Source organism: Streptomyces sp. NPDC027672 (assembly GCF_055566335.1).
Map to the genome: position 1 here is coordinate 1 of NZ_JBVHSO010000021.1, position 56,245 is coordinate 56,245.

49 protein-coding genes (1 of these 49 cut by a window edge) are annotated in these 56,245 nt (G+C 74.2%); 24 read left to right on the plus strand and 25 right to left on the minus strand.

From position 1 onward, the window contains the following. Positions 1-506 precede the first annotated feature (506 nt). The 3 genes from ACZ4SV_RS34205 to ACZ4SV_RS34215 all read right to left on the minus strand — a co-directional run bounded on the left by ACZ4SV_RS34205 (position 507) and on the right by ACZ4SV_RS34215 (position 3,804). Positions 507-866, minus strand: a complete 360-nt coding sequence (locus ACZ4SV_RS34205) for an STAS domain-containing protein (protein WP_468010091.1) — start codon at positions 864-866, stop codon at positions 507-509. 167 nt (positions 867-1,033) lie between these two features. Then, positions 1,034-2,134: a cobalamin B12-binding domain-containing protein gene (locus tag ACZ4SV_RS34210; RefSeq protein ID WP_468010094.1), complete on the minus strand. Its 1,101-nt coding sequence runs from the start codon at positions 2,132-2,134 to the stop codon at positions 1,034-1,036. Beyond that, positions 2,131-3,804, minus strand: a complete 1,674-nt coding sequence (locus tag ACZ4SV_RS34215; RefSeq protein WP_468010097.1) for a PP2C family protein-serine/threonine phosphatase — start codon at positions 3,802-3,804, stop codon at positions 2,131-2,133. Before ACZ4SV_RS34215 ends, ACZ4SV_RS34210 begins: the two co-directional genes overlap by 4 nt. A gap of 265 nt (positions 3,805-4,069) precedes the next feature. On the opposite strand from ACZ4SV_RS34215, the gene ACZ4SV_RS34220 reads away from it, so the two are divergent. The 5 genes from ACZ4SV_RS34220 to ACZ4SV_RS34240 all read left to right on the plus strand — a co-directional run bounded on the left by ACZ4SV_RS34220 (position 4,070) and on the right by ACZ4SV_RS34240 (position 8,018). Continuing rightward, positions 4,070-4,591, plus strand: coding sequence for an SRPBCC family protein (locus tag ACZ4SV_RS34220; RefSeq protein WP_468010100.1), 522 nt, complete (start codon positions 4,070-4,072; stop codon positions 4,589-4,591). Beyond that, entirely contained in the window at positions 4,584-6,203 is a 1,620-nt protein-coding gene (locus ACZ4SV_RS34225; protein ID WP_468010104.1) for a phytoene desaturase family protein, read from the plus strand. Before ACZ4SV_RS34220 ends, ACZ4SV_RS34225 begins: the two co-directional genes overlap by 8 nt. Positions 6,204-6,297: 94 nt before the next feature. Further along, positions 6,298-7,179: an SDR family oxidoreductase gene (locus ACZ4SV_RS34230; protein ID WP_468010109.1), complete on the plus strand. Its 882-nt coding sequence runs from the start codon at positions 6,298-6,300 to the stop codon at positions 7,177-7,179. Between the two features lie 43 nt (positions 7,180-7,222). Then, complete coding sequence (locus ACZ4SV_RS34235) at positions 7,223-7,699, plus strand: MSMEG_6728 family protein (protein WP_365881513.1); 477 nt, start codon at positions 7,223-7,225, stop codon at positions 7,697-7,699. A gap of 52 nt (positions 7,700-7,751) precedes the next feature. Then, positions 7,752-8,018 (plus strand): hypothetical protein, encoded by a 267-nt coding sequence (locus ACZ4SV_RS34240; RefSeq protein ID WP_468010115.1) that lies wholly within the window; start codon positions 7,752-7,754, stop codon positions 8,016-8,018. Positions 8,019-8,117: 99 nt separating this feature from the next. Here ACZ4SV_RS34240 and ACZ4SV_RS34245 read toward each other — a convergent pair whose 3' ends face one another. The 6 genes from ACZ4SV_RS34245 to ACZ4SV_RS34270 all read right to left on the minus strand — a co-directional run bounded on the left by ACZ4SV_RS34245 (position 8,118) and on the right by ACZ4SV_RS34270 (position 13,270). Then, positions 8,118-8,834 carry a LamG domain-containing protein gene (locus ACZ4SV_RS34245; RefSeq protein WP_468010118.1) on the minus strand — a complete coding sequence of 239 codons (717 nt, stop codon included), beginning with the start codon at positions 8,832-8,834 and terminating at the stop codon, positions 8,118-8,120. A 134-nt stretch (positions 8,835-8,968) separates the two neighbouring features. Beyond that, positions 8,969-9,142, minus strand: a complete 174-nt coding sequence (locus tag ACZ4SV_RS34250; protein ID WP_468010122.1) for a hypothetical protein — start codon at positions 9,140-9,142, stop codon at positions 8,969-8,971. Positions 9,143-9,177: 35 nt separating this feature from the next. Next, positions 9,178-9,534, minus strand: coding sequence for a PRC-barrel domain-containing protein (locus ACZ4SV_RS34255; protein WP_397936094.1), 357 nt, complete (start codon positions 9,532-9,534; stop codon positions 9,178-9,180). Positions 9,535-9,687: 153 nt separating this feature from the next. After that, positions 9,688-10,650, minus strand: coding sequence for an alpha/beta fold hydrolase (locus ACZ4SV_RS34260; protein ID WP_365941795.1), 963 nt, complete (start codon positions 10,648-10,650; stop codon positions 9,688-9,690). A 149-nt stretch (positions 10,651-10,799) separates the two neighbouring features. Continuing rightward, positions 10,800-12,167 carry a carbohydrate-binding protein gene (locus ACZ4SV_RS34265; protein ID WP_468010129.1) on the minus strand — a complete coding sequence of 456 codons (1,368 nt, stop codon included), beginning with the start codon at positions 12,165-12,167 and terminating at the stop codon, positions 10,800-10,802. A gap of 119 nt (positions 12,168-12,286) precedes the next feature. After that, a complete protein-coding gene (locus ACZ4SV_RS34270; RefSeq protein ID WP_397936091.1) occupies positions 12,287-13,270 on the minus strand; it encodes a LysR family transcriptional regulator in 984 nt (327 codons plus the stop codon). A 197-nt stretch (positions 13,271-13,467) separates the two neighbouring features. On the opposite strand from ACZ4SV_RS34270, the gene ACZ4SV_RS34275 reads away from it, so the two are divergent. Together ACZ4SV_RS34275 and ACZ4SV_RS34280 are read left to right on the plus strand one after the other, a co-directional pair. Continuing rightward, entirely contained in the window at positions 13,468-14,406 is a 939-nt protein-coding gene (locus ACZ4SV_RS34275) for a helix-turn-helix domain-containing protein (RefSeq protein ID WP_468010134.1), read from the plus strand. A gap of 36 nt (positions 14,407-14,442) precedes the next feature. Then, entirely contained in the window at positions 14,443-15,303 is an 861-nt protein-coding gene (locus tag ACZ4SV_RS34280; protein WP_468010138.1) for a dioxygenase family protein, read from the plus strand. Positions 15,304-15,492: 189 nt separating this feature from the next. Here ACZ4SV_RS34280 and ACZ4SV_RS34285 read toward each other — a convergent pair whose 3' ends face one another. The 4 genes from ACZ4SV_RS34285 to snpA form a co-directional block, all read right to left on the minus strand. Next, the gene (locus ACZ4SV_RS34285; RefSeq protein WP_468010141.1) at positions 15,493-16,647 is read right to left on the minus strand and encodes an oxygenase MpaB family protein; all 1,155 of its coding nucleotides are present in this window, start codon (positions 16,645-16,647) and stop codon (positions 15,493-15,495) included. 447 nt (positions 16,648-17,094) lie between these two features. Beyond that, on the minus strand, positions 17,095-19,089 hold the full coding sequence (locus ACZ4SV_RS34290) for a glycosyltransferase (protein WP_468010144.1): 1,995 nt from the start codon (positions 19,087-19,089) through the stop codon (positions 17,095-17,097). A gap of 150 nt (positions 19,090-19,239) precedes the next feature. Continuing rightward, positions 19,240-19,536, minus strand: coding sequence for a hypothetical protein (locus ACZ4SV_RS34295; protein ID WP_468010148.1), 297 nt, complete (start codon positions 19,534-19,536; stop codon positions 19,240-19,242). Positions 19,537-19,716: 180 nt separating this feature from the next. Further along, positions 19,717-20,421, minus strand: coding sequence for a snapalysin (gene snpA / locus ACZ4SV_RS34300; RefSeq protein WP_365881670.1), 705 nt, complete (start codon positions 20,419-20,421; stop codon positions 19,717-19,719). A gap of 181 nt (positions 20,422-20,602) precedes the next feature. Between snpA and ACZ4SV_RS34305 the strand changes: the two genes are divergently transcribed. Next, positions 20,603-21,676, plus strand: a complete 1,074-nt coding sequence (locus tag ACZ4SV_RS34305; protein WP_468010152.1) for a LysR family transcriptional regulator — start codon at positions 20,603-20,605, stop codon at positions 21,674-21,676. Between the two features lie 43 nt (positions 21,677-21,719). Here the strand turns inward: ACZ4SV_RS34305 and ACZ4SV_RS34310 are convergent, their stop codons facing one another. After that, positions 21,720-22,307, minus strand: coding sequence for a ScbR family autoregulator-binding transcription factor (locus ACZ4SV_RS34310; RefSeq protein WP_468010414.1), 588 nt, complete (start codon positions 22,305-22,307; stop codon positions 21,720-21,722). A gap of 522 nt (positions 22,308-22,829) precedes the next feature. Beyond that, positions 22,830-23,459 (minus strand): TetR/AcrR family transcriptional regulator, encoded by a 630-nt coding sequence (locus tag ACZ4SV_RS34315; RefSeq protein WP_365881677.1) that lies wholly within the window; start codon positions 23,457-23,459, stop codon positions 22,830-22,832. A gap of 486 nt (positions 23,460-23,945) precedes the next feature. Here ACZ4SV_RS34315 and ACZ4SV_RS34320 point away from each other — a divergent pair, with 486 nt between their 5' ends. The 6 genes from ACZ4SV_RS34320 (at position 23,946) to ACZ4SV_RS34345 (ending at position 31,067) form a co-directional block, all read left to right on the plus strand. Next, positions 23,946-25,121: an IS701 family transposase gene (locus ACZ4SV_RS34320; RefSeq protein WP_468010155.1), complete on the plus strand. Its 1,176-nt coding sequence runs from the start codon at positions 23,946-23,948 to the stop codon at positions 25,119-25,121. Between the two features lie 201 nt (positions 25,122-25,322). Next, positions 25,323-26,522: an acyl-CoA dehydrogenase family protein gene (locus tag ACZ4SV_RS34325; protein ID WP_468010158.1), complete on the plus strand. Its 1,200-nt coding sequence runs from the start codon at positions 25,323-25,325 to the stop codon at positions 26,520-26,522. Positions 26,523-26,630: 108 nt separating this feature from the next. Continuing rightward, positions 26,631-27,701: a zinc-dependent alcohol dehydrogenase gene (locus ACZ4SV_RS34330; protein ID WP_468010162.1), complete on the plus strand. Its 1,071-nt coding sequence runs from the start codon at positions 26,631-26,633 to the stop codon at positions 27,699-27,701. After that, positions 27,698-29,230, plus strand: coding sequence for an alpha,alpha-trehalose-phosphate synthase (UDP-forming) (locus ACZ4SV_RS34335; RefSeq protein WP_468010165.1), 1,533 nt, complete (start codon positions 27,698-27,700; stop codon positions 29,228-29,230). The genes ACZ4SV_RS34330 and ACZ4SV_RS34335 overlap by 4 nt, the downstream gene beginning before the upstream one ends. Positions 29,231-29,643: 413 nt before the next feature. Next, complete coding sequence (locus ACZ4SV_RS34340) at positions 29,644-30,144, plus strand: flavin reductase family protein (protein WP_468010170.1); 501 nt, start codon at positions 29,644-29,646, stop codon at positions 30,142-30,144. After that, positions 30,141-31,067, plus strand: a complete 927-nt coding sequence (locus ACZ4SV_RS34345) for a Gfo/Idh/MocA family protein (RefSeq protein ID WP_468010173.1) — start codon at positions 30,141-30,143, stop codon at positions 31,065-31,067. Before ACZ4SV_RS34340 ends, ACZ4SV_RS34345 begins: the two co-directional genes overlap by 4 nt. A 97-nt stretch (positions 31,068-31,164) precedes the next feature. Here ACZ4SV_RS34345 and ACZ4SV_RS34350 read toward each other — a convergent pair whose 3' ends face one another. Together ACZ4SV_RS34350 and ACZ4SV_RS34355 are read right to left on the minus strand one after the other, a co-directional pair. Beyond that, positions 31,165-31,536, minus strand: a complete 372-nt coding sequence (locus ACZ4SV_RS34350; protein ID WP_468010177.1) for an ArsR/SmtB family transcription factor — start codon at positions 31,534-31,536, stop codon at positions 31,165-31,167. Between the two features lie 144 nt (positions 31,537-31,680). Beyond that, positions 31,681-32,421, minus strand: a complete 741-nt coding sequence (locus tag ACZ4SV_RS34355) for a class I SAM-dependent methyltransferase (RefSeq protein ID WP_397969261.1) — start codon at positions 32,419-32,421, stop codon at positions 31,681-31,683. A gap of 923 nt (positions 32,422-33,344) precedes the next feature. Here ACZ4SV_RS34355 and ACZ4SV_RS34360 point away from each other — a divergent pair. Further along, positions 33,345-33,704 carry a DUF3566 domain-containing protein gene (locus tag ACZ4SV_RS34360; protein ID WP_397979632.1) on the plus strand — a complete coding sequence of 120 codons (360 nt, stop codon included), beginning with the start codon at positions 33,345-33,347 and terminating at the stop codon, positions 33,702-33,704. A 216-nt stretch (positions 33,705-33,920) separates the two neighbouring features. Next, on the plus strand, positions 33,921-34,550 hold the full coding sequence (locus ACZ4SV_RS34365) for a flavin reductase family protein (protein WP_468010184.1): 630 nt from the start codon (positions 33,921-33,923) through the stop codon (positions 34,548-34,550). 55 nt (positions 34,551-34,605) lie between these two features. Here ACZ4SV_RS34365 and ACZ4SV_RS34370 read toward each other — a convergent pair whose 3' ends face one another. Together ACZ4SV_RS34370 and ACZ4SV_RS34375 are read right to left on the minus strand one after the other, a co-directional pair. Continuing rightward, positions 34,606-35,313, minus strand: a complete 708-nt coding sequence (locus ACZ4SV_RS34370) for a B3/B4 domain-containing protein (RefSeq protein WP_468010187.1) — start codon at positions 35,311-35,313, stop codon at positions 34,606-34,608. Between the two features lie 164 nt (positions 35,314-35,477). Then, a complete protein-coding gene (locus ACZ4SV_RS34375; RefSeq protein WP_468010190.1) occupies positions 35,478-36,125 on the minus strand; it encodes an FMN-binding negative transcriptional regulator in 648 nt (215 codons plus the stop codon). 227 nt (positions 36,126-36,352) lie between these two features. On the opposite strand from ACZ4SV_RS34375, the gene ACZ4SV_RS34380 reads away from it, so the two are divergent. After that, the gene (locus ACZ4SV_RS34380; RefSeq protein WP_468010193.1) at positions 36,353-36,937 is read left to right on the plus strand and encodes a helix-turn-helix domain-containing protein; all 585 of its coding nucleotides are present in this window, start codon (positions 36,353-36,355) and stop codon (positions 36,935-36,937) included. A gap of 185 nt (positions 36,938-37,122) precedes the next feature. On the opposite strand, the gene ACZ4SV_RS34385 is transcribed toward ACZ4SV_RS34380, so the two are convergent. Next, the gene (locus tag ACZ4SV_RS34385; protein WP_468010196.1) at positions 37,123-38,526 is read right to left on the minus strand and encodes a DUF7507 domain-containing protein; all 1,404 of its coding nucleotides are present in this window, start codon (positions 38,524-38,526) and stop codon (positions 37,123-37,125) included. A 483-nt stretch (positions 38,527-39,009) separates the two neighbouring features. Between ACZ4SV_RS34385 and ACZ4SV_RS34390 the strand changes: the two genes are divergently transcribed. After that, positions 39,010-40,575 (plus strand): sodium:solute symporter, encoded by a 1,566-nt coding sequence (locus ACZ4SV_RS34390; RefSeq protein ID WP_468010199.1) that lies wholly within the window; start codon positions 39,010-39,012, stop codon positions 40,573-40,575. A 175-nt stretch (positions 40,576-40,750) separates the two neighbouring features. Beyond that, complete coding sequence (locus ACZ4SV_RS34395) at positions 40,751-41,920, plus strand: anhydro-N-acetylmuramic acid kinase (protein WP_468010202.1); 1,170 nt, start codon at positions 40,751-40,753, stop codon at positions 41,918-41,920. A gap of 124 nt (positions 41,921-42,044) precedes the next feature. Here the strand turns inward: ACZ4SV_RS34395 and ACZ4SV_RS34400 are convergent, their stop codons facing one another. Further along, positions 42,045-42,317, minus strand: coding sequence for a hypothetical protein (locus ACZ4SV_RS34400; RefSeq protein WP_468010206.1), 273 nt, complete (start codon positions 42,315-42,317; stop codon positions 42,045-42,047). A 312-nt stretch (positions 42,318-42,629) separates the two neighbouring features. On the opposite strand from ACZ4SV_RS34400, the gene ACZ4SV_RS34405 reads away from it, so the two are divergent. From ACZ4SV_RS34405 to ACZ4SV_RS34420, 4 genes are all read left to right on the plus strand, one after another. Continuing rightward, positions 42,630-43,205: an AMIN-like domain-containing (lipo)protein gene (locus ACZ4SV_RS34405; RefSeq protein WP_365883407.1), complete on the plus strand. Its 576-nt coding sequence runs from the start codon at positions 42,630-42,632 to the stop codon at positions 43,203-43,205. A gap of 372 nt (positions 43,206-43,577) precedes the next feature. Continuing rightward, positions 43,578-44,810, plus strand: a complete 1,233-nt coding sequence (locus ACZ4SV_RS34410) for a cytochrome P450 family protein (protein WP_468010211.1) — start codon at positions 43,578-43,580, stop codon at positions 44,808-44,810. Between the two features lie 666 nt (positions 44,811-45,476). After that, positions 45,477-46,451: a bis(hydroxyethyl) terephthalate hydrolase gene (gene bdeA, locus ACZ4SV_RS34415; protein WP_468010215.1), complete on the plus strand. Its 975-nt coding sequence runs from the start codon at positions 45,477-45,479 to the stop codon at positions 46,449-46,451. 112 nt (positions 46,452-46,563) lie between these two features. Then, on the plus strand, positions 46,564-49,938 hold the full coding sequence (locus ACZ4SV_RS34420) for a helix-turn-helix transcriptional regulator (RefSeq protein ID WP_468010219.1): 3,375 nt from the start codon (positions 46,564-46,566) through the stop codon (positions 49,936-49,938). A gap of 100 nt (positions 49,939-50,038) precedes the next feature. On the opposite strand, the gene ACZ4SV_RS34425 is transcribed toward ACZ4SV_RS34420, so the two are convergent. Continuing rightward, positions 50,039-51,403, minus strand: a complete 1,365-nt coding sequence (locus ACZ4SV_RS34425) for an alkaline phosphatase (protein ID WP_468010222.1) — start codon at positions 51,401-51,403, stop codon at positions 50,039-50,041. Between the two features lie 492 nt (positions 51,404-51,895). Between ACZ4SV_RS34425 and ACZ4SV_RS34430 the strand changes: the two genes are divergently transcribed. Further along, on the plus strand, positions 51,896-52,585 hold the full coding sequence (locus tag ACZ4SV_RS34430; protein ID WP_397936045.1) for a helix-turn-helix domain-containing protein: 690 nt from the start codon (positions 51,896-51,898) through the stop codon (positions 52,583-52,585). Between the two features lie 52 nt (positions 52,586-52,637). On the opposite strand, the gene ACZ4SV_RS34435 is transcribed toward ACZ4SV_RS34430, so the two are convergent. The 3 genes in view from ACZ4SV_RS34435 to ACZ4SV_RS34445 are tightly spaced (at most 23 nt apart) and all read right to left on the minus strand, a layout consistent with a single transcriptional unit that may run on beyond the window. Further along, positions 52,638-53,906 (minus strand): cytochrome P450 family protein, encoded by a 1,269-nt coding sequence (locus ACZ4SV_RS34435; RefSeq protein WP_468010228.1) that lies wholly within the window; start codon positions 53,904-53,906, stop codon positions 52,638-52,640. Between the two features lie 23 nt (positions 53,907-53,929). After that, the gene (locus ACZ4SV_RS34440) at positions 53,930-55,234 is read right to left on the minus strand and encodes an MFS transporter (RefSeq protein WP_468010232.1); all 1,305 of its coding nucleotides are present in this window, start codon (positions 55,232-55,234) and stop codon (positions 53,930-53,932) included. Further along, on the minus strand, positions 55,234-56,245 hold the final stretch of the coding sequence (locus ACZ4SV_RS34445; protein WP_468010236.1) for a non-ribosomal peptide synthetase. It continues 2,318 nt past the right edge of the window; 1,012 of the gene's 3,330 nt are visible here — the last part of the coding sequence; its start codon lies off the right edge, out of view — the gene reads right to left on this strand; it ends in the stop codon at positions 55,234-55,236. The genes ACZ4SV_RS34440 and ACZ4SV_RS34445 overlap by 1 nt, the downstream gene beginning before the upstream one ends.

The window sequence follows — 56,245 nt, forward strand, 5'->3', positions numbered from 1 at the left end:
ACGCCAACACCAGGCCCGCACCAGCCACTACAAACGACGCGGACACAGCCCCTGACCTGGCCATCAGTCACGGCAAGCACCGTTGCAGTACTAGGACCCGTCCGGCCGTTCGCGGCGTCGTCCTGAGCCCGGCGGACGGCGAGCATCACACCGAGTCCGGCTTGGCCACGCGGCTCGCGCGGCACCTCCGCGACAGTCGTCCGGGGCGTACGTCCGGCACCCGCCCGGCGCACGCAAGGCGCTGACGGGGGACGCGGAGCCGGGCCGGCCTGCGCGAGCACGGCGGGAGGCGCCCACATCCGGCGCACCGCGCCGCCGTCACCCGCGCTCATGGCGCAGCCGCCACCCGCGCCACATGGTTCGGCCGTCACCCGTGTGCGCACCGCGTAACCGATACCCGTGCGCACCGCGCCGCCCCCATCCGCGCGCACCGCGCAGCCGATACCTGCGCGCGTGGCGCAGTCGTCACCCGCGCGCCTTGCGCTACCGCCACCCGCGCACACCGTTCAGCCGTCCCCCGCGCGCATGGCTCTGGCGCGGGAGTCGGTGACGGTGAAGTGCTCGCGGGTGCCGGTGAGGGTGAAGAGCCGCTCGACCGTGGCATGGAAGGGCCCGAGCAGGATCAGCTCGCGACCGGTGGCCCGGTGCCGGCGCCACGCGTCGAGCAGGGCGTTGAGCAGTCCGCTGTCGGCGAACGTGACCAGGGAGAGGTCCACCACGGTCGCGGGCCGCGCCGCGTCCTCCGCCTCCGCCCAGGCGGCTTGCAGCAGGTCGTTCTCCTCGTAGTCGACCTCGCCGCGCACCGTGATCTCGAAGACTCGGTCATGGCAGGTCACCTTCACGGTTGCCCTGCTTTCCCACTGCATTCCGTCGTCCCCGTGCCGCTCCATGGCCGCGCGGCGCCGTGCCGCCTCGCCTCGCGCCGTTCTCCTACCCCGTCCGCGCGCAGAATTGCCTCCGGACAAGTGTCACCCCTGGCGAGGCGGGGACCCGGCGCGGCTGGACCGCGGAACCGACGGCCCGGTGCGACGGCTCAGGCGGCGGCGGGATCGATGCCGGGATCGGGCGGGAGGATGTGGTCGGTCAGGGCGGCGCTGCCCGCCTGGAGCAGCCGCAGGGCGCGGGGGAAGTCGCGCAGGCTCTCGCCGAGCAGTCCGAGCCCGGCGACCACCGAGTGCGCCGGCACCCGCCGCGCCTGGAGGACGTCGGCGGTCCAGCACAGGAACGTGGAGAACAGCGCGGGATCGTCGACGTACAGGGCCGCGGCCAGGAAGTCGACGATGTGGGCGAGGTCCTCGGCGGTCCGCTCGCGCTGTACGCCGCTGTAGGCGCGCAGCGCGGGGAACCGTTCCTCCAGACCGGCCAGCGTCTGCCGGACCAGCCGGCTGCGGGACCGGGCGACGAACGTGTACTCCTGGTCGGCCAGGTGCGGCAGGTCGTCCACGGCCTGCCGGGCCGCCGCCGGATCGGGGAGCGCCAGTCCGCGGTCCAGTACGGCCGCCGCGGTCCGGGCGTCGGGCGCCCAGCCGTCGGCGCCCAGCGCGTGCGCGTAGCGGCCGTCCGGTCCGAAGGCCCGGCCGCCCACCAGGACCGGGACGCCGACTGCCTGGCAGGCCGTGACGGCGGCGTGCGCGGCGGGCAGGAGGGTGGGCAGCGAGCCGGACAGCAGCACCGCCTCGGCGCCGGTGCGGTGCAGGTGGGACACCAGATGCGCGGTGGACGTCCGGGCGCCGAGGAAATCGACGGGCCGGCCCCGCAGCCGCAGCACCTCGGCGACCAGCCGGGCCGGCAGGGCGTGCCAGTCACCGTCGACGCAAGCGACCGCGACCCGGCCCGCGGACGGGCCGCCGGGACCGCCGGCGGCCGGCCGGTCGTGCGCCAGGGCGCTGATCACCCGTTCGCTGACCGTGGTCGCCGCGTGCTCCCGGGCCACGGCCAGCCGGCCGGCGGCCCATTCCGCACCGACCCTGGCCTGTACCGCGGCGATCACGTCGAGCAGCAGTGTCTCCTCGTCCAGCCCGCTGTCGCGGGCCGCGCGGACGAGGGCGACGGCCGCGTACTCGTCGCCGTCGGTCGCCGCCCGCCACAACGCGTCCGCCAGCGCGCCGGTGCCGACCGCCGGGGCAGTGCTCACCCGTCCCTCCGGTGCGTCACGGAACCGGCCGGGCCGTGACCGCCCACCACCGACAGTTCCGCGGTCCGCGGCGCGCCGATGGCGACGGTGGCGATGTCGTCGTGGCTGCCCGAGCCCACCCACTGGGCCGTCAGCATCTGGACCCGCTCGACGACGGCCTCGGCCGGCAGGCCCGCGCACTCGGCCAGGGCCCGCTTGAGCCGCTCCTCGCCGAACAGTTCGCCGCCCAGCGGACCCCCGCGGGCCTCGGTGACGCCGTCGGTGTACAGCAGACAGGTCTCGCCGGGCCGCAGCGTCACGGTGGCGGTGGCGGAGGTGACCTTCGGCAGGGCGCCGATGAGCGAACCGCGCGTGGCCGTCTCCTCGACGGTGCCGTCCGCGCGCAGGATCAGCGGCGCGAGGTGCCCCGCGCTGGTCAGGCGCAGCTCCACCTGGCCGCCGCGCCGGCGCACGGAGGCCAGCACGAGCGTGGCGAACCGGGTGTGGTGGGAGGACAGTAACGCGCTGTTGAGCAGGTTCAGGGTGTGCGCGTGGTCCGCGGCCAGCGGCAGCAGCGCGGCCAGCGTGTTGCGGATCTTGCCGGTCAGCACGGCCGCGTCCAGGCCCTTGCCGGCCACGTCCCCGAGCACCACGAGGGTCTCCGCGGCGGGGTCGGCGCCGGGATGGACGTCGTAGAAGTCCCCGCCGATCCGTTCGTTGTCCCGTGCCGGGCGGTAGCCGCCCGCGTACTCCACGCCGTGCACGCTCTCCAGGCGCGGCGGCAGCAGCTCCCGCATCAGCGTGGCGGTGATGGACGTCTGCTCGGTGTACAGCCGGGCGGCCGACAGGGCGGCCCCGGCGCGGGCGGCGAAGAGCCGGGCGAACAGTTCCTCGTCGTCGCTGAACGCCTGTTCACCGCCGGCCCGGAGCAGGATCAGCGCACCCGCGGGCACACCGTGGCCGGGCAGCGGGGCGACGATGACGGAACCGGCCGGCGCGGAGAAGCCCGGCGGGCGCGCCCAGTCGGGCAGGGCGGCCGGGTCGATCCAGCGCGCCGGCACGGGCGGGAACCCCTGGAGCGCCTCGGCCAGACCGGGCACGGTGCGCACGTCCACCGCCGCGGTCACCCGGGTCACCGGGCCGCCGCGGTAGGCGTAGGTCAGCTGGTGGGTGCGGCCGTGCGGCGGGGCGACGAGCACGGCGGCCTCGGCGAGGTGGTCGGTGGCCATGCGCGCGGTGGCCTCCATGCACCGGGCCGGGTTCAGCGTCGACAGCAACTGGCCGGAGACGTCGGCGAGGAGAGCGGTGCGCTGCCGTGCGCCGGCCAGGGCCGCCTCGGCCAGCCGCCGGTCGGTGTCCTCGACGAGCCACCACACCACGTCACCGTGGTCCGCCGGGGTGGGATGGGCCTCGAAGAAGCGGTCCGCGACGGCGCCGGCGGCCCGTCCCGCGCCGTCGGCCGCGCCGCCGGCGAATCTGCCGTGGGCCTCGGCCAGCCAGGACGGCACGGTGTCACACAACCGGTCGCCCCGGGCGGCGTCCGACCACAGCAGCCGGGCCGCGCGGTTGAGTTCGACCAGACCGCCGTCCCGGTCCGCGACGATCACGGGGTACGGCGCATGAGCCCAGGCCGCGCCGACGCTGACCGCGGCGCTGGGAGGGTCGACGGGCGAACCGCTGGAAGCGTGCACACGCGGGGACGCGCCTCGGGCGCGCCCCACCACCTCTCTGCGACAGAAAAAAAGATGTCTTACGGCAACCGTCCCGCATCGCGCCGCACGACGCAAGGCGCCCCCCGGGGTTGACACGAGTGCGCGTGACCGCGTACGGGACGGACCGCCCGCGCGGCGGGGCCGGGACCGGCGCCCGCGGGACCTGCGCGGTGACCGCCGTGGTTGGAGCGCCGACCGCTGGGCACCCGGTGAGGGCCGTGACCAGGCCGAACCGGAGGTACCTATGGCCGTTCGTCATCGTGTCATCAACGCCGAGCCCGCGGCCGTCTGGGAGGTGCTCGCGGACGGCCACCGGTACGCGGACTGGGTGGTGGGCACCGGTGCCTCCCGGCCGAAGCGCGGACAATGGCCGCAGAAGGACGCCTCGCTGGAGTACGAGGTCCGGCTCGGCCCGCTCCGGCTCCACAACGAGACGGTGGTCCGGAGCTGCGAGGAGGGCTCCCGCCTCGAACTGGAGATCATCGCGGGACCCCTCGGCACGGCCCGCTGCTCGATCCAGTTGCGGGAATGGTCCGATCACACCCTGGTCATCGTGGACGAGCACCCGTTGCGGGGAGCCGGCGCCGTCCTGCACAACGTCGGCGTCGAGACGCTGATCCAGCTCCGCCACCGGGCCATGCTCGCCCGGCTCGCCCGGTGCTGCGAGGAGACCGCGAACAACGCGAACAACGCCGGTAACGCCGACGGCCGCCGCGCGTCGCGCGCGCACGGGGCGTCGGCCGCGGAAGGACTCGGCCGTGCCTGACGCCGTGGTGGTCGGCGCGGGCCCCAACGGGCTGGTGGCGGCCAATCTGCTGGCGGACGCCGGATGGAGCGTCCAGGTGCTGGAGGAACAGCCCGAGCCGGGCGGCGCCGTCCGGCACGACCGGGGAGTCCACCCCGACTTCGTCAGCGACCTCTTCAGCTCCTTCTACCCGCTGGCCGCCGCCTCCCCGGTGCTCTCCGCGCTCCGCCTGGAGGACCACGGGCTGCGCTGGAGCCACGCGCCCCACGTGCTCGCCCATCCGCTGAGCGACGGCCGGTGCGCCGTACTGGACCGGCGGATCGACACGACCGCCGCGTCCGTCGAGGCGTTCGCGCCCGGCGACGGAGCGGCCTGGCGGCGCCTGTTCGAGCTGTGGCAGACCCTGCGCCCCGGTCTGCTGTCCGCCCTGTTCACCCCGTTCCCGCCGGTCAAAGCCTCGGCCCGGCTGCTGTGGACCCTGCGGGCGGCCGGCGGACTGCGTGCCGCCCGGTCGCTGGTGCTGCCGGTGCGCCGGCTGGGCGAGGAGGAGTTCCGCGGCGAGGGCGGCCGGCTGCTGCTGGCCGGCAACGCCCTGCACGCCGACCTCGCCCCGGAGGCCGCGGGCAGCGGCGGCTTCGGCTGGCTGATGTCGATGCTCGGACAGACCTACGGCTTCCCCGTGCCGGTCGGCGGCTCCGGTGCCCTCACCGACGCGCTGGTACGGCGGCTGCGCGGGCGCGGCGGAGAGGTGCGCTGCGGGCAGCGGGTCTCCCGCGTCATCGTGCGCGCCGGCCGGGCCGTGGGAGTGCGCACCGACGCCGGTGACACGGTGCCCGCGAGCAGGGCCGTACTCGCCGACGTGGCCGCGCCCGCGCTGTACGGGGAACTGGTCGGCGCCGAGCACCTGCCCGGACAACTGCTCGCCGACCTGCGGCGCTTCCAGTGGGACTTCGCGACCTTCAAGGTGGACTGGGCGCTGGACGGGCCGGTGCCGTGGCGGGCCGAGGAGGCCCGCGCGGCCGGCACCGTGCACCTCGCCGACGGTGTGGACGAGCTGACCCGCTTCGCCGCGCAGATCGCCATGCGCCAGGTGCCCGACCGGCCCTTCGCCCTGTTCGGCCAGATGACCACCGCGGACCGCACCCGCTCGCCCGGGGGCACCGAGTCCGCCTGGGCGTACACGCACGTCCCGCGCGACATCCGGGCGGACGCCGGTCACGAGGACATCACCGGCGCGTGGACACCGGCGGACCAGGAGCGCATGGCGGACCGCGTGGAACGCCAGGTGGAACGCTTCGCGCCGGGTTTCCGCTCCCTCGTGCGGGCCCGGCGCGTACTCGCCCCGCCCACGCTCCAGAAGCTGGACGCCAACCTCTCGGAGGGCGCCATCAACGGCGGTACGACCGCCCTGCACCAGCAGCTCGTCTTCCGCCCGGTGCCCGGCACCGGACGCCCGGAGACCCCGGTCGCGGGCCTCTTCCTCGCCTCCGCCGGGGCCCATCCCGGCGGGGGAGTGCACGGCGCCCCCGGCGCCAACGCCGCCCGCGCCGCGCTGCGCGCCCACCGCACCTCCGTCCTCGCCGGCGCCCAGCGCCTCCTCACCCGGCGGGACCGCACCGGACGCAGACACTGAGCGCGCCGGCCGGCGGCCCGCCCGGACGGACCCGCCGGGTCCGATCACAGCGGCCGGGACGGCCGGCCGGCGCCCAGGAGAGAGGAGCGAAGCCGTGCCGAACAGTCCTCTGCTGGACCGGACCGTCGTGGTGACCGGCGCCGCACGCGGCGTCGGCGCCGCCCTCGCCCGTGAAGTCGCCCGGCGCGGGGCCCGGCCGGCGCTCGTCGGACACGAGGAGGAACGGCTGGCGGACCTGGCCGCGCGCCTGCCCGTACCCGCCCTCGCCGTCGAGGCGGACGTGACCGACCTGCCGGCCCTGGAACGGGCCGCGCGGGAGATACGCCGCCGTCTCGGCACGCCGTCCGTCGTGATCGCCAACGCCGGGATCGCGCAGGGCGGCCTGTTCACCGCCACGGACCCGGCCGAGTGGCGCCGGGTCGTCGACGTCAACCTCACGGGCAGCGCCCAGACCGCCCGGGCCTTCCTGCCCGACCTGCGGGCCACGGCCGGCTACTACCTGCAGATCGCCTCCCTCGCCTCCCTCGGCGCGGCCCCGCTGATGAGCGCCTACTGCGCCTCCAAGGCGGGCGTGGAGGCGTTCGCGCACGCGCTGCGCCCCGAGGTCGCCGGCCACGGCGTCGCCGTGGGCATCGCCTATCTGAACTGGACCGACACCGACATGGTGCGCGACGCCGACGAGTACGCCGTCCTGCGCGAACTGCGCGGGCACATGCCGGGCCCGGCCCGCCGGGTGTACGGCGCCGAGGAGGTTGCCGCGCGGATCGTGCGCGGCCTGGAGCACCGGCGCACCGCCGTGTACGCGCCGCCCTGGCTGCGGCTGGTCCAGCCGGTGCGGGCCGTCCTGCCACCGCTGGTCCTGCGCCGCGCCCGCCGGTCCCTGTCCCGCCTGGAAGCCGAGGGAGCGCTCCGCCCGACCGGACCGCTCGGGGCCGGCGGCGAGGCCGACCGGGCGGCGAGCCGGCCCGCCCGCTGAACCGGCCCGGCACCACGACCCGCGCAGCCCGAGGACGGCGCCCATGCAGACGTTCCTGCCCGACCCCGACTTCCGGCGCTCCGCCCTGCTGCTGGACCGGCGCAGACTGGGCAAACAGCGCGTCGAGGCGCTCCAGGTGCTGCGCGGACTGACCGTTCCCGGCTACGGCTGGCGCAGGCACCCGGCCGTGCGGATGTGGCACGGTTACGAAGAGGCCCTGGTCCGCTACGGCCTGGAGATCTGCCGGGTGTGGCGGGAGCGGGGACACCAGGACAGCTGTGCCGCGTCCCTGGTCGCCGGATACGCCGGCTGCCGCCCCGGCGCCCCCGTGCGCGACCAGGCCGGGCTGGCCGCCGCCGCCGAGCTGCCGCCGTGGCTCGGGGACGCCGCCTTCCACCGCAGCCACCAGTCCGCGCTGGTCCGCAAGGACCGGGAGACCTACGCCGAGCTGTTCCCCGGCGTCCCCGACGACCTGCCGTACGTGTGGCCGCCCTCGGACCGGGAGGGCCCGGCCGCATGACCGCGCGCGGCGTGGGCACCCGGGCGGACCCAGGAGCGGAGCGGAGGACGCCATGACCGGACACACCGGCGAGCCCTACGATCGGGCCCGCGACGAAGACGAACCCGGGGCGCACTCGGGCAGTGAGAGCCAGGCCCGTGAGCGGACGGTCCCGGGCACGGCGAGCGCGCGGGAGGGCTACCAGCCCGGGAGCGGCACGTCGGCCGGGGAACCGCTGCGCGGAGTCGGCGCGGACCAACACCGGCAGGCCGCTCCGGACGCCGAAACCGGTGACGACGACCGGCCGCGCGGCGGCGAGGAAGGGGACCCCGGCCGGTAGCCGCCGGGAACGCGCGCGGGACGGGCGCCGGGGCGTGGACGGCGGGCGGTCACGCCGTACGGCCGTCGCGCGGCCAGGCCGTGCGGCCGTCGCCGGGCGCTACGGCCCGTCCTGCGCCGGACGCCGTACGACCAGGCCGCTCACCTCGAAGGTCATCTCGGTCGTCTCCGGCGCGGGCGGCGGGTGGTAGCGCCCGGCGCAGACCGAGAGGTTGACGATGAGGTAGGCGTGCCACCGGCGCCCCACGCCCCGCCGGTCCGCGAAGACCTGTGTGCCGTTCAGCCACCACACCACCGAGCGGCGCCCGAACTCGGTGCGCAGGTCCACCCAGGCGCCCGGCTGGACGGCGTCGTCGCGCAGGTACCGGTTGGCGTGGCGCACGTGGTTGGTGAACTCCAGCAGGTCCGGGTTGTCCGGGTGGTACTCGAAGACGTCGATCTCCTGGCCGCCGTCCCGCCAGGTCCAGATGGCCGGCCACGCCCCGGTCTCCGTGGGCAGCCGCACCCGTGCCTCCAGCACGTCGCCCGTCTCCAGGGTGAAGCCTTCGTCGCTGCCCTCGGTGGTGAGCAGGCCGGTGTTCCAGTCGCCGTCCGGCCGGCGGGTGGCCCGGAAGACACCCGAGCGGCTGTGGTCGGCGTCGGGTACCAGATAGTCCAGCTTGTCGTCGTCCGGATTGACCGGGCCGTCGTCCGGATAGGCCGACGAGCGGCCCGCGACCCACTGCGCGGTGGAGCCGAAGTCGGCCGTGAACACGGTGTCGGACGGGGGCGGGTCACGAGGAGCGGGCACGTGGGCGCCCGTGGTCGGTTCGTTCATGCCCGGTATTTCACCGGCGACGGACCGGACATGCGTCCGGGCCCGCTCACCTCGGCGAGTCTTACCCGTGTGAGTGAACAACGCGGTCCCGGCAGGGGAGCAGGGGGCCGGCCGCGGCAGGCCGTGCGCCGCCCTCAGCGCGCGACGCGGCGCCTCCTGCCGCCCCGGCGGAAGCGCATCGCGGCGTAGACGAGATCGAGGACGAGCACGACGGCTCCGATGACCAGCAGGTAGAACAGGCCGTGGACGGCGAATCCGATGATGCCCAGGACGACGGCGGCGAGGATCAGCAGCAGGAACACGATCATCGGCTTCTCCCTGGATCTCCCGGTGGTGCGGTGGGTCAGCGGCGGCCCAGACGCCGCTCGCCACCGGCGCCCGGTGCGTACGGCAGCTCGTAGTGGGCGAAGACGGCCGGCTCCTCGGCGGCCGGCAGTTCGCCGTCGGTGTCGATCGACGGCGCCTTCTTGACCTGGTCCTTGCCGTAGGCGACCTTCAGGTAGCCGGGACCGACCCGGGCACCGTCGAGGGGGACGAAGGCCAGACGGCGACGGGTGGGCAGGCCCATGGTCACGGTGGCGAAGAACGGCTGGTCGGTGGCGGTGTCCACGTAGACGGACTCCAGCACGCCGATCTTGTGACCGTCCGTGTCGACGACGTCGTGATTGCGCCACTCGCGGATATCGGATGCCTCGAACATCGGAACCTCCTGTGCAGGGAGTACCCCTTCACGGCCCGGGAATGTCCGCTTGCGGCATGAAGTGCCCGGAAGGCGTACCGGACCGGGGCCGGCCGGCCGCTCGCCGCGCGCGACGCGCCGCCGGCCCCTCCGCCCCGGCCGGGGAGGTTCAGGTCAGGGGCACGCCTTGAAGAACTCGATCAGCGCCTCGCTCACCTCGTCCGGGCGTTCCTGCTGGGTCCAGTGGCCGCAGCCCGCCAGCTTCACGGGCGGCCGCCACAGGCTGGGCATCAGCTTCGGGAGGCGCTCGATGAGTTCCGGGGTGCCGGGAAAGGCGGGGACCACGTCACGGTCGCCGTAGACGTACAGGGCCGGCCGGGTGACGACGGCGCCGTGCCAGGGAGCGGTCAGCTCCCAGTTGCGGTCCAGGTTGCGGTACCAGTTGAGGGCCCCGGTGAAGCCCTGGGCGAAGCTCTCGGTGAGCGCGTCGAGATCCTCCTCGGTGAACCACTCCGGCAGCACCTCGGGATCCGGCATGGTGGCGAGCCAGCCGCGCTCGGGATCGACCAGGGGCTGCAGGCCGGAACCGGCGCCGGGAGCGTCACCGGACGCCGTGTAGAAGAACTTGCGCAGCGCGGTACGGGTGTCCGCGGCGAACTCGGCGTCGGCGACACCGGGGCGGTCGAAGTAGTTCCAGTAGAAACGGCCGCCGAACATCTCGTCCATGGCGCGCAGCGGCGGACGCGTCCCCCGGAACGGCGGCGGCACGCTCAGACCGGCCACCCCGCGCACCATGTCCGGCCGCAGCAGCGCGGTGTGCCAGGCGACCGGCGCGCCCCAGTCGTGCCCGACGACGTACGCCTGCTCCTCGCCCAGCGCCTGGATCAGCCCGACGACGTCGCCGACCAAGTGGAGGATGGTGTACGCGTCCACGGCCTCCGGGTGGTCGCTGCGCCCGTAGCCGCGCTGGTCGGGCGCGACCACCCGGAAGCCCGCCTCGGCCAGCGGGCCGAACTGGCGGTGCCAGGAGTGCCACGACTCGGGGAAGCCGTGCAGGAGTACCACCAGCGGGCCGTCGCCCTGCTCGGCGATGTGCAGCCGTACGCCGTTCACGTCCACCATGCGATGTTCGACCATGGGCACGAGGGTACGCGCCGTGATCCGCGGGCGGCGGCACGGTCCGGTGGCGGCCGGCTCCCCGGGCTCCGCGCCGCCGTGGGCGGCGACGGCTTGCCCAGGGCCGCCGGCCGGCCTCCCTGACCGCGGCGCCCGGTCCCACCGGCCGGTCAGACCCGCTGCCACAGCGCCGGTGTGTTCGGCGGCTCCCAGCCCGGCTGCGCCTGGTGCGTCTGCAGGCAGCGGTAGGTGGAACCGCCGTACGTCACCGTGGCGCCCGCCTGGTAGACGGTGCCGGCCGCCCAGGTGCCGCCGGGGTCGCCCGGGCCACCGGGGTCCTCCGGACCGCCGGGGCCGGTCCCGGTCGTGGCCAGGGTGAGGCCGTAGGACTGGAGGATCGGGTTGATCGGCTGGAAGTACGTCGTCCCGCCGCTCGTGCAGTTGCCCGAACCGCCCGAGGTGACGCCCTGCGCCTGGCTGCCCGAGATGAACGAGCCGCCCGAGTCCCCCGGTTCGGCGCACACCGACGTCCGGGTGACGCCGCTGACGGTGCCCTCCTGGTACGTCACGCTGGAGTTGAGCTGCTGCACCGTGCCGCAGTGCCAGCCCGTGGTGGAACCGGAGCGGCACACGGAGGAGCCCACCGTCGCCTGTGTGGAGCCCGCGACCTGGGCGCTGGAGCCGTTGACGTACGGTGTCGCGGTCCAGCTCGCGTTGGCCGCCACCCACGCCATGTCGTTGCCGGGGAAGACGGACGCCTGGAAGGTGCCCTGCGCCACCTGGTTGGAACCGGTGGTGGTGCTGCCGGCCCGCCCGCAGTGCCCGGCCGTGGCGAAGCCCTGCTGGGTGCCCCGGGTCACCGGGAAACCGATCGAGCAGCGGCTGCTGTTGCCGATGTAGTACGCGTCGCCGCCGCGCAGGTCGTACAGCGGCCGGGGGTGTTCGGCCGACTTCACGATCCGGGCGAGGGAGGCGTCGACGTGCGCCGCTGCGAGCAGGGAGCGGGCCGCGGCGGGCCGCAGTGCCTCCACCACCAGCGTGTTGGTGCGCACGTCGGTGTACCAGACCGGGGTGTCGGTGGTGGCGCGGTGGGCCGCGGCGCGGTCCACGCGCGCCTTGGCGGCGTCCAGCGCGGCCAGGGAGTGGTCCACGACGACCGCGCGGGCGCCCTGCGCCCGGATCGCCGGCGCGTCGACCGGGTCCGTCGTGGCCACGGTCAGCGTCTCCGACTCCGGGCCGCTCACCCAGGCGCCGGCGAAGTCCGCGCCCAGCGCGGCCCGCAGCCGGCCGGCGCCGGCCCCCGCCTCGGCCTCGTTGGCGAGCCGGTGCTCCGCCTGGCGCCGGTCCAGACCGAGGTCCCGCTGGAGCGCGCCGAGGAGCGCGGGCGGCGCCGCGTCGGTGCGGAGCGTCCCGGCCGCCGTCGGCGGGGCGGGCGGGACGGCGGCCTGGGCGCTCGCGGAGCCGCTGAGCCCGGCCACGAGCAGGGCGCCCGCCGCCGCGGTGGCGGCGCACGCGGCTCTGAGGTGTCGTTGGAGCATGCGGAGGTCTCCTCGGATTCGGTGGGGTGCCGAAACCGTAGGGAGATCCCGCCCCGGCCCGTAAGACGTCGGCCGACCCCCTGCCCCCGTGTTATGGCCCCGGCCCGTGCGCCGGTGGGTCAGGACGCGAGACCGGCGCGGCGGCGGACCGCGGTCTGCGGTTCCGCGCGCCGCGCGAGCCAGCGCGCGTAGCTGTCGCTGCGGGCCGCCGCGCCGGCGTGCGCCGTGCGGGCCTGGGCCAGCACCGTCGCCGCGGTCTCCGCCCGCTGCCCGGCCGGATGCCAGCCCAGCAGGTGCCGCCACACCAGCGGCGTCCCGGCCAGCGGACGGGTGGTGAGCCCGGGCGTCGGCGGGAAGGTGGCCCGGCACAGGCCCACCGCCCGGCCCACCTGCACCAGATGGACGCAGGACGCGGTGTCCGTCTCGTACATGCGCCGGGGCGTGAAACCGGCCCGGGCGCAGGCCACGGTGAAACAGTCCCCGAAACAGCCGTCGCCCGGGACGCACGCCCACTCCTCGTCCGCGAGCGCGGTCAGGTCCACCTCCCGGCCACGGGCGAGCGGATGGCCGTCGGGCAGCATCACGAAGACCGGGTCGACGGCGATCTGCTCCCAGACCAGTTGCGGCGCGTCGGGCGGCGCGGCGGAGCCGCAGACGCCGGCCAGCGCGAAGTCCAGGCGCCCTTCCGCCAGCAGTTCCGCGAGTTCCCGCTCCGACCAGGACGCGCAGGTGGTCACCGTGGTGTCCGGCACGGCGTCCGCGAGCCGGTCCACCAGCGCGCCCAGCAGCGGCCCGTGCGTGCCGCCGAGCCGCAGCCGCAGCCCGTCGCGCCGGGTACGCGCGAACCGGGCCGCCTCTTGCTGGAGTTCGCTGACCGCGGGCAGCACGATCCGGGCGCGCTCCAGGACCAGCTCACCGAGAGCGGTGGCCCGCACGCCGTAGCGCCCGCGCTCGAACAGGGCACCGCCCAGGGCCCGTTCGATGCGCCTGAGCTGCGCGCTCAGCGCCGGCTGGGCGAGGCCGAGCGCGGTCGCCGCCTTGGTCAGACTGCCCGCTTCCGCGATGGTTCGGATGGTCTTGAGATGCCGCAACTCCAGCTCCATGAGGGGAGCTTGCGGTGCGGGCGGGCCCGGGGCAAGGGGTTGGTACGGACCAGTGGGAGCGGGTAGGCGCCGAAGGCGCTGTTCCCCGGCGTCCCCGGCCCGTGGCAGGGTCACCGACGAGATTGGTCTGTACCTGACCCGCGCCCGTACGGCACCGACGAGCGACCCGGCAGGTCGCAGAGAGGGGAGCACGACCGATGCGCAGCACCACCGTGTTACCGGGAACCCACGGCGCGCCGCCCGCGGCCGGCGACGTGCCCCTGCACCGCCTGGAGGTGACCGGGCCGGGGGCCGTGCCGTTCGCCGCCGGCTCCTTCGAGACCGTGGGACCGCTGTCCCGCTGGGACCGGCCGCACCGGCACACGTTCTACGAGATCGTCCACGTCAGCGCCGGCTCCGGCACCCACGTCGTCGACCTCGCCCGCTGGCCGCTGCGGCCGCCGCACCTGGCGGTGATCCTGCCCGGCCAGGTGCACCACTGGGAGGGCGGCCGGGGGCCCGAGGGCACGCTCGTGCTCTTCACCGACGACTTCCTGGTGGACCACCCGGGCGACCGCGAGGTGCTGCGGGAACTCGGCGAGCGCTGCTGGTTCGGCCTCGACCCCGAGCAGGACCGGTCCATGCGGCGGCTGATCGCCGAACTCGTCACGGAGTACCGGCAGCGGGCTCCCGGGCACGAGAGCGTCCTGCGCTCGCTGCTCCACGTGCTCGTCGTACGCGCCGCCCGGCTGCCGGGCCGTACCGCCGCCGGCCGCGACCCGCGCGCCCAGGGCCGGCCGGCCGCCGTGGCCGAGGCGTTCGCCCGGCTGGTCTCCCGCCCCGAGGCGGCGGGCTGGTCCGTACGGCAGTGCGCCGACCGGCTGGGCGTGACCCCCCACTACCTCACCCAGGCCGTACGGACCGCGACCGGCAGGCCGCCCGGACGGCTCCTCATCGAGGCGCGCGCCTACCAGGCGCAACGGCTGCTCGCCCACACCGAGCTGTCGGTGCGGCAGATAGCCGCCCGGACCGGATTCACCGACCCCGCCTACTTCAGCCGGTTCTTCCGGCGGGAGACCGGCACCAGTCCGGGCGACTTCCGAAAACACCACAGCCGCCCTCATCAGTCCCTCGCGGCCCCGCCGGCCCGCGCCTAGGTTCGTTGCCGATCCGCCCCCACAGGAGGAGGAGACATGGACGGAGCAGGTACCCACGGCGCCGACGGCGACGGCACGCAGGCGCGGGACGACTCGGGCACGCCCCGGCTCGTCGGACGCAAGACGGTGCTGCGCGCGGCACTCGCGGCCACCGCCGCGATCCCGCTCGCCCTGACCGGCGGCCCCGCCCTCGCCCGCACCCTGGCCGCGAGCGGCACGGCGCCCGAACTCACCCCGTCGTGCGACGACGGCGACGACCCCACCCCGGAACAGATCGAGGGACCCTATTTCAAGCCCAACTCACCGCAGCGCACCAGCCTCCTGGAGCCGGGCCTGCCCGGCACCCGGCTCACCGTGACCGGCTACGTCTTCGGCCGGGCCTGCCAGCCGCTGGCCGGCGTCCTGCTGGACTTCTGGCAGGCCGACGACAACGGCGCCTACGACAACACCGGGTTCCGGCTGCGCGGCCACCAGTTCACCGACTCGCGCGGCTCCTACGCGCTCACCACGATCGTGCCGGGTCTCTACCCGGGCCGCACCCGCCACCTCCACGTCAAGGTGCAGGCCCCCAACCGGCCCGTCCTGACCACGCAGTTGTACTTCCCGAACGAGCCCCGCAACAACACCGACACCATCTTCGACCCACGGCTGCTGATGACCGTGCGCGACGGCAGCGGCGGCCGGGAGGCGGCGTTCGACTTCGTCCTCGACGTGGCGCAGGGTCCGGGCCCCGGTCCCGGTCCCACACCGCCCGGCGGCACCTGGGCGGCGGGCACGGCCTACCGGGCGGGCGACCAGGTCACGTACGGCGGGCGCGGCTACGTCTGCCTCCAGCCGCACACGGCCCAGCCGGGCTGGGAGCCGCCGGTCGTGCCCGCTCTGTGGCGGGCCGGCTGAGCGGCTGTCACCCGGGCGCCGCGCCGGCTTCGAGGGGGGACCGGCGCGGCGCCAGCCCGCGCCCTGGCGCGGCCGGCCGTACGGGTCGCGGAATCAGCCCGCTTAATGGGTGCGGAAAGGAATGCCTCCTGGGTGCGGAAACGAAGACCGCCTGAGTTCGCCGCTCCTGGCGGGGCAGCGAACGGATTGTCAGCGGTTGTCGTCGAGTTCCTGGTGCATTTGCGGCTGGTCGTCCTGGTCGTGGGTCAGGGCATACTGCTCGATTTCGTTGAACGCCTTCGAGGCGATTCCCAGGATGTCCTTGTAGGGGTTCACGCCGACGGCCCGCTGGGCGGCTCCGCCGAACAGACCGCCGGCCGTTCCGCTGACGAGCCCATGGCCAGCGGCGAGCGGCTGGCCGAGGAGGTCGAGGGGGCTCTTGGGCAGGCCGGCCATGTCCGCGTACTTGTCGGTGAGCGCTACGCGGCTCAGCGCGATGTACGCGTCACTGGCTCCGGGCTTCAACAGGCCCCGGTAGAACTTGACGGCCTGGGCGGTCATGAACACGCCGTCGTCGGTCTTCTTCCACTCCTTGTCCCGCTCCTGGTTCCACAACCGCTCGGCCTCGTCGGCGTCCCTGGGCAACTGCCACTTCTCCGGGGTGCCGAGGTAGTGGTTGACGTAATACCAGGCGCACATGAAGCCGCGGGCGTCCTCGGCGGAGACGTCGATGCCGAGGTTCCTCATGCCCTGGAGGATCTGGGTGCTGAAGACGCAGGCGGCGCCGGTGGTGTACTTCTGGGAGACCGGCTCGCCCCACTTGGCGTAGTCCCACTGGCCGCTCTTCCTGTGCAGCTCCCGCACCGAGGCGTGCACCAGGCGCACCTTCGTCACGCTGGCGGCCAGGGTTCCGTCGCGCATGGCGTTCTTGTTGCCCATGCCGAGGAACAGCCGTGAGGACTGGGAGAGCCGTCGGCCCGGTCCCTCCACACCGCCCAGCCGGCCGGTGGAGCGCAGGGTGAACGCCCCGGTGGGCGAGAGATAGGTGCCGATGAGCCCTACGGTGCCCTGCAGCATCGAGGCGGTGCCGTGGTGGTGGGCGAAGAAGCCCTCCGCCGCCTTGACGTCCGCCTCGCTCCAGTCCGGCGGCGGGGCAGCGGCCTCGCGCAGGAACTGCGCCAGCCGGTCGGGAAGCCCCGAAAGATCCGAGCCGGGCTTGAGGGTTCCGATCGTGCGGAACAGGGCGTTGACCCCGTCGATCTCGCCGTTCTCGAGCAGATCGGAGACCAGCGCGTCGGCCGTGGGGTCCCCGACCTTGCTCGCGGCCTCCAACTCGGCCGCGACCGTTGCCGCTGTCAATGCCATACCCGTACTCCTCAGATATTCGGATAATCGACCGCGCTGCAGGCCACGCCACGCGGATGCACCCCGCCGAGGGAATTCCTCTGCACGGCAGAGGACCCGGCGCCGATTTCGATCTTTCCGCATTCGCGGGCCCACAGTGATCACCCAATAGGAGTACGGGGGCGTGCACGCCCGCGCGAAATGGGGGGCTCACTCGATTGATCGCTGCGGTCGAGAGGACCTGCCCCGTCCTTGAGGCACCGGCGCAGCGGCGAACAGCGGTCGCGTATGCACGGGGGCTTCGCGCCGCGCACCTTCAAGGGACGGCTCTGCGGGCGAGAACGGCCACGCTGCCGACCCTCAGGGCTGGGCCGCCGCCCGGGCACACACCTTCCGGGGTCTCACCCCGCCCGCCGGGTGTGCTCGGCGGGCGCCAGCGTGCCCGGCCGAACCGCCGGGCGGGCCTGGCTACTTCAGCCGCTTGGCGACCGCCTTGACGAGGTCGGTGCGGGCGACCTTGAGGGCGAAGTGCCGGGGGGAGCCGGGGAGCGGGCGGGCGTACCAGGGCAGGGCCAGGCGGCGCCACTTGGCGGGGGGCAGGTCCGCGGGCAGCGCGGGCAGCGGTGAGGTCCAGCGTCCGAGCCGCAGCTCCGCCGTCCAGACCCCGGCCCGCAGGGTGCCGACCGGCACGCGGACGCGGAAGGCACCGTCGGCGGAGACCTCACGGACCGCGCAGGTCACCGTGGCGCCGGTGCCGTCCGTCAGGGCCAGCACGAGCGAGTCCGCCGGGTACGCGGTCACTCCCAGCCGCCCGCTGACGCACAGCTCGGCGGGCGAGCCGTCGGCCCAGCGGACGTCCTCGACGCGCAGCAGCGGCCGTACCTTGTGCTTGATCTCGCCGAGGTCCACCGTGAAGTTGCCGTACGGCTTGGTGGTGTAGAGCGTGACGGCCCGCGGGTCCTCGCCGTCGCCGAGGACGAGGGTGACGGGAGCGCCCGGGACGTTCTCGGCGCGCTTGCTGCCGATCCGGACCTCCTTGCGCAGCCCCTGGGCGCCGACCGCGAGGGAGATGTCCCACAGCCCGTCGGCGAGCGGCTTGCCGTCCGCGGCGGTGGAGAGGTCGACGGCGGCCTCGAACCCGGCGAGGTCGTACGCATACCGGCCCTCGTCCTGGTCCGCGCCGAGCCCCGGCGTCGGCGTGTGCGTCACGGGCAGCCGGTACTCGGTCTTGCTGTCGCGCTCGCGCAGGACCAGCTCGGTGCCCACCTCACGGGTCTCCACGCGGTGCAGATAGGCGTGTCCGGCCAGGTGGAGCGTGCCGCCGTCCAGCTCGGCGCGGGTGACGCCGTGGCGGACGCCGAGCTGGGCGGTGACGTCGTAGCACTCGTCGGGGACCGCGCGCTCGGGGTCGCGCAGGAACGGGTAGCGGGCGAGTGCCCGGCCGTCCTCGATCAGGAGCGGGGTGGCGACCTTGGTGCGGGCCAGCTGCTTCTCGAACGCCACGAGCTCCAGCACCTCGTCCAGCATCCGGTGGCGCACGAGGTGCAGCCGCAGCCGGGCCATGGCCGAGAGCTGGGCGTTCATGCCCTCGTGCCACAGCGGCTCGATGATCTCCGCGAGCCGGTCCAGCGTCTTGTGCTGGGTCTCACGGGGCTCGTAGGCGAGGTGGCCGGCGAGCATCTGCTGGACTTCCACGGTCAGATGCCGGTGCGCGAGGTGGTCGCGGCCCGGGCCGGGCGGCACGTTCTCCAGGATCAGGTCGACCATGCGCGGCAGGAACCTGAGGCGCCGCTGCGAGCCCTTGAGCCGGCGGGTGATGTTGCCGTCGTCGTCGCGCTGCACCCAGAACAGGCAGTCGTAGTCGGCGACGACGGAGATGCCCGAGGCGTGCAGATAGGCGGCGCCGACGAACAACTGGTCCTCGCCGATGGCCAGGTCGGTCGGGAAACGCAGCCGGTGCCGCTCCAGCAGGTCGCGGCGGAACAGCTTCATCGGGTTGAGCGTCCAGTAGACACGGGAGGAGAACACGTCCGTGCGCGGCTGGTTGCGCTGGAACATCGACGTGGGCGCGCCGCGCCCGCCGACGCCGACCATCTTGCCGAGGACGACGTCGGTGCCGTTCTCCTCGGCCATGCGCACCATGCGTTCCAGGGCCTCGGGGCCGAGGTGGTCGTCGGCGTCCAGGAAGAACACGAACGTGCCGGTGGCGTGGTCGAGACCGGCGTTGCGCGGGGCGGACGGGCCGCCGGAGTTCTCCTGGTGGAAGACGCGCAGCAGCTCCGGGTACAGGCCCTGGAGGCGGTCCAGCTCGGCGGCGGTGCCGTCCGTGGAGCCGTCGTTCACGACGATCACTTCGAGCCGGTCACGGCCGATGCTCTGGTCCGCGACGGAGGTGATGCAGCGTGTGATGTACGGCATCGCGTTGTACGCGGCAATGATGACCGAAACAGTGGCGCCGGGCATGAATGTGCACTCCAAAAATACCGGGCAACCCCAATCCATGGAGTGTTCCGGTCTCTCCCATGGAAGCCTTTTACGCACGGGGAGCTTCTAGGTTGCGGTGAACATATCATGGACACCGGGTGTCGGGAGAATGGCTGCCTGGTCAGGGGCCTAGGAGGGCGGGAGACCGCGGGGCGGGGTGCCGCCGCTCGGAGGGTCGCTGCTCGGAGCGTCGCCGTCCGGTGTGCCGCCGGTCGGCTCGTGCGCGGGGAGTTCCGTGTGGCCCTCGGACCAGTGGTTGACCCAGCCGCAGTTGCCGCAGGCGTATCTGCCGTTCACTCCGGAGATCTCCGTGCCGCACCGGCCGCAGCCCGTCGTCGTGATCTCCTGGCCTTCGAGGAACGCCGCCGCGGAGGCCGCGGTCCGCGCGTCCGTCGCCGGCGTGGTGCCTTTCCGCGTCCCAGTCACACCACCGAGCCTAACCGCGCGGACGGCACGGCGGCGGAACCCGGCGCCGGGAGCACGCGTCGCGGTGCGTGCCGGCAGCGTTGCGGGCGGACAGCGGTACGGACCGCGGGCCGTGTGCCCGTGGTCCGTACCGTGGCGACGGGGCCGGCCTGGGGAACCGGGCCCTGTCGTCGCGCGGGCTCAGCCCGCCTTGTTCAGCTGTGCCTTGTCCAGCCGGGCGAGGGCCTTGGTGAGGCCGTTGGCCCAGAGCTGGTTGACCCGGGAACGCTCGGTGGTGTTCGGGTAGCGGTTGGTGCAGGACGTGCCGGGGCCGCCGCCCGACATCAGCTCGCTGCACGGACCGCTGTAGTGGTCGGGGAGGCCGAGCACGTGACCGGTCTCGTGGGCGGTGACGCGGATGGAGTCGTACTGCTGGTTCTGCGCGTAGTCCAGGAAGATGTAGCCCCGGCCGTGGCCGTCGGTGGAGGCGTAGGACCCGCGCGAGTCGTTGCCCTCGTAGTAGGTGAAGTCGGCGCTGCCGGTGGTCGCCTGGAGCTTGACGTTCGACACGGAGCTGTTCCAGATCGAGGCGGAACTCGATATCTGGGAGCGGAAGCTGGGGGCCTGGGAGGCGTTGTAGTAGACGGTCACCGCCTTCAGGGAGGGCTGGTCGGCCTGCCGCTCGGCGACCGAGTTCAGTACGGCGTCGAAGAACGCCTTGGTGTCGGCGCTCTCGGTGGTGCCGACGTAGCCGACGGTGGCGGTGCGGGCGGGTGCGGCGGTGGTGTCCTGGGCGCTCACCGGGCTCGCGGTGCCGAGCGCGGCCGCGGCCAGCCCGAGGCCGAGCGCCGCGGTCAGCAGTCTTCCGGAGGTCTTCGATCCGACGCTGGTTCGGAACGACGCCATGGGGGGCTCCTTCTCGTCCTGTGGGGTTGAACGATCGGTCGCCAGTGAGTCTCGGGCAGCCTGAGGCGGAGGGGGATGATGGCATCTGGGGATAGCGCCGGGCTATCAGCGGCCGACTCGTCCCCTTTCATTGGAACTTGAACATCTGGTGTCGCCTTCCCTGCCGCCCTACGCTCCCTTCATGGAATTCGAGGTGAGGCACCTGCGCGTTCTCTGCGCCATCGCGGACACCGGCAGTCTGCACAAAGCGGCACGGGAACTCGGCCTGGCGCAGCCCTCGTTGAGCGCTCAGCTCCGGCGGATCGAGCGAGCGCTCGGCGCCCAGCTCTTCGTGCGCGCCCGGACCGGCTGCCGGCCCACCCCGCTGGGGCTGGCGGTGCTGAGCCGGGCCCGGCCGCTGCTGGCGGAGTTCGGGGCGATCGTCACCGAGACCAGGGCGGCGGCGGCCCGTGCCGCCGGCGGGTTCCAACTGCGCCTCGGCGCCACGGCGAGCAGGGCCATACCGGGCTGGCTGCGGCTGCTCAGGGCACGCCGTCCCGGGATCGAGCCGACGCTCCAGATGAGCGTGTCCGCGAACGCCCTGCTGGGCATGGTCGCCGCCGGCCGGCTCGACATGGCCTTCGTGCACGAGGTCGAGGGCACTCCGCTGCGCGTCCCGCCCGGTCTGTGCCTGCGGGTACTGGTCGAGCGGGAACCGCAGTTCGTCACGCTGGCCGCGGACCACCCGGCCGCGTCACGGCGGGAGGTGCGCCTCGCCGACCTGGCCGGCGACCGCTGGATGGTCGACTCCACGGTCGACGGCGAATGGGACGCGCTGTGCCGGGTGCTGCGCGCGGCGGGCCTGAACTCCGAGATGCTGCACGGCGATTACCTCACCGCCTACTCGCTGGCCGCGACCGGCGAGGTGGTCACGGTGAGCCAGCCGACCGCCCACCCCCGTCCCGATCTCGCGATCCGCCCGCTGGAGGGCGACCCGATCGGGGTACGGCTGCTGGCGGCGGCCCGCACCGAGGAGGAACTCGACCTCGCCTATCCGGAGTTGGAGGAGGCGTACTGGGCGGTGACGCACGAGGCGCCGGCCTACCGGGAGTGGCTCGTGCGCGCGCGTGCCTGCGGTGCGCCGGACCCCGCCGCCCGGCAGCGCGAGCCGTACCCGGGCAAACACCCGGCAGGCCACCGGCACGAGCACCGCACCGCGCGCACGGCACCGGAGCCGCGCCAGCGCCCGGTGGCGGTCGACCTGGGAACGGGATAGGGCCCCGCCGGGCGGACGCGGAGGTGCGCGGACCGGCGGCGGCTCACGCGGCCGTGTGGCCGTGCAGGTAGGGACTGATGTGCCGCGGGTCCCGGGTGCAGGGCACGACGGCGTGCAGCACTTCCAGGGTGCGTTCGATGATGTCGGTACGGTCGTTGACGACCCAGGACAGGTGCTGGGCGCCGAAGAACGCGGAGACCAGGACCCGGGCCAGGGCGTCGGGGGGCGTCTCGTGCGCCAGGTCGCCCGTGGCCCGCGCGCTGTGGAGCCAGGCGGATATCAGCGTGGTGTACTCGTCGAACGGCACGGGGAGTTCGGCGTCGATCAGGCCTCTCTCGATCTCCAGTCGCGCCCCGGCCTTCATCAGCGGCTCGTCGCGCAGCGCGGCGGCGGTGCGCAGCAGCAGTTCCGCCACGGAGGCCACGGGAGGCAGGGACAGCCGGGCGACGGCGTCGGAGATGGCGGGCAGACGGGTGTAGAACTCGGCGGTGACGGCGAGGGCCAGGTTCTCCTTGTTGGCGTAGTGAAAATAGACGGCACCCTTGGTCATTCCGGAGAGTTCGGCCACGTCATGCATGGTTACGGCCGGGTAACCCCGTTCGGCGAACGCACGAGCGGCGGCAAGCAGGATTTTGTCCCGGGACCGAACCGCGCGTTCTTGTTTGAGTTCTTTGGACGGCGTGGACGGGGTGTGGCCCGGGTTGTGGTTACGGGGAAGTTTCACGAAGGCCTCCCGTGCCTCGTACTGGTGATCAACGACGCGTCGCCTTGGCGTGCCTCCAGAGCAAACCTTCTCAAAAAACGGTGGGCACCGGCGGCGGCCCTACGCCCGCGACCGTCTCGATACGGGACCGGGAAGGTGTGCGGGCGGGACACGGAGCGCCGCGCGCGGAGCCTGCGGCGGCTGTGACGCGGTAACGGACGGCCATCAGTGTGAACCCCGTACTCCCAGGTGGCGGAAAACCGTCCTATGCATACCGGAACGAGCCTCCCGGGAAAAGGGCGGCGGCGCTCCGGACGGCGCATCGGCCGGCGTTGTGGGCGCGGAAGTGCGAGGGCGGCCGGACTGCATACGGGAAGGTCACGTCCGGCCCGGGCCGGACCGGGGCCCGGCACCGGGCCCCGCGGACCCGCGTGGGCCGGACGGCTCTCGCTAAGCCTGCCGGCATGGCTCGGGCCGGCGCTCCCGCCGGGCGGGAAGGGCCGGCTGTCCGGCGCCCAGGGCCTGACACCAGGTCGTGCACAGCAGCTCGCCGAAGCGGTCCATGCGGCATTCGGGCGTCGAGTAGTAGACGCCGAACATCAGCGCGAGCAGCAGGGTGGCCAGCCGTTCGGGCTCCGCGGTCGCGAGCGGCTGGTCCTGCTGCCGGGCCTCGGCCATCAGGTTCACGACGCTGCCGCACAGGTCGTGCGCCACCCGCGGCAGCCGGCCGTGGGCGCGCGCGTCCTCGCTCACGAGGTGGAAACCGGCACGGAAACGCGGATCCGACTGCAGCCGTTCGGCCAGGCCGGCGGCCAGGAGGCCCAGTTTCTCCACCGGGGACGCATCGGCTTGTTCGGCCTGCCGCAGCACGTCCCGCCAGGTGTGCTCGAAGGGACCGGTCAGCGCCTCGGCCAGCAGCCGCTTCGACGCGAAATGCGCGTACAAGGCGCCCTTCGTCATCTGGACTTCTTGGGCGACACGATGGAGATTCGCCCCCGCATAACCGTGCCGGACGAACTCGGCTGCCGCTGAGTCCAGCAGTAACTCGTGAGTTCTGCGTGCTCTGTCTTGCTTGACCACGGTGCCCCTTCGTACTCCAGGAAAGATCCAGGAACCACCCCCAGGAAATCCTTTCTTAACGTCGTGGTGGCTCACAAGCGAAGTCGACCGAGCTGTCCGAAACCGACACAGGTTCCCTCCGGTTGTATAGGACTGGGTCTTGTCCAGGTAAAGCAGGACCGCTCGCTGGCCGGATATCGCTGTTCCCCTGCGGCCCCGGCGCCCGCTCCCGCACACCACCGTCCGGACGGCCGGAGCGACCGCCGGACCACCTGCACGACGGCCCGGCCGCCCCGCTTCCCCGGCTTCCACGGCCGCGACGGCCCCTTGCCGCGCACCCGCCTGCCGGTCCGTTCCCGCAGGTCGCCGGGGGAGGTTGGAAAGTCGTCAACCGGTCTCAAGAATTTGACGTTTGAGAAGGTATTTTGTCTCGGGGTTGATTGCGCATATGCACCGTGAACCACACCATCGACCGGTGCGCACGATGCGAGGGGGAGAGGTTTCAACATGCCGTCGGGCACCTTAGGCGCAACTTCGATCGACACCTATGAGTTCCGGGCCTTCGCCGAGGAGGTCTTCGAACCGCTCCAGCGCGCGGACCAGCGCCGCTGGGCTCATGCGTATCTCGGTGCCCTGCTGAGTGTGCCGGGCAAGAAGACGCTGCAACGGCTGGCGAAGGAGGTCTCGCCCGCACCCGCCGCCGCCCACGGGCTGCAGCAGTTCATCAACGCCAGTCCCTGGGACTGGGGCCCGGTCCGGCGCAGCCTGGCGCGGACCGTGGTCTCCCAGGGGATGCCCCGCGCCTGCACCGTGGCCGAACTCACCATTCCCAAACGGGGCGTGCACTCCGTGGGCGTGCACCGCCGCTTCGACGCGGAACTGGGACGTACGGTCAACTGCCAGCGCGCGATGGGCCTCTTCCTGGCCGTCGAGGGCGGCTGCGTACCGGTGAACTGGAGTCTGCTGCTGGAGGAGTCCTGGTGCGCGGACAAGGAACGCCGGGCGCGGGCCCGCATCCCGGCGTCCGTCACGGCCCGCCCCGCCTGGAAGCACATCCTGGACTTCGCCGCCGACATGGCGGTGAACCCCGGCCTCACGGGCATTCCCTGGGTGCTCGACCTGCGCCGGACCCCGGACGCCAGAGCGGTCGTGGAGGGACTGGCCCGGCGCGGGCTGGACTTCGTCTGCGAGGTCGGCGCGGCCGAACCCGTCCTGCCGGCCTCCGCGGTGGCCTCCGCCGCCGGCCTGGGCGAGCTGATGGCGCGCAGTCCGGTGCGTCAGCCACAGGTCGTGATGCGCCAGGCGGCCACGGGCCGGCTGGAACGGCTCACCGTCCACCTCGGGGACATCCGGCTGCCCGGCCGGGCGGGCGAACAGTCCGGCGGGCAGCGCATCTACCGGGCCCTGGCGCGCCCCACCGGCGTCGGCCGGCAGGGCGCACGCTACTGGATCACCAGTCTGACCGACTGGCGGGCGGAGGAGGTGCTCGCCCTGACCCGCCACGCCGCCGCCGAGTCGGCCGTCCGTGACCTCGGCCTGTTCGGCGTACAGGACTTCGAGGGCCGGTCCTTTCCCGGCTGGCACCACCACATGACGATGGCGTCCGCCGCCCACGCCTTCGCCCGCCTGCACGCGCAGCGCCGCGCGCCGGCCCTCGCCGCAGCCCACAGCGTCTGCGCCTGACGGGCGACGCGGACGGCCCCGAACCGCCCTGCGACTTCCGCAAGTCGAGGTTGCTCCCGGCAACGGCCAGCGCCAAGAATCGCCGTGGATCCGGGCGATACGGCCCCGCGCTCCCGGACCATCCCGTTGTTCGATCCCACCATCCGCCTCCTTGCGTACCTTTCGGTACGTAAGTTGTAGTACTGACGAATGGAGACTGCCGTGAGTACAGCCGGCGCCGCAGGCGACATATTCCGCCCGCCGCCCTCCGAGCAGACCCAGGACTGGCTGACGCGCGTGGAGAAGCTCGCGCCGGTCATCGAGGAGAACCGCGAGCGTGCCGAACGCGATCGGGTCACCCCCCGCCCCGTGTTCGAGGCGCTGCGCGACGCGCGCATCCCGCGGATGTGGGTGTCCAGACAGTTCGGCGGCGAACAGCTCTCCATCGAGACCGGCTCGGCCGTCATCCAGGCCCTCGCCCGGCTCGACGCCTCCATCGCCTGGCAGATGGGTGTCCAGGGCGCCATCGGACGGCTGTCGGACTACCTGCCGGAGAGCACGGCGCGCACCCTCTTCCAGGACAGCGACGGCCTGGTGGTGGGCGGCGTCAACCCGTCCGGCCATGCCGAGGCGGTCGAGGGCGGCTATGTGCTGAGCGGCGAGTGGGCCTTCGCCAGCGGCTCGGCCCACGCCGACTGGCTCGTGTGCGCCGCCCACGTCACCGACGGCGGCACGGTCCGCCGCACCGCCGCCGGCCCGGCCCTGCGCATGCTGTTCATACCGCGCTCGGACGCCGCCATCCGCGACACCTGGTACACCGTCGGCCTGCGCGGCACCGGCAGCAACCACTACCACGTGGACCAGGTGTACGTGCCCGAGGAGTTCACCGTCGACGGCGCGGACATGCACCGCCCGCCCGCCGACCGGCCGGCCCGGGCGTACCCGATCGGCTACTACGACTTCGGTCCCTTCACCTCCGCCTCCACCGCCCTCGGCGTGGCCCAGGACGCCGTCGCCGACTTCAAGGCGCTGGCCGCCCGCAAGACCGCCACCGGCGCCTCCAGCAGCCTGGCCACCAGCCACACGGTCCAGGAGAAACTGGCCCGGGCACAGGCGGAGGTGCACATCGCGGAGACCCTGCTCGCCCACGCCGCGGCACAGGCGACCGCCCACGGCACCGACGGCGGTGACGCGCTGACCGCGCTGGTCCGGCTGACCGCCGCGACCGTCGCCGAGAAGGCCGTGGCCGCGGTGGACTCCCTGTTCACCCTGGCCGGAGCCACCTCCGTGTACGCGACCAGCCGGCTGGAACGCTGCTTCCGCGACGTCCACTCGGCCACGAAGCACATCACGCTCTCCCCGATGCACTTCGAGACCGTCGGGCAGTACCTGCTCGGCGGAGACCTCGTGATGCGGCGCTGACGGACCCGCCGCAGCTCAGCCGGCCACGGGCGCCCCGGCGCCCGGCCGGCCCCCCGGACCCGCACGACCGACCGACCTCACGCCCCACCACATGACGAGGACTGACTCATGCAGACGATGAAGGCCGTGCAACTCCTCGCCCCGCGCAAGACGGTGCTGGCCGACCTCCCCGTCCCGTCCACTCCGGCGGACGGACTGCTGATGAAGACACGCTGCGTGTCGATCTGCTCCACCGACATCTCCTTCTTCGAAGGCCACCTCTTCCCCTCCGAGTACCCGGTGATCCTCGGGCACGAGTACCTCGGCGAGATCATCGACATCGGCCCCGAGTTCGACCAGGAGGGCGCCGGCGTCGAGGTCGGCGACCGGATCGTGTACTGGGGCCAGACGGACTTCGGCGGCTTCGCCGAGTACCGCACCGTCCGGCCGATCTTCTCCGGCCAGGTCAAGGAGGACGTGTTCCGCGCCGACCGCGACTTCAACGACGACCACCACGCCGCCGCCGTGAAGATCCCGCAGGACATGAGCGACCTCGAAGCCTCCTTCATCGAGCCGGTGACCGGCGCCCTGCGCTCGGTGCTGTCCAACCCGCCGCGGATCGGCGACCGGGTCCTCATCATGGGCACCGGACCGATCGGCGTCATCGCCGGCAGCATCATCCGACGGCTCCTGGCGCCCAACTCCGTGGTCTCGGTGGACTCCAACCCGGCGCGCAACGCCTTCGCGGAAGAACAGTTCTCCCAGCGGGCCTACCTGCCCGACGAACTGATCGAGACGGTCGACGACGGTACCTTCGACTACGTCTTCGACGCCCTGCCCACCGTCAGGGTCGACGACGAGACCAAGGACCCGCGGCGCGTCGCCATGCGCAAACTCAAGGCCGGCGGCCGCTACGTCCTCTACGGCGCCTCGCAGGAGATGCAGAAGTTCGACACCTGGCTGATGCTCGCCAAGGGCATCACCATCCGCTCCGCGCCCTTCGACGTGACCAGCTTCCCCATGCACAAGACCGCCAACGTCATAGCCTCCGCCATGCAGATGCTGCGCTCGGGCGTGGTGGACGGCAGGGCCCTGCTGTCGACCGTGCACCGGTTCGACGACTACGACGGACTGGTGGACATCTTCGAGAACTACCGCTCCACCACCGACCTCAAGACCATCGTCGACTTCCGCAGATGAGACCACAGCCCATGGACGCGGCCGAGGAGACACCCGGCCCCCAGGGGGCCGCGGTGCCCGCGGCCGGCGCGGGGCTCGTCGTGGTGGCCAACCGGCTGCCCGTGAGCCTGGAGACGGACGGCACCGACGGCGGCCGGCGCTGGCGCCGCAGCCCCGGCGGCCTGGTGAACGCGCTGGAGCCGTTCCTGCGCACGCACCGGGGCGCCTGGGTGGGCTGGACCGGCACCGCGGCGGACGCCACCACCCCGGCCCACGCCTGGCACCACGACGAACTCCTGCTCTACCCGGTCGCGTTGACCGCCGACGAGGTCGACGGCTTCTACGAGGGCTTCTCCAACGCGACCCTGTGGCCGCTCTACCACGACGTGATCATGCCGCCCCGCTACCGCCGTAGCTGGTGGGACGCCTACGTCCACGTCAACCGCAAGTTCGCCCAGGCCACCGCGGACATCAGCGGCCACGGCGCCACCGTCTGGGTGCAGGACTACCAGTTGCAGCTCGTGCCGGCGATGCTCCGGCAACTGCGGCCCGACCTGCGGATCGGCTTCTTCCTGCACATCCCGTTCCCCCCTGTCGAGCTGTTCATGCAGGTGCCCTGGCGCACCGAACTGGTCCGGGGCCTGCTGGGCGCCGACCTGATCGGCTTCCACCGGCCGGGCGGGGCCCGCAACTTCCAGTGGCTGGCCCGACGGCTGGCCGGGGTGCGGGTGGAACGGGCCGTATCGGACGTCGGCGACGACCCCGGGCTCCTCAGCGTCGCGGAGCCCACCGCCCGCCGGGGCGTGAAGGTGGGGGCGTTCCCCATCTCCATCGACGCGGCCGAACTCGACCGGCTGGCCCGGCGCGCGGACGTCCGCACCCGGGCGGAACAGATCCGCGCGGAACTCGGCAACCCTCGCAAGATCGTGCTGGGCGTCGACCGGCTCGACTACACCAAGGGCATCGACATCCGGCTGCGCGCACTGCACGAACTGCTCACCGAGGGCCGGGTCAGCGCGGACTCGACCACGATGGTGCAGATCGCCACGCCCAGCCGGGAGCGCGTCGAGCACTACCTGCGCATGCGCGAGGACATCGAACGCACCGTGGGCCGCATCAACGGCGAGTTCGGCCGGGTCGGCCGCCCGGCCGTGCACTACCTGCACACCTCGGTCGGCCGCGAGGAACTCGCCGCCCTGTACCGCGCGGCCGACGTCATGCTCGTCACCCCGCTGCGCGACGGGATGAACCTCGTCGCCAAGGAGTACGTCGCCTGCCGCTACGACCTGCAAGGCGCCCTCGTGCTCAGCGAGTTCGCCGGCGCCGCGGCGGAACTGACCAGCGCCTACCAGGTCAATCCCTACCATCTGGAGGAGGTGAAGTCGGGCCTGGAGCAGGCCCTGTCCGTCACGCCGGACGAGGCGGGACGCCGGATGAGCGCGCTGCGCGAGCAGGTCCTCACCCATGACGTGGGCCACTGGGCCCAGTCCTTCCTGAGCGCGCTCGGAGACCGCCCACCGGCCGAGGAGCCGGTCAGACGGACGGCCTGACCGGCCGAGCGCCTCGCCGGACGACCGCCTCGCCGGGCGGCCGCCGCGCAGGACAGTCGTAGTCCGGCGGGACGGCCGCCCCCGGCAGGACAACCGCCCCTGGCAGGACGGGTCGTAGTCCGGCAGGGCGTTCGTAGTCCGGTCGCGGACGCACCGGCGGCGCCGGGTGCTCCGGACGCACCGAGTCGCTTCGTGGTGCACGCCCCCGGCGGTCCGGTCCCGGACACACGGTCCCGGCCCGGACCGCCGTGCCGTCCGCGCCGGACGGTCCTGCCCGGGGCCGTCCGGCGCCGGGCCGCCGTGCCGTGCCGCCCGCGCCGGGCCTCGTCAGCCGGCGCCGCCCAGTCGACGCCGCTTCCCTCTTCCGCCCCGGCCCGCCCACGCCCCACACACGAACGAACGGATGACACCGCATGCCTGTCGACCGCCTCGCCTTCACCCGGACCCTGTCCCGCGTCCCCGCCCCCGTCACCGTGACCACCACGGCCGACGCGTCCGGGCGGCGCTGGGGCTTCACCGGGAGTTCCTTCTGCTCGCTGTCCCTCGATCCGCCGCTCGTGCTCATCTGCCTGGACAAGGGCGCGAGCACGCACGGCGCCTTCACCTCGGCCCCGCACTTCCTGGTCAACGTCCTCGCCCACGACCAGGCCGACGTCGCCCTGCGCTTCGCCACCTCCGGTGTGGACCGCTTCGCCGCCGACGACATGACACCCTGCGAACTCGGCCTGCCCGGGCTGCCGGAGGCGGCGGCCCGGATCGTCTGCGCCACCCACGAGATCCTGGACGGAGGCGACCACAGCATCCTCGTCGGCCGGGTCGAGGAGACCCACGCGGGCGACCGGGCCCCGCTCGTCTACAGCGACCGTGCGTTCGGCCGGCCCGTCCCCAACGACCAGATGGCCGCGACGGGATGACCCGGACGACGGCGACGCTGCGGCTCGCGGTACTGGGCACCGACCATGTGCACCTGCCGGACTACCTGGAGGTGGTGGCCCGCGACCCACGGGTCACGCTGTCCGCCGTCTACAGCGAGCAGCGGTCGCCGGTGGCCGGCGTACGGCCCGTACAGGACCCGGCCGAGGCGCTGGCCGGCGCCGACGTGGCCCTGATCGCCTCCACCACGGCGCAGCACGGCACCCTGCTGCGCCGGGTCGTCGAGGCCGGTGTCCCGGCGCTGACCGAGAAACCGCTGGCGGCCTCCGCCGATGAGACCGGCCGGCTGGCGACGCTGCTGGCCGGCACCGAACAGCCGGTCACCACCGCGATGTTCCTCCGATGCGCGCCCGAACTCCGGGAGGTGCGCGCCAGGCTGGCCGACCGTTCCCTGGGCGAACTGGCCGGCGTGCACCTGCGGTTCACCCACCCGGGCCTGCTCGACGGCGTGTTCACCGGGCCCGCCGCCTGGATGCTGGCCGAGCGGCACGGGGCGGCGGGCGCCTTCGCCGACCTCGCGGTGCACCTCGTGGATCTGCTGGAGTGGCTGGACCCCTCGGCCGGTCTGCGGGTGCGCGGCGCCGCGTACCTCGGCCGGCCCGGTACCGGACTGAACGTGGGCGGGGCGGCCGTCCTGTCCTGGGGCGGCGTACCGGTGACGCTCCAGGCGGGCTGGGTGTCGCGTCCGGGCGGGATGGAGCTGCGCATCGAGGGCACGCACGCCGGCGTGACGGTTCAGCCGCGGCTGCGGGCCGGCGCCGCGCTGGAGGCGTTCCTCGGCCAACTGAGGGGCGACCTCCGGTGGGAGCCGCCGACGGTCCGGGAGATCGTGCGCACCGCCCGCGTCCTGGACGCCGTCGACCGGGCGGCGCGCGGAGCCGGCACGAGCGCGCGGCCGGAATGAGGGCGACCGCGCTGCCTTTTCCGGAGCCGGCGGAACCCCAGGGTCCTCCCGATCACCTGCCGTGAACGGCCCGCGGGCGGGGGCGTGGAGGCGCGGGTCAGACGGGGGAGCCGGCCCGGTCGGGGGCCGATGCGGAACCCGAGGCCGTGTCGAGCGCCTCGTCGGCACGGGCTCCGGTCAGGACGGCGTCCAGGAGTCCCGGATACCGCGCGTCGAGGTCGTCGCGCCGCAGCGAGAGCAGGTTCTCCCGGCCGGAGGGGTGCTGCCAGATGACACCGCTCTGGCGCAGCACACGCCAGTGATGCGTCATCGTGGACTTGGCCGTGATGCCCAGGATCCCCAGTACGCTGGTGCAGTTGTGCTCCCCGCCCGCGTCGAGGACGCGGACGACGGCGAGTCGCACGGGGCTGCCCAGTGCGGACAGGACGCTGTCGATCCGGATCTGGTCGCGGTCTGGATGGCGGCTCATATTCCCACAGTACCGCGACATACATACGTTCCCTCCGGCGGTCGTCTCCCGCCGTACGGGCCGGACTCCACGGCACAGCGGTGCCGTACGCCGCGGAGCCCCCGCGTCACCGACGTGGGGGCTCCGGCGGGGCGGGCCGGGCGGTCAGGCGTGGGTGGTCAGCACCATGTAAGGGGCCACTTCGGTCTCCGGCGGGGCGTCGGCGGCGGAGGCATCGGCGGGGAGCGTGGGCAGGGCCACGGTGGGGGAGGGGAAACCGGCCTCGGTCAGGAAGCGCCGGTACCGGTCCAGGGAGCGGTAGTACGTCGTGCTCGTCATCGTGCTGCCGTCGTGCAGCCGCAGCCGCGTGGGCACCGCGTCGCCGTCGGCGTAGACCGCGCCCGGCTCGCCGTGGCGGACGGTGGAGAAGGCCACGCCCGTCGTCGCCGGGTTCAGGTCGGCCAGCAGGTACGGGGCACCGGGGCGCAGGACGCGGCGGATCTCGGCGGTGAGGCCGGCCAGCCGGTCGTCGTCCTGGTCGGTGCAGTACACCAGGCAGCACACGGCCGCGTCGACGCTGTCGTCGGCGAGCCAGTCCAGGGTGCGGCCGTCGAACAACCGGTAGGAGACCCGGGGATGGGAGCGGTCCGCGCGGGCGATGCCGAGCATGTCGGCCGAGGGGTCGAGCCCCTGGACCTCCCATTCCCCGGCGTCCGCGAGCCGCGTCGCGACCGCGCCCGTGCCGCACCCGACGTCCAGGGCCAGCCGGCCGGGACCGGCGTTCGCCTCGATCTGCCGCAGTACGGCCGGGAAGATCAGTTGCTCGGCCAGCCGCATGTCGCGATCGCGGTAGGCGGTGGCCGCGGTGGAGGTCTTCCAGTCGAGAGGGTGTTCGTCAGTGGTCAAGGGCGATGCCTCCTGGTCTGCGGCGGACCCGGACGGGTGAAACCGGCGTTCGACGGCAGCCTGGCACACGGACGGCACCGACGGCTTCCACGGCCGGGGAGATGCCACTTACGGCGCATCCGGCCGACGGCCGGTTGACAGGAGGGCGGGCCGCGGTCCAGTGGAGGACCTCCCCGGCAGCCGTACGGCCGGGCGGGCCCGAGGGGCCGCCGACCACCCCGGCCGCCAGGGAGACCGGACCGCGGGCACCCGTCCGCGCCGACCGCCCGCGGCCGGTCCCGGCGGTCCGGGGTCGCCCGGGCGCAGTAACCGCGGGTGCGGGCTCGCAGTGGCGTGGTTACGGTCGGGTCGACGGACCAGCAGGCCCGAGAGGCCGCCTGGCGGCCGACGGAGGCCCGTTCGACGGGGGAGGGCACGGCCACGCCGCCAGGCCAGTCAGGGAGACAGGCATGAGCCGAGCCAAGCGCAGGCCTCGCGGCCCCCTCCGCGGCGGGGCGACACCAGGGCAGGACGGCGGCTTGAGTCCTTCCGCGACGACCGGGGCGGCCGGGCACCGGCGCACGGCGCCCCCCGACGAGTCCCGGGCCCGCGCCACGCCCGGGGCGATATCCGACGAGGAACCCATACCCGGGGAAACCATACCGTCGAGGGCACAGCAGCGGCCCGCCCTCCCCGAGCGTGCAGGCCCGGCACCAGAGGCGACCGTCCAGGCCGGACCGGCCGGCGACCCCGCCCACCCTTCCGCGTCCACCGGTCCCCTTCGCCCGTCCACGTCCGCCGACGTCGGGTGTGCCGTGCGGCCGGCGGCCGTCGGGCGCGGGCCGATGCCGTCCGGTCGCCGTCCCCGGCTCTCCCGGGGGTCTCCCGGAACCGGCGGGCGGACGATACGGCTGCGTCTGGCGGAGGCCGACCCCTGGTCGGTGATGGTGGCCGGCTTCCTCCTGCTGGCCGGTCTCGGCGCGCTCGTGATCGCCACGGCGGGTGTCGTCTGGGTCCTGATGCAGGCCATGGCCCCGGACGTCCTGCCCGCGCTGACCACGGTCCTGGTCATCGCGTTCGGTGTCGTCACCCTCGAAGTCATCCTGGGCACCGGCCTGTTGACCCTGGGCGCCTTCCTCTACAACCTGTCGGCGCAGTTCAGCGGCGGAGTCGAGATCGCCGTGACCGACACCCTCACCGGACCGACCCCGGCCGCCGCGCGGACCCTGCTGTTCCTGGCCCGGCTCCGCGCCCGCGCCCGCCGCCTGCGGACGTCCACCGGATCGCCGCGCGGCCGGACCTGACCACGCCCCGGGCACGCCCCGGGCACGCCCCCACCGCACCGGTCCGCCTTCCCTGCGCGCCGGGCGACCGCCGGCCCACCGCGCGTTCCCGCCGACTCGATGTCGGTTTTCCGCCGGTACCCACCGCCCCCCGGCCCGCACAGTGAAGCGTCCGCCGCCGGCGGACCGGTGTCCGGGCGCGCCCCGGACGGCAGTGACGACAGGCGGGCTGGGAGCATGCACCGAACCGTTCGACCACGGGTTCTCTACTTCGGCACACCGGTGGTGCTCATCAGCACCGCCAACAGCGACGGCTCCGCGAACCTGGCACCGGTGTCGTCCGTCTGGTGGGTCGGGCAGTCCTGCATGGTCGGGCTGGACGAGACGTCCAGGACCACGGAGAACCTGGCCCGTACCGGGGAGTGCGTGCTGAACCTTCCGTCGTCCGGACTCGTCGCCGCCGTGGACCGGCTCGCCCTGCTGACCGGCTCGCCCGTGGTACCGGAGCACAAGCAGCGCAAGGGCTACCGCTACGAACCCGACAAGTTCGGTGCCGCGGGCCTGACCCCGCTGGCCTCCGAGACGGTCGGCCCGCCCCGGGTCGCCGAATGCCCCGTCCACCTGGAAGCCGTCGTGGACAGGATGCACCCCTTCGCCGAGGAGGACTCGGGTGTCATCGCCGTGGACGCGCGGATCGTACGGGCCCACGTCGAGGAAGACCTCCTGGTGCCGGACCGGCCCGGACACATCGACGCCGACCGGTGGGACCCGCTGCTCATGAAGTTCTGCGAGTTCTACGGCGACAGCCGCAACCTGCACCCGTCGCGGCTCGCGCGCGGCTGGGACATGCCGCTGCGCCGGACCTGACCGCACGGCCCCGGCGGCCGGCGCTGCGGCCCCCGGGGCCCGTCGGCGATCCGGCTCACACCGTGACCTCGGGGGCCTCCGGGCCGAGGTAGCGCACGGTCGTCTGTCCGGTGTGCGTAAGGAGCAGGCCGTGCAGTTCCTCCGCCGCCGTCTTCAGGAGGTGGCCGTCGCGCTCGCCGTGGAGGGTCTCCAGGACGAAGGCGACCCGCGTCGAGTCCTCGGTGACGCGGGTGCGGTGGGCGTCACGGTGGTTCCAGTGGCGGGTCAGCACACCCGCGGCGTCGGTGTAGACGACCTCGCCGGCCCGGGGGTGCTCGACGGTGCCGGGCTCGCCGAGCGGTGTGAACTCCTCGCCGCCGTCGGCGTGGCGGATGTCGACGTCCCCGGCGACCTGGTCGAGGTCGAAGGCGCCGGCGGGCAGGCCGTGGCGGACGGAGACCGCGTTGTACGAGTCGACGGCCGGGTTGATGCGCGGCAGGGTGCCCTTCTTGGCCATGCGGCGGCCGAGCGCGTCCACGCTGGGGCGGACCCGGCGGGGATTGGTCCCGAAGGAGCGGTAGGCGGTGTGCCACGCCTCGATCCGCGGGTCGGTCTCGTCGGCCGGCTGCCAGGTGCCCGCGGCGAGCTGCCGCTCCAGGTCCGCCAGGACGGCGGCGGTGGCGGGCCAGGGCTCGTGACCGCGCACGCCGGTGGCGGTGACCACGGCGACGAGGGTGCCGGGGAAGGCGTCGGCGACGGCGGGGCTGAGGCGGAAGGCGGTCATGGGCGGTGTTCCGTTCGTGTGCGGTCCGGGGGCGGCGGAGTGGGCTCCGTCAGGGGTTGCTGTTGTCCGGGTGCGGCGCAGTGGGTTCCGTCGGGGGCTGCCGCGGTCCGGGGCGGCGGAGTCGGTGCCGTGGGGCTGCTCGTGCGGTGCGGGCGGGGACGGGTTCACGACCGCCAGGGGCCGAGACGTTCCAGACGGCGTGCCTGCTGGCGTGCGGCGGGCACGTCCAGGGCCTGTCCGCGTGCGGTGAGACGGCCGGCGACGCCCGCGCGGTGCTCGACGGGCTTGTGGTCGTCGTACTTGAACTTGGCCAGCACCTCGGTGACGGTCAGCCTCAGGCCGCGGATGCCGGACAGCATCCGCCCGTACGGCGGCAGGCCGGCGGCGACGGGCGCGTGGCCGCCCTCGGGCTGGAAGTGGGCGAGCTGGCGGCGCAGCAGGTCGGCCTTGGCCTCCGGGTCGTCCACGACCTGGGCGCGGCAGGTGAACTGGACGGCGGCGTAGTAGCTGGTCGGTACGCCGTCGGTGGGTTCGGTGCCGGGCTGGGCGCGCCAGGGCCCGGGGATGAAGGCGTAGTCGCCGATGACGGTGAAGGTGACGTCCGGGTCGTGCTCGATCGCCTCCCAGACCGGGTTCGGGCGGGCGAGGTGGATCAGCAGCTCGTCGCCGTCGGCCGTGAAGTGCGTGGGCACGACGGAGGGCGGCCGGCCGGGCAGGCCGTTGACGCAGAGCTGTCCGAAGTCGTGGCCGTCGGCGATCCAGGCCTGCCATTCGGCGTCGTCCAGGGCGGCGTCCCAGGGGTGGACGAGCATGCGGTTTCTCCTTGGCGCGCGGGGCGGTCCTGCGGGGTGCGCGGGCGCTGTGGTCGTTCGGGGGCGAGAAGACCGACGACCCGGGATGGTGGGAATGCAACGACCAAACCGTACAATGGACCGACCGCCCGATGTCAACCGAATGACCGGGTGGTGCATTCGAATGATCAGTGGTGAGTGGTCGGTGAGCTGGTGATCCAGTGAGCCGCGGTGAGGATGGTGGTCGGATGGCCGAGGCGGAGGCCGCCCTGCGCACGCTCGCGCACAACGTCAGGGCGGCCCGCACCCGGGCGGGCCTGTCGCTGGACGAGCTGGGCCGGCGTGCGAAGGTGAGCAAGGGCGCGCTGGTCGGGCTGGAGAAGGCCCAGGGCAATCCGAACTTCGCCACGCTGGTCCGGCTCGCCGACACCCTCGGCGTCTCGGTGTCCGCCCTGCTGGAGGGGCCGGCCGAAGGCCGGGTGCGCGTGGTGGCCGCCGACGCCGTCACACCGCTGTGGACGGGCGGACGGGGCGGCGAGGCCCGGCTCATGCTGACCACCTCGGGGGCCGCCCCGGTCGAGGTCTGGCGCTGGCGCCTGGAGCCCGGCGAGGAGTACCCGAGCCATCCGCACCAGGCCGGGGTCGTGGAGACCGTCAGCGTCACCTCGGGCCGGATGACCCTGGTCGTCGACGGCGCGGAGTACCCGGTCGGGTCCGGCCAGACCGCGGCCTTCGACGGCGACGTCCCGCACACCTACCGCGGCGCGGGCGACGGAACCTGTCACCTCGTCATGACCGTCCACCTGCCGCCCGGCCCCGCCACCACCGCCTGAGCCCGCGGCCGACGCGTCGGCCGCGGGCTCAGGCGGTGGCGGACGCACGGCGTCCTCAGGGGGCCTTTTCTGGAGGCGGGCCAGGCCACTTGAGCCGCGCGCCGCCGGGCACGGGCCTTCCGGGAGGCGGGCCGGGCCGCCTGGACGCGCGCCGCCGCCACGGAGATATCACCGGCAAAGCCGGGTCACTTCCTGGTGGAGCAGGGGTCGCAGCAGGAGGGGGCGGGTTCGACGCAGAGGGTGACGGAGTCGGAGTTGTTCGCCGGGTCGAGGTCCTTCTCGTTGCCGGTCACGGCGGCGGAGTTGGTGACGGAACCGGCCTTGGTGGCCTTGGCCCGCAGCGTGAGGGTGGCCGTGGCACCGTCATCCAGGTCACCGATGGTCCAGCGGCCGGTGCCGGCGTCGTAGGAGCCGGACGAGGCGTCGGCGGACAGGAAGGCGAGCGTGTCCGGGAGCCGGTCGGTGACGGTGGCGCCGGTGGCCGGGTTCGGGCCGGCGTTGCGGACGGTGACGCGGTAGGTGACGGTCTGGCCGACGGTGACGGTCGTCGCGTCGGCCGACTTCACCACGCTCAGGTCGGCGGCCGGCTTGACCTCCGTGACCTCCTCGTTCGACGTGGCCGTCAGGGTCTCCGGAGTCGGTCCGAGCCGGTTCTCGTAGGTGGCGGAGGCGGTGTTGGCGATCCGGCCGCCGGCGTTGGCCCGGCCGATGACGACCCGGTACTCCACCGTGGTGCCGGCGGGCTCGGCCGAGGTGTTGGGCAGGCTGCCGCCCTGCGCACCGGAGGCGCCGTTGCCGAGGCGGAAGACGACCCTGTCGCCCCCGGCGTCGTAGGCGCCCTGGTCACCGTCCTGCGCGTCGCTCTTGGGCCCGGCGTTCGGTCCCTCGATGACGCGCAGGGACCCGGGCACATAGGTCGTGCCCGCCGGGACGGCGTCGGTCAGGACCACGTTCTCGGCCGTGCCGCCGCCCTCGTTCCTGGCGGTGATGCGGTAGGTGACGACGTCGCCCACGTCCAGCGGCCCGGCGGGCACGGCCGTCTTGGTGAGGATCACGAGCGGAGCGGTGCCGAAGAAGACGCCGTCCAGGAAGTTGCCGACGCCGCGGTTGCCGCCGGCGGCGGAGACGGAGCGGAAGGCGAAGCGGGTCAGCGTCTGGCCGTCCGGGACGGTGTAGGTACCGGTGTAGTAGCCCCAGGCGGTGGTGCCGTCGGTGAACGTCCGCTGCTGGACCGTGGAGCCCGGCGCGCCGATGTCCAGCGCCATGGTGTCCTGCCCCAGCCGGCCGCGGTGGTACAGCCGCCAGTACAGCTTCGTCCCGGGCGTGGTCGGCAGGTCCTGGTACAGCGTGGCGACCTCGTTGGCGTTCAGCTCGGCGAACTGGGCGCCTTCGGCCGCCGGCACGCCGTTGAAGCCCGACCGCCACAGCTCGATCATGTGGTCGGAGGCGCTGGTGCGCCAGCCCGGGACCCGCTTGGACGCCTGAGTCTGCGAGGCGTCCGGCAGGATCTCGAAGTTCGTGACCGCGGGCTCTTCGAAGCTGCCGTTGACCAGGGCGACCCGGAGCGGGATGGCAGGAGGCGTGGCCATGGTTCTCTCCCTTGGGGCGATGCGGCGGGAACGGCGTCGCCGGTCGCCCGCTTCGGGGCGAGCCGTGGCGGCACCGCGACTGCCGGTAGCGCATCGCAGTCACACGAACGAGTAAAGCGGGTCACCGCCGGGTCCGGTCGATCGTCCGCGGCGGGTTTGCCGGTCCCAAACCCCCGGCGCGCCGTCGGCCGGACCGCCGCCCGCGCCTCACCCCGCCCCCACCGGCCCCACCGGCCCCACGACGACCTGCCGCCACCGCCGTCCTGGCCGAAAGCACGTGCACCGTTTCCCGACCGCGGCCTCCCAGGAGTGAATCACTATCAAGCGGAGTTGACGGCCCGTCAGGCGGCGGTGTCCCGGCGAGGCGTCCAGGCGTACGGGCGGCGCCCGGTTGTTGACGGCGGGAGTCGCTGAAACTACTTTTCAGGAAATGAGTGAGGAGCGGAAGGAAACTTTCGCGCCGGCCGTCGTCCAGGAGTGAGCGTGCGTCAACTCGACCTGCTGGTGATCGTCGTCTACCTCGTCGCGATCGCCGTGATCGGACTGCGGCTGGCCGGACGCCAGAAGACGGCGAAGGACTACTTCGTCGGCGAAGGACACATGCCGTGGTGGACCGTCTCCTTCTCGGTGGTGGCCACCGAGACCAGCGTGCTGACGGTCATCAGCCTGCCGGGCGGCGCCTACGGCGGTCAGGGCTTCGGCAACGTCGAGCTGGCCCTCGGCTACGTCATCGGACGCGTCGTCGTGGCGACCGTGCTGATCCCCCTGTACAAGCGGGGCGGCTTCGTCAGCGCCTACCAGTACCTGGGCGGCAGATTCGGCCTGAAGGTGCAGGGACTGGCCTCGGTGGCCTTCGTCTTCACCCGGCTGCTCGCCGAGGGCGTCCGGCTGTTCGCCTCCGCCATCCCGATCAAGCTGCTGCTCGACGAGTTCGGTGTGCACGCCGGCTACCGCCTCATCATCGTCGTCCTCACGGTGATCACCGTCGTCTACACCTACCTCGGCGGCATCAAGGCGGTCATCTGGACGGACGCCATCCAGATGGGCCTGTACCTGGGCGGCGCCCTCCTCGCCATCGGGGTGCTCGCCGCCCATGTCGGCGGCGCGGGCGTCCAGCGCGCCGTGCACGCGGGCCGGTTCCGGCTCTTCGACACCGACTTCGGCCTGGCCCACGTCCTCACCAGCCCGTTCGCCCTGCCCACCGCAATCATCGGCGGTGCCATCTTCGCGATGGCCAGCCACGGATCCGACCAGCTGATCGTCCAGCGCGTCCTGGCCACCCGCTCGCTGCGCGACGGCCAGAAAGCCATGATCGCCTCGGGTGTCTTCGTCACGCTCCAGTTCGCCGCGTTCTCCCTCGTCGGCGCGCTGCTGTGGTCGTACAACCAGGGCAGGAGCTTCCAGGAGCTGGGCCTGACCAGCTCCGACAACCTCTACCCGGACTTCATCCTGCACGGGCTGCCCGTGGTGGTCTCCGGTCTCCTCGTGGCCGGCATCCTCGGCGCGGCGATGGGCTCGCTGTCCTCCGCGCTGAACTCCATGTCGAACTCGACGGTCGCCGACATCATCCACAGCTTCTTCCGGAGCGTGCCCACGGAGGCGTTCCTGCTCCGGCTCGCCCGGCTGATGACCCTGGTGTGGGCGGTGCTGATGGCGTTCTTCGCCTGCGCCTTCAGCACCAGCACCGGCAACGTCTATCTCACCGGCCTCACCATCGCGGGCTACACCTACGGCGCCCTGCTCGGCGCGTTCCTCCTCGGCCGGCTCGTCCGGCGCGCCGGCGAGACCGACGCCGTCATCGCTTTCCTGGTGACGATCGGCGTCATGACGTACCTCGTGCGCGGGGTCAGGATCGACGTCGCCACGGCCGGGACCACCGTGCCGACCGCGATCGCCGCGCAGTGGCTCGTCCCCATCGGCGTGGTGATCACCCTGGTCGTGGGCGGTCTGTCGAGTCTGTTCCACCGGACACCCGAGCCCGCCGCCGCCCCGCTGGACGACGGCGGACCCGGACCGGACCGCGCGACGGCCGCCGTGGCCCCGGAGTGACCGGGCAGCCGGCCGGCCCGGCCCGAAACGCGCGCCGTCCCGCCCGTCCCCGGCGCGGGGTCCCGGCACCCCGCGCGGCCACGGCCCCGGGAGGAACCCTGCGACAGCCCAAGCCGCCCCGGCGCTCGCGGCCGGCACCGTCCGCCCGGCGCGGCCCCTGCCCGAAGGAGACGCCGTGCGGGTGATCGGACTGATGTCAGGCACCTCCTACGACGCCATCGAGGCCGCCGCCGCCGACCTCGCCCTGGACGGTGACAGCCTCCTCCTGCGGCCCCTCGGACACCTCTCCGTCCCTTACCCGGACGAGGTGCGGGAGCTGATCGCCGCCACCCTGCCCCCGGCCGCCACCACCACACGGGCCATCTGCGCCCTGGACACCGGCATCGGCCGGTCGTTCGCCGGTGCCGCCGCCCGCGCGCTGCGCGACCTGTGCGACGGGACGGCCGACCTCGTGGTCTCCCACGGGCAGACCCTCCACCACTGGGTGGAGGACGGCACGGTCCGCGGCACGCTCCAGCTCGGCCAGCCCGCCTGGATCGCCGAGACGACCGGACTCCCGGTCGTCTCCGACCTGCGCAGCCGCGACGTCGCCGCCGGCGGCCAGGGCGCGCCGCTGGTCGCCCTGACCGACGCCCTGCTGCTGTCGGGCCTGCCCGGCACGCCCGCCGCGCTCAACCTCGGCGGCATCGCCAACATCACCGTCCTCGCGCCCGGCGCCGCACCACTGGCCTTCGACACCGGTCCCGCCAACGCCCTGCTGGACGCGGCCGTCCACCACTTCACCCAAGGCGCCGCCGCCTACGACGAGGACGGCCGCCGGGCCGCCGCAGGCCGGGCCGTCCCCGCCCTGCTGCGCTTCCTGCTGGACGACGCCTACTACCGCAGGCCCGCCCCGAAGACCACGGGCAAGGAACACTTCCACCTGCCCTACCTGCTCCGGGCGCTCGACGCCGTGCCCGTGCCGGCCGCCGCCGACGTCCTGGCCACGCTGACCCGGCTGACCGCCGTCACCGTGGCCGACGCCTGCCGCGCCCACGGCGTCACCCGGCTCGTCGTCTCCGGCGGCGGCACCCGCAACCCGGTGCTGATGCGCCTGATCGGCGAGGAACTGCCGGGCGTCCCGCTCGGCCGCAGCGACGACCTGGGACTGCCGTCGGCCGCCAAGGAGGCGCTGGCCTTCGCCGTCCTGGGCTTCCTCACCGCCCACGGGCTGCCCGGCACGCTGCCCTCGGGCACCGGCGCGCGCCGGGCCACCGTACTCGGCAGCATCACCCCGGGCCGGTCCCCGCTGCGCCTGCCCGAACCCGCCGCACGGCCCCCGCGCGTGCTGCGCGTCATGCGCTGACCGTCCGGTGGGTCCCGCCGTGACGGCGCGGACGACGTTGGGAGCCTCGCCCGCCCGGGGACCGTGCCACCCGGGCGGGCGAGGACGAGCGAGCCGCGCCGGGAGCCGTCCCGGCGCGGACGGTTCAGGCGGGCGGGGTGCCGGTGCGGACAGGGACCGCCGGGGCGCCGGTGTGCGCGGGGTCGGTAGCGCGGTTCTGGCCGTCGGCCTGGCCGGAGCGGGACCAGGCGGCCCCGCTCGTCGGCAGGCCCGGGTCACCGGCGCCGAGCCGGCCCGTCAGCCCCAGGACCAGCGCGGTGAGTGCCGCGGCGGCCACGGCGGCACGGCGCCGGGAGCGGCCCGGTTCCGGCACGTGTGCGCGGTCTTCGCGTGCTGCCCGGCCGGTACGGTGGGTCACGTGCCCTCCTCGTGGTGATCCGCGGGTGTGCGAGGCGGAACCGGGTGGTGCGGCCTTGGGTGGCGTGCCGGCGCGACGGCCTGACGGCGGCCCGACGGCCGTACGCCGGTACGGGGTGGCGCGTCCCGCCCGTATACAGTGGGAGCGCTCCCACTAGGTGTTGTGGGGACTGTAGAGACCGTCACGTGTTTCTGACAAGCCACCCGGGCGAATGAATCGCCGGAATCAACGGGCGGGTGGCGGCGTGCAACCATCCGGCAAACCGGGGTGTCTCACCTCATAGCAGCATGAGGAGCGGTCAAGGGGGACATCATGCGACGAACGGCAGCGGCGATGGCGGCGCTGGTCCTGGCGGGAGCCGGGCTGGGCGCGGGGACGGCAGCGGCGGGCACCGCGACGGCGGCCACGGCCCGAGGCCCGGCCTGTCCGACCGGCTGGGGCAGCGGCGCGAAGGGCGGTGTCGCCACCGGAGCCGTGCCGCTGAAGGACATCAGGACCGGCCGGCACGACTGTTTCGACCGCATGGTCTTCGACGTGCCCGGCGGCGGTGCCCTCGCCTATCACGTCCAGTACGTCGACCGGCTCGTGCAGAACGCCACCGGCCGGCACATCCCGGTGGGCGGCGGGGCCGTACTCGACATCCGGGTCGGGGCGCCCGCGTACGACCCGGAAAGCGGCGAACCCGCGTACCCGGGGCAGGCGGGGCGGCCCCTTCCCGGTGTGGATCCCGGCGGCTACCGCGCCTTCCGGGACACCCGGTTCGCCGGCAGCTTCGAGGGTGAGACGCAGGTCGGCCTCGGTGTCCGCGCCCGCCTGCCGTTCCGGGTGACCCGGCCGGCCGGCCGCCTCGTGATCGACGTGGCGCACACCTGGACGGGCGGCCGCTGACGGCTCCCGCGCGGTGCGGACGACACGGCGTGGGCCGTCCCGTCCGGACGGGTGCGCCGGCCGGTGTGCCGTGGTGGGGGCCGGCGGGCCTGAGGTCTGCCCGCCGGCGCCGCGTGCTCGGCTCCGGGCAGAGATGAACGTTTGGACCCCGCGCGCCCGCCGCCCCGGGAGGGCGGGCCCGGCGCCGGAAAGCCGCACCGACGCGGGGTAACCGGAACCTACCCGTCCGCCGGTCGGATGGGAAGCCCCTCCGGGACGGCCGGCGTCCGCCATCCGGCCGACGGAGTCGTTGCCGTACCGGCGATTGCGGGTATATGCCCCTCGGTGTCGACAAAGCGACACTTTCGGTGTCGAACCGGCCTGGGAGGCGCGATGAACGAGGAGCCGCCGGTCCTTCTTCCGTACTCCGACCCGGCCTTCCTGGCGGACCCCTTCCCGCTCTACCGGCGGCTGCGCGAGGAGGGCCCGGTCCGGCGTGCGGTGATCGCCGGCGGACTGGACGCCTGGCTGGTCACGCGCTACGACGACGGACTCGCCGCCCTGTCCGACCCGAGGCTGAGCAGCGATGTCCGGGACGCCGCGGACCCGCGCCTCACCGGACAGCTACCCCGGTTCGAACGCGAGTCGATGATGAGCAGCATGCTGCGTTCCGACCCGCCCGACCACACCCGGCTGCGCCGCCTGGTCTCGAAGGCGTTCACCGCGCGCCGGGTCGCCGGGCTGCGGCCCCGCGTCCAGGAGATCGCCGACGGGCTTCTCGACAAGGTGGCGCCGGCCGGCCGGGTCGACCTCGTGGCGGACTTCGCGCTGCCCCTGCCGGTCACCGTCATCGGCGAACTGCTCGGCGTACCGGTGGACGAACGGGACGACTTCCAGCGGTGGACCGACGCCATGCTCGTCCGCGACGAGCATCTGCCCGACCCGGCCGTCGTCGACCAGGCGTGGCGACGGATGCACGCCTACCTGACGGAACACCTGGAGGCCAAGCGCGCCCGGCCCGGCGACGATCTCCTCAGCGCGCTGATCAGCGCCCACGACGAGGAACGGCGGCTGAGCGACGACGAACTCCTCGCCATGACCTTCCTGCTGCTGGTGGCCGGGTACATCACGACGGTCAACCTGATCGGCGGCGGCATCGCCGCGCTGCTCGCCCACCCGGGGCAGTTGTCCCTGCTGCGGGAGCGTCCGGAACTGCTGCCCGACGCGATCGAGGAGTTCCTGCGCTACGACGGACCGGTCAGTCCGGGCATCGCCCGGTTCGCCCGCGAGGACGTCGAGATCGCGGGCGTGACCATCCCGCGCGGGGCGACCGTGCTGGTCGCGTCCGCGATCGCCGACCGCGACCCGGCACGGTTCACCGACCCCGACACCCTGGACGTCACCCGGGGCGACAACGGGCATCTGGCCTTCGGGCACGGCATCCACTACTGCCTGGGCGCACCGCTCGCCCGGCTGGAGGGCCGGATCGCCATCGGGACGGTGCTGCGGCGCCTCCCGGACCTGGCCCTCGCGGTGCCGCCGGCCGCGCTGACCCGACGGCCCGGCGCCCTGCGCGGACCCGCGCGGCTGCCCGTCACGTTCACTCCCGGCGGCCGGACGGCCTGACGGCTGGGCGCCCGACTGGCCGGGGCTGACGGTTCGGCGCCCGACCGGTCGGGGCTGACGGCTCGACGTCCGACCGGACCGGGCTGGCCGTTCGGCGTCCGGCCGCTCCGAGCTGTCCGGAGGCGCCCGGCTGCTCCGGGCTGGCCGTTCGGCGCCCGGCCACTTCGGTCTGTCCGGCGGTGCCCGGCCGCTTCGGGCTGACGTTCGGCGTCCGGTGGCTCCGGACTGACGGTTGGCGTCCGGCCACTTCGGCCTGTCCGGCGGTGCCCGGCCGCTCCGGCCTGTCCGGGGGCGCTCGGCCGCTTCGGGCTGACGTTCGGCGTCCGGTGGCTCCGGACTGACGGTTGGCGTCCGGCCGCTCCGGGCTGACCGTTCGGAGCCCGGCCCGCTTCGGTCTGCCCGAGGGCGCCTGACCTCTTCGGGCTGTCCGACGCGCCCGACCGCTCCGGGCTGTACGTCGCTGAAGTCTGCCCGGGCAGGGACGCCCTCGGCTGCCCGTGCCGGCACAAGACCGGTGACATTGCCGGTCCGGTCCTGTCGCGCGGCACCGACAGTGGCACTGCCAACCCCACTGGCATCCCCACTGGCGACCCCCGTCGACCGGCGCGTTCTCGCGTGTCCCGCGTCCGCACGGGCGGCTCGCCGCGACAGAGAGGACGACTCGTCGTGCAGCACCCGCGCACCAGCACCAGCACGAGTACCGGCACCAGCACCACGGCCCCGGCGCCGTCCCACCCTTCAGGTCCGGCCCGGCCGGCCCGCCGCCGCCGTACCGGCCGGCTCGCGGCCCTCGCCGCCGCGGTCACCGCCGTCGTCGGCCTGACCACGCTCGGCGGGCCGGCGGCTCACGGTGCGGACAACCCCTACGAGCGCGGCCCGGCGCCCACCGAATCGAGCATCGAGGCGGCCCGCGGTCCCTACAGCGTCGCGGAGACCACCGTCTCCCGGCTCGCCGTCACCGGCTTCGGCGGAGGCACCATCTACTACCCGACCAGCACCGCCGACGGCACCTTCGGCGCCGTGGCCGTCTCACCCGGCTACACCGGCACCCAGTCCAGCATCTCCTGGCTCGGGCCCCGTCTGGCGTCCCAGGGGTTCGTCGTCTTCACCATCGACACGCTCACCACCCTCGACCAGCCCGACTCCCGGGGGAACCAGCTCCTCGCCGCGCTCGACTACCTCACGCAGAGCAGCTCCGTCCGCAGCCGTATCGACACGAGCCGCCTCGGCGTCATGGGCCACTCGATGGGCGGCGGCGGCAGCCTGGAGGCGGCCAAGACCCGGCCCTCGCTCCAGGCGGCGATCCCGATGACCCCGTGGAACCTCGACAAGACCTGGCCCGAGATCAAGACCCCCACCCTGATCTTCGGCGCCGACGGTGACACGATCGCCCCGGTCGCCACCCACGCCGAGCCCTTCTACACCACGCTCCCCGCCTCGCTCGACCGGGCGTACCTGGAGCTGAACGGCGCCACCCACTTCACGCCCAACACCTCGAACACGACGATCGCGAAGTACAGCGTCTCCTGGCTGAAGCGGTTCATTGACGACGACACCCGCTACGAGCAGTTCCTGTGCCCGCTGCCGCGGCCGGGCCTGACCATCGAGGAGTACCGGGGCAACTGCCCGCACACCTCCTGACCGGCTGTCCGTACCCGCCCGTCCGTCCGGGACCCGGCAGGCACCGGGGCCGTACCGCGGGACCCGGACGTATGGCTTCCGCACTTCCTTACGGGTCAGTAAGGTCTCGGGAATGAGCGGACAGACGGCTGCGGGATTCGCCGTACCGCGGTGCCGGCCGGGTCTGGTCACGGCCCTGCTGGAGCGGCTCGGCGGTGGCGGGGCGTGCGTCGTGACCGGCGAGCCCGGGAGCGGCCGCTCCACCCTCCTGGCCCTGGCCGCCCGCGCGTTCGGCACCGGACGCGTGGTGACGGTGCCAGGCGGCCGCGGGTCCGGGGCCGGCCCGGTGGTGACGGTGCCGGATGTCCGCGGGTCCGGTGCCGGGTCCGTGGTGACCGTGTCCACCCGGTCCGACCAGTCCGGCCGGTCCGGCCGGTTCCGGCAGCCGCTGGCCGGGCTGAGGGCGCTGTGCCGGGCGGCCGGGGTGCCGACAGCCGTCGCCGCCGGCCCGGTGCGCCGGCTCATCGGCGCCCTGGAGGCGACCGCCGCGCCCGGTACCGTCCTCCTCTGCGTCGACGACGCCGATCTGTGGGACACCGCCTCCCGGGCCGCCCTCGGCCGGCTGGGCGCGTGCCTGTCCGCGGGAGGCGGGATCGCCCTGCTGCTCACCGTCGCCGGACACCGGCCGGTGGACCCGGAGTTCGGCGGCCTGCCGCTGCTGCGCCTCGCCCCGCTGTCCACGGCCGACGCCGCCGCCCTGCTGGACGCCGCCGCGCCCGTACCGCTCGACCCCTGGGTGCGCGAGGAGATCTCGGCCGCCGCGGAAGGCAACCCGGGCCTCCTCCTCGGGGTGCTCCAGCGCCTGACGCCGGCTCAGCTCGGCGGCGCCGCACCGCTGCCGCGCCCGCTGGCCGACGCCGGCACGCTGACCGCGCTGGCGGGCCGCCATCTGACCGGGCTGCCGCCGCTGCACCGGGACATGCTGCTCGTGACCGCGGCGGCCGTCCACGTCTCGGGCGAGCCGGCCGCCGACGCCGAGGCCGTACACCGCGCGACGGCACGACTCGCCGGAGCCGCACCGGACACCGCGCTGCCGCCGACCCCGCCCGTCGAGGAGGAGCCGGGCCGGGACGGACGGCCGGTACCACTCGCCGGGCGCGCACCCGACCATGACCCGCTGTCGGCCCCGCGCTCCGGGCGCGTACCGGACCCTGACCCGCTGCCCGCCCCGCGCACCGAGGGTGTGCCGAGCGGCGAGCGTCTCCCGGCCCCACCCGCGGAGTGCCCCGCGGACACCGATCCGCCGCCCGCCCCGCCCGCCCCGCCCGCCCCGCCCGCTCCGCGCGTCGGGCGCACCCCGGATCGCGCTCCTCTCCGTGATCCCCGGCCGGCCCCGCCCGCCGGCACCTCCCGGCCCGCACCCCGCGTCGCCCCCGACGGGTCCGGCGCCGGTGACGGCGTGCCGCGGCCGGGGCTCGTCGCGTTGCCGGAGGCGCTCTTCGCCGCCGAGGGCCGGGTCGGTTTCCGCAGCGCGGTGCTGTGCCGGGCCGTGTACGCCGGTGCGCCGGCCGAGCGGCGCCGGGCCGCCCACGCGGCGCTGGCCCGCGTGCTGCCCGCCGGACCCGGTCCCCTCGCGCTGCTGCACCGCTCCTGGACCCGCACCGCCCCCGCACCGGCGCTCGCGGCCGGGCTCGCGGACAGTGCGGCGGACCCGGCGTCGACGGCCCCGCCCGCGCTGCGCTGCACGGCCCTGACCCGGGCCGCCGAACTCGCCTCGGACGGCGCCGACCGGGTCCGCTGGCACACGGCCGCCGCCGAGCAGGCCCTCCTGGCCGGCCGGTCCGCCCAGGCGCTGCGGCTGCTCGACACGGACCGCGGCCGGCCGGTGCCCGCGGCGGTGCGCGCGCGTGCCGAACTGCTGCGCGGCACGGTACTGCGCTGGGACGGCCCGGTCGACGACGCCCGCGAAACCCTGCTGCTCGCCGGGGCGCTGTCCGCTCCGTACGACACCGAGCGGTCCGCCGCTGCCGCCCTGGCCGCTGCGGACGCCGCCTGGTCGGCCGGCGACGTGGAGGCGTGCCTGCGTGCCCTGGCACAGGGCCGCTCGTGGGCCGGCGTCCACCGGGGGCGGGAGACGGCCGGCGCGGGCCCGGCGGACCGGGCACCCGAGGTCCCGGCCGCCCGGGACAGCGGTGTCCTTTCGGCCCTGCGCGACCACTGCGCGGGCATGTGCGCGGTCCTGCACGGCCGGTTCGACCGGGCCGGGGCCCCGCTGCGGCGGGTCGTGGACCGCGCGTGGACGACGGACGACCCCGAGGAACTGCTGCGCGCGGCCTCGGCAGCCCTGCTGCTCGGCGACATCGCCGCCGCCCGCCGGGCCGGTGCCCGCGCGCTCGCGGTGGCCCGTACGCACGGGTCGGCGCTGCACGAGGCGCGCGCCCTGGAGTACCTGGCCTACGGCGAACTGCGGGCCGGCCGGCACGCGTCGGCCCGCGCGCACGCCGAGGAGGGCCTGCGCAGCGCCTACCGGACCGGGCAGCGCAACACGGCCGCCCACCACCACGCCGTACTGGCCCTGGCGGCGTCGATCGCCGGCGAGGCGCACACCGTGGCCGACCACGCGACGGCGGCGATGACCATCGCGCGCCGGCACGGGCTGGCCCAGGCCGCCGCGCTGGCCCAGTGGGCGATGGCCCGCGCCGATCTGGGCCACGGCCGGCCCCGGGAGGCCGCCGAGCGGCTCGCACCGCTGGTGCGGCCCGGCTCCGGACCGGGCCACTTCGCCGTCTGGATGCTCGCCGTACCGTGTTACGTGGAGGCGTGCGCGCTCGCCCGGCAGCCGGAGGGCGCCCGGGACGCGGTGGAGGACTTCGCGGCGTGGGCCGCGTGCGACGCCGACCCGCAGGCCGCGGCCCAACTGCTGCGCTGCCGCGCCCTGCTGGCCGCACCCGAGGATGCCGACCCGCTGTACCGGCAGGCGCTGCGGCGGCACGGGGAGACCGCCGGCGACTTCGAACGGGCGCGCACGGAGCTGCTGTACGGCAAGTGGCTGCGCCGACGCCGGCGGCTGCGCGAGGCGCGGAGCCAACTGCGGGCCGCGCTGCTGGACTTCGAGCGCTGCGGTGCCGGGCCGTGGGCGCAGCAGGCGGCGGCGGAACTCCGGGCGAACGGGGTCACCGGGGCCGGGGCGGACGGCGTGCTGGGCGGGGCCGGAACGGGAGCGGCCGGGGCCGGGGCCGCGGTCCTTCCGGACGGGCTGGCCCGGCTGACCCCGCAGCAGTTGCGCATCGCCCGCCGCGTCGCCCAGGGACTCACCAACCGGGAGGTGGCCCTGAGCCTGTCGGTGAGCACCCGCACCGTCGACTACCACCTGCGCAAGGTCTTCGCCGCCCTCGGTGTCCGCTCCCGGGTGGAACTGGCGCGCCTGGTGGAGCAGGCGGCGAAGACCGCCGTGGAGCCGCGACCGCCGTCGCGGCACACGTCGTTCCTGTCGGGGCTCGTCGAGTGACCGCACGGCCGCGCCGTCGGCCGGGAGGTCGGCATGCGGGAGGGGAGACCGGTGGTCCGGTCTCCCCTCCCGCACGGTCCGCGGTCTCCCGTCACGGCGCTCAGCTCAGGCGCAGCGCCTCGCGCAGGGTGGTGAACAGGTCGGTCTGGTTGGTGACGCCGAGCACCCGGTAGGCCAGCGGGCCCTGGGCGGCGATGCGCACCTCCGTGCCGGTGTGCTCCTGGGACTGGCCCGGCGTGTTGGTCGAGTAGTTGACCTTCAGCGGCTGGCCCTCGTTGGTGACCAGGGTGGAGGACAGGCCGGGCGGCGTGGCCTCCAGCGGGACGATCTGGCTGGTGTGGCCGTGGTCGGCGGTGGTGACGACGAGCGTGTCCGGGTGCTTGGCCGCGTAGGCGCGGGCGACCCGCACCGCGCGGTCGAAGGCGGCGGTCTCGCCGATCTGCCCGCACGGGTCCGCGGCGTGGTCCTGCTTGTCGATGGAGGCGCCCTCGATCTGCAGGAAGAAGCCCTTCTTGGAGTGCTTGCGCTGCTGCTTGGCCTCCAGGAGCTGGATCGCCTTGGTGGCGGAGTCCGCCAGGGCCGGCGTGGCGGCCGGCCGGTTCGGGTTGGAGGTGACGCAGCGCTGCGGGGCGGTGCCGCCGACGGCGGCCGGCTTGCCGGTCCACTCGACCGGCACGTTGCCGCCGGCGAACAGGCCGAGGACCGGCTTGCCCGGCTTGGCGGCCTTCATCGAGGCGTTGTCGGTGACGACCTGGTAACCCAGCTTCTTCGCCTGCTCGGTGACGGTGAGACCCTTGTACGCGCCGTGGGTGACCTTCTGGTCGAAGCGCTGCCTGCCGCCGCCGAAGAGGACGTCGACCTTGTGGTTGACGGACTGCTCGGCGATCGAGCCCGGGCCGCCCGCCGCGATCGTGTCGGCGGGGCACTTGGCCATGTCGGCCGGGCCCTGGCAGGAACGGTCGGTGACGTGGGAGGCGAGCACGGCCGGGGTGGCGTCGGTCAGTTCGGCGGTGGTCACGCTGCCGGTGGCGTAGCCGTTCTTCTGCGCCAGCTCCAGGATCGTCCGCACGGCCTTGTCGGAGCCGGGCGTCTTGGAGATGCGGCCGTTGACCGTCTTCACACCGGTCGCCCAGCCGGAACCGCTCGCTGCGGAGTCGGTGACGTAGTCCGGTGTGCCGTCCGCGTGCACGGCGTACGTCGTGTACGCACCGGTCAGCGGGAACTTGTCCATGTTCAGGCGGCCGTTGGCGCCGACCGTGTAGTCACGGGCCAGCGTGATCTCCGAGTCCCCCATGCCGTCACCGATCAGCAGGATGACGTTCTTCGCCTTGCCGCCCTGGATGGCGTCCTCGGCCTGCTGCCTGGTGTCGGTCGCGCCGGCGCCCGTCGTGACGGCGGCGACGGCGGCGGTGGAGGCCAGCAGCGCGGTGGCCAGGGTGAGGTGACGGCGGGACGGTCTGTGCATGGAAACGACTCCTTGAAACATCCCGGACGGGATGAACGGCTTGCGACGGGCATCAGCCCACCACCCGTCCGTGAACCACTCGCAAACCCCTGGTGCGGCGCGAGTGGCTGGCGCGTGGCACCCGGGAAGGCGGCCGACGCTCGCTGCCGCACCCCGGCGCCACCGGCCGGCTCACGGTCCGGCGGCGCGGCGGACCCGAGCCGGCGTCCCGGCCGCACGCCCTGCCCGGGCTGACCCGGCGGGAACGGGACATCCCGGCCCTCATCGGCGAGGGCCTCACACCGTCGCCAGGGCGGCGGCACCCGGCTGGTCTGGCCCGCGCCCCTGACCACGCAGCTCCCGGCGGGTCCGCGCTCACCCGGCCGGCGTACCGCACGCGGCCGGGCGGCCGTACCCCGCCGGGCCGCGGGCCGTTTGGCCGGGCCGGGTGCCGTGGGATCGGTCATGGTGGAGATGCAGGGCGACGGCCGACGGCCCGAGGAGTGAGGAACCATGGCCGAACACGCAGCACCGGGACAGCAGCCGCCGGCGGACGGCGGGCCCCCGCAGGGTGACCTCGGGCGCCGCATCGAACGGCGCCGCCGCGAGCTGGGCCTCAGCGTGGCGGAACTGGCGTTCCGGGCGGCCATGGCACCGACCTACATCGAGCACCTGGAGAAACACAGCACCGCCGTACCGGAGGCCGGCACCCTGCTCCGGCTGGCCGGGGCGCTGCGGACCAGTCCCACGGAGCTGGGCGGCGGCAACGTCGACCTGCCGCCGGGCATCGGGCAGGCCGCCCGCACGCCCCGCTTCACCGAACTGGGCGAGGACGAGTGCCGCCGGCTGCTGTCGGCCCACGGCGTCGGCAGGATCGCGGTGTCCACCGACGCGGCCCCGGTCGTCGTACCCGTCAACTACACCGTCATCGACGACGCCGTCGTCCTGCGGACGGAACGCGGGACGGCCGCGCTGCACGGACTCGGCCGCGAGGTGGCCTTCGAGGTCGACCGCGTGGACGACGCGCTCAGCCAGGGCTGGAGCGTGGTGGTGCGCGGCCGCGCCGAGGCCGTGACCGATCCCGAGGCCGTACGCCGACTCGCCGAGCGGGCCTACAGCGCGCCGTGGGCCGGCGGGGAGCGCGAGGTCTGGGTCCGCATCCCCCTGACCGCGCTGACCGGCCGCCGCATCGAGACCTGGTGAGCCGCCCGGCGCCTCCGGTCCCGCGGGACCGGAGGCGCCGGCCCGTCCGCGCTCAGTCGACCCGCAGCGGGATCGCCCGCAGGCCGCGCACCGCACCCGGCCGGCGCTCCATCTCCGCCGCCGGGACGGCCAGCCGCAGACGGGGGTAGCGGCGCAGCGCGGTGGCCAGCACGATCTCCACCTCCAGGGAGGCGAGGCGGGCCCCCACGCAGTAGTGCAGTCCGTGACCGAAGCCCAGCGAACGGGCCGTGAACGACCGACCGATGTCGAACGTCGCCGGGTCCGGCCAGTGCTCGGGGTCGCGGTTGGCGGAGGCCGTGCTGACGATGACGTAGGAACCCTTGGGGATGGTCGTGCCCCCGATCTCGACGTCTTCCAGGGCATAGCGGCTCAGTCCCGGCGTGACCGGACCGTCGTACCGCATGGTCTCCTCGATCACGGCCGGGATCAGGCCGGAGTCCGCCCGTACGGCGGCGAGTTGGTCCGGGTGCTGCAACAGCGCGACCAGGGCGTTGCCGATCAGCTGCGCGGAGGGCTCGTAGCCGCCGAAGAGGACGATCCCGACCATGCTGACCAGTTCGTCCTCCGTCAGGCGTTCGCCGTCCGCCTCGGCGGCGAGGAGGTCACTGATGAGGTCGGCCCGCGGCGTGGCACGGCGGGCGTCGATCAGTTCGCGTACGTAGGCGTCGAACGCGTCGAGGGCCGCGACCACGCGCAGCGCGGCCTCGTCGTCGGCGATATGGCCGCCGACCACGGAGGCGGCGGTGCGGAACAGCGCGGTGTCGGTGGCCGGGACGCCCAGCAGCTCGCAGATCACCGTGATGGGGAGCCGGTTCGCCACCGTCTCGACCAGGTCGAACTCGGGCGCGTCCCCCAGCGCGTCGAACAGCTCGTCCGTGCTGCGCTGGATGCGGTCGCGCAGCCCCTCGACGCGCTTGGCGCTGAACCCCCGGACGATGAGCTTGCGCAGGCGGTCGTGGTCCGGCGGGTCGAGGTTGGCCATCGCGCGGCCGAGGAGCTGCGTGGTGCGCAGGCTGACCTGGGCGCGCGGCGGCAGCGGCTCGGGCGGCAGGCTCTGCTGGAGACCGCGCCCGAGCTCGTTGCTCAGCCGGAGGTCCTCCAGGGCCCGAAGCACGTCGTCGTGGCGTGTGACCAGCCAGCGTTCGGCGCCGTTGGGCAGCGTGACCAGGTGCACCGGGCCCTCGCTCCGCAGCCGGTCGAGGGCGGGGAAGGGGTCCTGGACGAAGTCGGGCCCGAGGGTGTGGTCGGTGGCGGAAGCGGCTGCCAGGTGCGGGCAGCAGCGCTGGGCGAGCGAGGTCATCGGCATCCTTCGTTGGTCGTCCGTCAGGCGTCGGGTGAGTCCGGGCGCGGGGGCCGCCGGTCCTGGCCGGGGCCGGGTGGTACGGGCACGGGCGGGCCGGTGCCGCCGGGCGGCTCCGCCGCCGTCCCCCGCCGTCCCCCGCGGGCGCCGAGGACGAAGCACACGGCGGCCAGGACCTGGCAGAGGGCCAGCAGGGCGAACACGGTGTGCAGCGGCAGGCTCTCCGCCGCCACTCCGCTGGCGACCAGGCCGACGCTCCCGCCGGTCAGCCCGAACGCGGCGATCAGGGTGAGCGCCGTCGACCGCAGCGGAGCCGGGATGCGCGCGGTGCGCACGGCCGCGATCGGCCCGTTGGACAGGCCGTTGAGCAGCCCGGCGACGCACAGGACGGCGGCCAGTCCGAGCGCGTTCAGCGGCAGCAGCAGGGCGAAGAAGGCCGCGGTCTGGCCGAGCCTGCCGAGGACCGACAGCCGCGTCGGGGACAGACGGCGCAGCGCCCGTCCGACGAGCAGGGTGCCGCTGAGCGCTCCGCCGCCGAAGGCGCCGAGCAGCAGACCGGCCAGGCTCGCCGAGCCGCCGTACTGCTCGCGGGCGAGGACCGGCAGCAGGACGAACAGGGCCTGCCACGCCGTCTCGGTGAGGACCTGTCCGACGGTCCAGCAGCCCAGCAGCCGGTCGCGGCGCAGCACGCGCACCGCGGCCCCGGTGTTCCGGCCGGCGGTGCGGACCGGCGGGGCGAGGCCGCGCGGGATGCGGGAACCGAGGATCAGCGCGGAGGCCAGATAGGTCCCGGCGTCCAGGAGCAGCACGGTCGGCGCACCGAGCCAGCTCACGAGCAGCCCGGAGACGGGCGGCGCGATCAGGATGGCGAGGCGGGTCGCGCCCTGGAGGCCGGCGTTGGCCCGGCTGAGCAGTTTCTCGTCCTCGCCGGCGAGGAACGGCAGCAGCGCCTGCTGACTGGCGGTGTACGGGGCGAAGAAGGAGCCGATGGCGAACAGCAGGAGCATGACCACGGGCAGCGGCAGCACCCCGGCCTGGTGCAGCAGCGGCACCAGCGCCACCAGCAGGGCACGGCTGTAGTCGGACGCCACCAGCACCCGGCGCGGGCCGAGGCGCCCGCTCAGCGGAGCCCCCAGCACACCGAAGAGGGCGACGGCGATCATCTGGGCCGCCATCACCACCCCCATGTCCGCCGCCGAACCCGTGCTCTCCAGGACGAACCAGGGCATGGCCACGGCGCTGAGCTGCGAGCCGCTCATGGAGAGCACCTCGGCGACCAGCACCGTGCGGAGCACGCCGCGCGATGCGCTGCCGGACGGTGCGGACATCAGCCGTCACTTCCCCGGCCGCCCCGGCCGCGCGAGCCCCGCTCCGCCAGCGCCCGGCGCGCCCGCGCCGCCCGGTCGCGGAGCCCGTCGGCGGGCGCGGCGGGCTGTGCCGCGGAAGCCGTGAGGAACCGCGCCAGAGCGGCGACCGTGGTGTGCTCGTAGAGCGCGGTCAGGGTCAGCGCGGCGAACCCGCGCCCGGTGAGCGAGGTGTGCAGCCGGGTGAGCAGCAGGGAGTTGCCGCCCAGGTCGAAGAAGTTGTCGTGCACGCCGATCTCGTCGCGGCCCAGGACCTCGGCCCAGGCGGCCGTGATCCGCCGTTCCGTGTCGTCCCGCGGGGCGGTCCGCTCGGCGGCCACCGGCAGGTCCTCCCGGCGCGGCCGCGGCAGCCGCGCGGTGTCGACCTTCCCGCTGGCGTTCAGGGGCAGCCGGTCCAGCCACACGTACGCCTCGGGGACCAGGTGGGCGGGCAGCCGGGACCGCAGGTCGTCCAGGAGTTCGACGCGGCCGGGCCGCTGCCCGGCCGGTGCCGCCGCGACGAGGTAGGCGACCAGCTCGGGTGTGCGGCCCGGGTCGCCGTGCACGAGGGCCGAGGACACCGCGGGGTGCCGCAGCAGCGCCGCCTCGATCTCGCCCGGTTCGATCCGGTGCCCCCGTACCTTCAGCTGCCGGTCCGCCCGGCCCAGGTACTCGACGGTGCCGTCCGGCAGCCACCGGCCCCGGTCGCCGGTGCGGTAGACCGGGCCGGCGGGGCCGTGGAAGCGCTCCGCCGTCAGCTCCGGCCGCCGCCAGTAGCCGGCCGCGACGCCCGCGCCCCGCAGGACGATCTCGCCGGGCACCCCGGCGGCGCAGCGCCGCCCCGCCGCATCCAGGATCTCGGCCCGGGTCCCGGCGATGGGCCGGCCGATGGTGTTCACCGGCCCGGTGGCACCGCCGGAGAGGTCGTGCGTGAGCGCGATCACGGTCGATTCGGTGGGACCGTAGGCGTTGCGTATCCGGTACGGGGTGCCGGCC

Bases quoted from the DNA above. Each gene is read 5' to 3' on its own strand.
- ACZ4SV_RS34270 (WP_397936091.1), bottom strand. From the start codon at position 13,270: ATGGAGCTGGAGTTGCGGCATCTCAAGACCATCCGAACCATCGCGGAA.
- ACZ4SV_RS34405 (WP_365883407.1), top strand. From the start codon at position 42,630: ATGCGACGAACGGCAGCGGCGATGGCGGCGCTGGTCCTGGCGGGAGCC.
- ACZ4SV_RS34335 (WP_468010165.1), top strand. From the start codon at position 27,698: ATGAGACCACAGCCCATGGACGCGGCCGAGGAGACACCCGGCCCCCAG.
- ACZ4SV_RS34250 (WP_468010122.1), bottom strand. From the start codon at position 9,142: ATGATCGTGTTCCTGCTGCTGATCCTCGCCGCCGTCGTCCTGGGCATC.
- ACZ4SV_RS34420 (WP_468010219.1), top strand. From the start codon at position 46,564: ATGAGCGGACAGACGGCTGCGGGATTCGCCGTACCGCGGTGCCGGCCG.
- snpA (WP_365881670.1), bottom strand. From the start codon at position 20,421: ATGGCGTCGTTCCGAACCAGCGTCGGATCGAAGACCTCCGGAAGACTG.
- ACZ4SV_RS34285 (WP_468010141.1), bottom strand. From the start codon at position 16,647: ATGGCATTGACAGCGGCAACGGTCGCGGCCGAGTTGGAGGCCGCGAGC.
- ACZ4SV_RS34365 (WP_468010184.1), top strand. From the start codon at position 33,921: ATGCACCGAACCGTTCGACCACGGGTTCTCTACTTCGGCACACCGGTG.
- ACZ4SV_RS34305 (WP_468010152.1), top strand. From the start codon at position 20,603: ATGGAATTCGAGGTGAGGCACCTGCGCGTTCTCTGCGCCATCGCGGAC.
- ACZ4SV_RS34345 (WP_468010173.1), top strand. From the start codon at position 30,141: ATGACCCGGACGACGGCGACGCTGCGGCTCGCGGTACTGGGCACCGAC.
- ACZ4SV_RS34425 (WP_468010222.1), bottom strand. From the start codon at position 51,403: ATGCACAGACCGTCCCGCCGTCACCTCACCCTGGCCACCGCGCTGCTG.
- ACZ4SV_RS34240 (WP_468010115.1), top strand. From the start codon at position 7,752: ATGACCGGACACACCGGCGAGCCCTACGATCGGGCCCGCGACGAAGAC.
- ACZ4SV_RS34320 (WP_468010155.1), top strand. From the start codon at position 23,946: ATGCCGTCGGGCACCTTAGGCGCAACTTCGATCGACACCTATGAGTTC.
- ACZ4SV_RS34205 (WP_468010091.1), bottom strand. From the start codon at position 866: ATGCAGTGGGAAAGCAGGGCAACCGTGAAGGTGACCTGCCATGACCGA.
- ACZ4SV_RS34385 (WP_468010196.1), bottom strand. From the start codon at position 38,526: ATGGCCACGCCTCCTGCCATCCCGCTCCGGGTCGCCCTGGTCAACGGC.
- ACZ4SV_RS34360 (WP_397979632.1), top strand. From the start codon at position 33,345: ATGGTGGCCGGCTTCCTCCTGCTGGCCGGTCTCGGCGCGCTCGTGATC.
- ACZ4SV_RS34255 (WP_397936094.1), bottom strand. From the start codon at position 9,534: ATGTTCGAGGCATCCGATATCCGCGAGTGGCGCAATCACGACGTCGTC.
- ACZ4SV_RS34410 (WP_468010211.1), top strand. From the start codon at position 43,578: ATGAACGAGGAGCCGCCGGTCCTTCTTCCGTACTCCGACCCGGCCTTC.
- ACZ4SV_RS34290 (WP_468010144.1), bottom strand. From the start codon at position 19,089: ATGCCCGGCGCCACTGTTTCGGTCATCATTGCCGCGTACAACGCGATG.
- ACZ4SV_RS34265 (WP_468010129.1), bottom strand. From the start codon at position 12,167: ATGCTCCAACGACACCTCAGAGCCGCGTGCGCCGCCACCGCGGCGGCG.
- ACZ4SV_RS34375 (WP_468010190.1), bottom strand. From the start codon at position 36,125: ATGCTCGTCCACCCCTGGGACGCCGCCCTGGACGACGCCGAATGGCAG.
- ACZ4SV_RS34350 (WP_468010177.1), bottom strand. From the start codon at position 31,536: ATGAGCCGCCATCCAGACCGCGACCAGATCCGGATCGACAGCGTCCTG.
- ACZ4SV_RS34380 (WP_468010193.1), top strand. From the start codon at position 36,353: ATGGCCGAGGCGGAGGCCGCCCTGCGCACGCTCGCGCACAACGTCAGG.
- ACZ4SV_RS34435 (WP_468010228.1), bottom strand. From the start codon at position 53,906: ATGACCTCGCTCGCCCAGCGCTGCTGCCCGCACCTGGCAGCCGCTTCC.
- ACZ4SV_RS34275 (WP_468010134.1), top strand. From the start codon at position 13,468: ATGCGCAGCACCACCGTGTTACCGGGAACCCACGGCGCGCCGCCCGCG.
- ACZ4SV_RS34280 (WP_468010138.1), top strand. From the start codon at position 14,443: ATGGACGGAGCAGGTACCCACGGCGCCGACGGCGACGGCACGCAGGCG.
- ACZ4SV_RS34370 (WP_468010187.1), bottom strand. From the start codon at position 35,313: ATGACCGCCTTCCGCCTCAGCCCCGCCGTCGCCGACGCCTTCCCCGGC.
- ACZ4SV_RS34245 (WP_468010118.1), bottom strand. From the start codon at position 8,834: ATGAACGAACCGACCACGGGCGCCCACGTGCCCGCTCCTCGTGACCCG.
- ACZ4SV_RS34330 (WP_468010162.1), top strand. From the start codon at position 26,631: ATGCAGACGATGAAGGCCGTGCAACTCCTCGCCCCGCGCAAGACGGTG.
- ACZ4SV_RS34340 (WP_468010170.1), top strand. From the start codon at position 29,644: ATGCCTGTCGACCGCCTCGCCTTCACCCGGACCCTGTCCCGCGTCCCC.
- ACZ4SV_RS34220 (WP_468010100.1), top strand. From the start codon at position 4,070: ATGGCCGTTCGTCATCGTGTCATCAACGCCGAGCCCGCGGCCGTCTGG.
- ACZ4SV_RS34260 (WP_365941795.1), bottom strand. From the start codon at position 10,650: ATGGTCGAACATCGCATGGTGGACGTGAACGGCGTACGGCTGCACATC.
- ACZ4SV_RS34440 (WP_468010232.1), bottom strand. From the start codon at position 55,234: ATGTCCGCACCGTCCGGCAGCGCATCGCGCGGCGTGCTCCGCACGGTG.
- ACZ4SV_RS34235 (WP_365881513.1), top strand. From the start codon at position 7,223: ATGCAGACGTTCCTGCCCGACCCCGACTTCCGGCGCTCCGCCCTGCTG.
- ACZ4SV_RS34430 (WP_397936045.1), top strand. From the start codon at position 51,896: ATGGCCGAACACGCAGCACCGGGACAGCAGCCGCCGGCGGACGGCGGG.